The organism is Vibrio albus (assembly GCF_003144035.1).
Taxonomy (GTDB): Bacteria; Pseudomonadota; Gammaproteobacteria; order Enterobacterales; family Vibrionaceae; genus Vibrio; species Vibrio albus.
In genome coordinates this window covers 173015-230685 of the sequence record NZ_QFWT01000006.1, presented here as the reverse complement: position 1 = coordinate 230685, position 57671 = coordinate 173015, and the positions used below count along the sequence as shown (strand labels likewise).

Here is a 57671-nt window from a genome sequence, read left to right as displayed (position 1 = left end):
ATATCGCAGTCATCGGCGCTGGCGGCGCTGGTCTTCGAACTGCAATCGCTGCGGCTGAATCTAATCCCGAGCTGGAAGTAGCTCTGATTTCAAAAGTATACCCGATGCGTTCCCACACTGTGGCCGCAGAAGGTGGCTCAGCCGCTGTTATTAAGGACGAAGACAGTCTGGACAACCACTTCAACGATACTGTTGGTGGTGGTGACTGGCTTTGTGAACAAGATGTTGTCGAGCATTTCGTTGAAAACGCAACCCGCGAAATGACTCAACTTGAACAATGGGGATGCCCATGGAGCCGTAAGGATAACGGCGATGTCAACGTACGCCGCTTTGGTGGCATGAAAGTGGAACGGACGTGGTTCGCAGCAGATAAAACCGGCTTTCATATGCTTCATACCCTGTTTCAGACCTCACTAAAGTATGAACAGATAAAACGGTTTGACGAATACTTTGTGGTTGATCTGTTAGTCGTTGAAGGAGAGGTTCAGGGACTCATCGCCATACATATGTCAGAAGGTGAAATGGTCACCATTAAAGCAAAATCTGTCGTGCTGGCTACGGGTGGTGCAGGTCGTGTGTATCACACCAATACCAATGGTGGTATCGTCACCGGTGATGGTATGGCAATGGCTTATCGCCACGGTGTCCCTCTGCGGGATATGGAATTTGTGCAATATCACCCAACCGGTCTGCCCGGCACAGGCATTCTAATGACAGAAGGTTGCCGGGGTGAAGGCGGTATTATCGTCAACAAAGATGGCTACCGTTATCTTCAGGACTACGGTATGGGACCGGAAACCCCTCTCGGTGAACCTAAAAACAAATACATGGAACTGGGCCCGCGCGATAAAGTTTCTCAGGCTTTCTGGCACGAACAACAGAAAGGCAATACGATTAAGCACCCTCTTGGGGATGTCGTTCATTTGGATCTGCGTCATCTGGGTGAAGACTACATCAACGAACGCCTGCCGTTTATTTGTGAACTGGCTAAAGCGTACGTCAATGTCGATCCGGCAAAACAACCTATTCCAATCCGACCAACCGCTCACTACACCATGGGTGGTATCGAAACCGATAAGTACAACGAAACCAGCATTAAAGGTCTTTTTGCTGTTGGTGAATGTTCTTCTGTTGGTCTGCATGGTGCAAACCGTTTAGGTTCCAACTCATTGGCGGAATTGGTGGTATTTGGTCGTCAAACTGGTGAAGGTGCAGCGAAACGTGCCCTTGAATTCCAGGGCTGGAATGATCAGGCCATTGATGAACAAGTAAAAGCTGCTGAGGCTCGTGTTCAGGCGCTTCTGGATCAGGAAGGTGATGAAAACTGGGCTGATATCCGTACCGAAATGGGGCACTCAATGGAATCCGGCTGTGGTATCTACCGTGAAGAAAAAACCATGCAGGAGACCATTGATAAGCTTGCTGAACTGAAAGAGCGTTATAAAAAGATCAGCATTAAAGACAAAGGCAAAGTCTTCAATACCGACCTGCTGTATGCGATTGAAGTCGGCTATGGTCTGGAAGTCGCGGAAGCGATGGCCCACTCAGCAATGATGCGTAAAGAATCTCGCGGTGCTCACCAGCGTCTGGATGAAGGCTGTACGGAACGCGACGATGCCAATTATCTGAAGCACTCACTGGCTTTCTACAATCAGGATGCGGCACCACGCATTGACTACAGTGATGTCACCATCACCAAGTCTCAGCCGAAAGCGCGTCTCTACGGTGCTGCGGCTGAGGAAGCGGCTGCCAAGGAAGCTGCAGAAGCCAAACCAGCAGAGGAGCAACAGTAATGGCAGGTCAAAGAGTTCAGAAAGTAAACATCTTGCGCTATGACCCGGAGAAAGACGCAGAACCTTATCTGCAAAGCTTCGAGGTTCCATTTGATGAAACCATGTCAGTGCTGGAAGCACTGACGTACATCAAAGACCACTTAGACAAGAACCTCTCCTTCCGCTGGTCATGCCGGATGGCCATCTGTGGTTCCTGCGGCATGATGGTCAATAACTACCCGAAACTGGCGTGTAAGACGTTTTTGCGTGACTATCCGGACGGTGTGACCATTGAGCCACTGGCAAACTTCCCGATCGAAAAAGATCTGATTGTGGATATGACGCCGTTTATTGAACGTCTGGAAGCACTGAAACCCTATATTCTGGGTAATGACCGCAAACCGGAGGATGGCCCAAACAACCAGACGCCAGAACAGATGGCAAAATACCAGCAGTTTGCGGCCTGCATTAACTGTGGTCTGTGTTATGCGGCCTGTCCTCAGTTCGGACTGAATCCGGAATTTCTCGGCCCGGCAGCGATAACCTTAGCGCACCGCTATAATCTTGACAGCCGTGATAACGGTAAAGATGAACGTATGGAGCTGCTTAACGGTGAAAATGGCGTATGGGGCTGTACTTTCGTCGGGTTCTGCTCTGAGGTGTGTCCGAAGAGTGTCGATCCTGCAGCGGCTGTTAACCAAGGCAAACTGGAGTCTTCCAAAGATTTTGTGATTGCCATGATCAAACCAGAGGAGGACTAAGGATGAGTAACCGAAAACCTTATGTTCGCGAGATGAAAGCAACCTGGTGGCAGAAGCATAACTTTTACCGCATGTATATGCTGAGGGAAGCTACCGTACTGCCTCTGATACTGTTTACTTTATACCTTACCTTCGGCTTAGGCGCATTGGTCAAAGGACCGGAAGCATGGCAGGGATGGCTGGATTTTATGGCCAACCCGGTTATCATCGCCATTGATATCCTCGCTCTGCTGGCCAGTCTGTTCCACGCTTACACCTTCTTTGGCATGATGCCTCAGGTAATGCCGATCAGACTGAAGGGCAAACTGATAGACAAAAAAATCATTATCCTGAGTCAGTGGGCTGCGGTAGCAGCAATCTCGCTGATTGTTCTCATCATTGTATAGGAAGGAGCTTATTGTGGTTGATAAACATCCAAAACGTTCAGAAGAGCCTGTATGGTGGGGACTATTTGGCGCGGGCGGTACCTGGTTTGCAATGATCTCCCCGGTAACCATTCTGGTACTCGGTATTCTGGTCCCATTAGGTGTGATTGACTCAGAAGCGATGAGCTATGAGCGCGTATCCGAATTCGCCACCAGCATCATTGGTGGGCTATTCGTGATAGCAACACTGGCTCTGCCAATCTGGCACGCCATGCACCGTGTTCACCACGGCATGCACGACCTTAAAATCCACGCGGGAACCTTAGGCAAAGTCATCTGTTACTTTACCGCTGGCTTTATTTCCCTGCTGGGTGTGGTATTTGTCTGCATGATCTAGCCATATCGTTAAAAGATGACAGTGACAAAAAAGGCTGAAAGAATTTCTTCTTTCAGCCTTTTCTTTATATCGCGTCTTATATGGTGAATCAGTCTTTCTGACCTTACTTCACTCGGCCTACATATTCAGCAGAACGGGTATCAACCTTGATAACTTCACCGATCTGGATAAATAGCGGAACACGTACTACAGCACCGGTTGACAGTGTCGCCGGCTTACCGCCAGTACCCTGAGTATCGCCTTTCAGGCCCGGATCCGTTTCAATAACTTCCAGCTCAACAAAGTTTGGCGGCGTCACTGTGATTGGGTTACCGTTCCAAAGTGTAATCATACAAGTGTTGTTTTCTACCAGCCACTTCGCAGTATCACCAACGGCTTTTGCATCCGCAGCAATCTGTTCGAATGTTTCTGCATCCATAAAGTGATAGAATTCGCCGTCTGTGTATAGGTAATCTAGATCGATATCCATTACGTCTGCAACTTCACAAGTTTCACCAGACTTAAAGGTCTTCTCTAGTACTTTGCCTGACAGTAGTTTACGAATTTTAACGCGGTTAAACGCCTGACCTTTACCTGGCTTAACGTATTCGTTTTCCAGAATAACGCACGGCTCATTATCAAGCATTAACTTAAGGCCGCTTTTAAATTCATTAGTGCTAACTGTAGCCATTGTTTCCTCTTACTATTATTCGAGCTAAATTTTAATGTCGCATATCATAACCCGAAAACCCGTCTCTGTTGAGCAAAACTGGCTCAATGATCTGGCAAGTGCGATCTCCGATCCCGAGAAATTATTAAATCAACTCGACATTCCGCCGGAACAATGGCCGCAACCCATTGAAGAGCAACGCTTTGCGGCAAGAAAGCTGTTTGCTCAGCGTGTACCTCAACCTTTTATCGACCGGATGGAAAAAGGTAATATCCACGATCCTTTGCTGTGTCAGGTTCTGCCGGTCAATGAAGAACTTGAGTTTCATCCTGGCTATTCGGCCGATCCTCTTGAAGAGCAGGATAATGAACAGCCCGGCCTGCTGCATAAATACCGAAACCGGGCCCTGCTGATCCTGAAAGGTGGCTGTGCCATCAACTGCCGCTACTGCTTCAGACGCCACTTTCCCTATAGCGACAACAAAGGCTCCAAAACGGTCTGGCAGCATAGCCTGAACTATATTGAACAGCATACAGAGTTAAATGAGGTGATCCTGTCCGGTGGTGACCCACTGATGGCTAAGGATCATGAACTACAATGGCTGATAGAACAGCTGGAACAGATCGAGCATATTAAGCGGCTGCGTATACACACCCGGTTACCGGTTGTTATTCCGTCCAGAGTCACCCAGAAACTATGTGACCTGCTACAGACTACCCGGCTTAAGGTTGTGCTGATCACCCATATCAACCATGCGAATGAAATCGACACCTCGCTCACTGACGCCTTACAACAACTCAAGCGGGCAGGTGTGACATTGCTGAACCAGAGCGTGCTGCTAAAAGGTGTCAATGATAATGTAGAAGCGCAAATAGCACTGAATGAGACCCTGTTTGATACGGGTGTTCAGCCTTATTACCTGCATGTGCTGGATAAGGTGCAGGGAGCCGCCCACTTCTATGTCAGTGATGAAGAAGCCAAAGCCATTATGCGCGAGGTCATGACCCGGGTCTCCGGCTATATGGTGCCGAAACTAACCCGGGAAGAAGCCGGTAAGCCAAGTAAAACCCCGTTAGATCTGGGGCTTGAATAAGCCCTGCGAGCTAAGGCGTGATACACCTTAGCTCTTATTGGTACTTTCAAAGATTTTATCGGCAGAAGCAGCCACAAACCCCTGATAGAGCTGGCCGTTCAACATAGGATAGCGTAGTGCAAACTCATAAAAGCCACCAGGTATCCTGTGCTCGCCATCACTGAATAAAACCGGAACACTATCCGCCATGGTCGAAGACTGCTCCAGAAGCACATCAGGAGAGCCTTTTACTTCGCCTCCGGACTCATTAATCACAAACCCGGCCTGACGCAGATGATCATTGACCGCCTTTACTGTTTCAAAACGGCACAACTGATTCACGCTTACGGTAAAGTGATTAGCACCGAAGCCGTGCGCCGCCAACCAGGCCGCATATTCGCTTTCCTCAGACAGAGTCAGATAGTCCTGGTAACTGACCTCCCACAAAGGTCCTCCACAAAGAAAGTCATAACCGGTGAGCTTCTCTGCCGCAATTTGTTCCACCAGCCTGGTGACTATGGACTGCAATTCATCAGAGCACAACCCAACTTCCAGCTGACTGATAAAAACCTTTGGCTGCTTTGGATCCGGGTGCTCGTAGTGTTTGGCGGTCAGTTTCTTACTGTCAAACCGGTAATCTCCCCGCTCCTGATACCCCAATTGCAGAAAAGGATCTGCCAGCACTTGAATGCCAAGAGGTGCGAGAGAAAAGGTTCTTAAAGCGATATGGTCGTTAATCAGTGGCTCATCCTCTTGCAGCACATCATGAACTTTTTGCGCTGAAGGGCAGAGACGACGAGTGTAGTCATCCCATAAACGTTGCAATAACAGTGATGGGGTCATGTTCCCCTCCTCATTATTCGATCTCGATACCCGGACTCAGTGTCGCGGGGAGTTCAGGAGTACTACCTTCCATTGAAGCCACAGGATAAGCACAGTAATCCGCCGCATAGTAAGCACTTGGCCGCAGGTTACCCGAAGCACCCGGACCACCGAATGGCGCATCACTGCTGGCCCCGGTCAGTTGACGGTTCCGGTTTATGATACCGGCACGAATGTGCTGAAGAAAATATTCCCACTCACTATCATCGGTAGAAATCAGACCGGCAGATAAGCCAAACCGGGTCGAGTTCGCCATGTCCACGGCGGATTCGATTGGGCAATACTCTCCATTCGCCGGGTAACGTATCAGTTGCAACAGTGGGCCAAAATATTCCTGATCAGGCAGGTTCGCTATTTCTGTAGCGTCAATCAATCCGGGGGATACAAATGCTGCTTTACCCACTTGAGCCTCTACCAAAGCCTTACCGCCAAGAGACAGCAAATGAGACTGAGCATTCAGAATCTGCTGCACCGCAGCTTTCGAGATCAATGGGCCCATGAAAGGCTGAGGATCGGCAAAAGGATGATCCACCTTGATCATCTTGATCGCCTGAATCAGTTTCTCCACCAGTTGATCGCCCTTATCACCGACCGGTACATAAAGACGACGGGCACAGGTACAACGCTGCCCGCCACTTAAAAACGCGGACTGGATAATCGCGTATACGGCCGCCTTCATATCGCCATACAGCTCAGACACCACCAGAGGGTTATTCCCTCCCATTTCCAGAGCCAGCATTTTCTCCGGCTGGCCGGCAAACTGACGATGCAACAAATGCCCCGTATTCTCGCTTCCGGTAAACAGCAGGCCATCAATACCCGCAGACTGCGCCAGTGCTTTACCAGTCTCGGATCCTCCCTGTACCAGATTGATCACCCCGGACGGCAACCCGGCCTTCTCCCAAAGCTTCATGACAAATTCAGCAGTACAAGGGGTCTGTTCGGAAGGCTTGTAGACGACGCTGTTGCCCGCCAGCAGAGCCGGCACCATATGCCCGTTTGGTAAATGAGCCGGAAAATTGTAGGGACCGAATACCGCCATTACGCCCAGAGGCCGGTGGCGCAGCGTCATCTGAGTACCCGCAGCGTCTCTCTGCCTTTCTCCGGTTCTTTCGTGATAAGCCCGGATAGATATCTCGACCTTTCCGGCGACAGCCGCCGCCTCCGTTTTCGTTTCCCAAAGCGGTTTTCCGGTTTCTTTCGCAATGACCTCGGCCAGAGCTGCACGGTTCTCTTTCACCTGCTCAGCAAACGCCAGCACAACCGCTTCTCGTTCAGCAACACTCTTCAATTTCCAGGTAAGAAATGCATTGCGCGCCGCTTGTACCGCCTGTTCGACCTGTTCTGCCGTTGCACTCCGGCCAGTCCAGAGCAATTGATTATCGTAAGGAGTCTCAGACCTCATCGGCTCTCCAAGGCCGGTGACCCACTGACCCGCTATCCACTGGCAAGTAATCCTCTCAGTCATAATGCCATCCCTCCTGAGTCAGAGTTTACAAAGCAAGGATCCGAACCGGATCGTCATCCGCCACTTCCAGAGCATCTGCGACATCCTGAGCCAGAATAACGGTACCGTCCTCCTGATCATAGGCGGCTTTCGCAGCCGTGCCTCTGAAATGTTCAAATGAAGTGTTGATAATCAGATAATCCTGCGAACTGCTGTGTTCGCTTACCCGGACTTTGGCCCGGAACGAATCCCGTGCCGAATGGATATTTTTAACGTCACACTCCACCGTCGGCCCGGCATCAAAAATATCGATATAATTACGACAGGTGAAGCCTTCTTTCTCCAACAGTTTCAGTGCCGGAATGGTCTTCTCATGCACCTGACCAATCACCGCCTGAGCTTCAGGGCTAAGCAGGTTGACGTAGATTGGCAATTTAGGCATCAGGTCGGCGATAAAACCCTTTTTACCTATGCCGGTAAGGTAGTCTGCCATGGTGAAATCGATAGAGAAGAAATGCTGCTGCAACCATTGCCAGAAAGGGGAGTTTCCTTCTTCATCAGAGACACCGCGCATCTCAGCAAATACGGTCTCGGAAAAACGCTGCGGGTGTTCTGCTATCATCAGAAAACGGCACAGTGACATCAGTTTACCGTTCAGTCCCCCACGAAAAGACGGGCGAAGAAACAGGGTGCATACTTCACTGCATCCGGTGTAGTTATTCCCCAGAGTCAGGACCTGAACTTTATTGTGTACGCCAAGGCGTTTCGAGGAATGTACGATGGTACTGATATGATAGGTATAGAAAGGAAGATCCAGTCCGACGGAAGACTCAATAGCGGTCGTACCTGCAACTTCACCAGTTTCAGTGTCCACCCCGACCATCAGGTAGGTTTCACCTTCCGGTTCGGTCACTCCCCCTTTTGTGAAGCTATCGACGGAATGATTGATCCGGTTAGTCAGCAGCTCTTCATTCACCGGAAGCGAAGTGAACCCATGCCCCGACTCTTCAGCACACACCCGAAGAGCCGGATAATCGGTTTTTTCAATAGGTCGAACAACAAGCATCGCAACTCCTCCTTTTAAACGAAGGACTAGAGACTAGAGACAAGGGTTGTTCTTTTATCGTCTCTAGTAGCGAAGCGATCTTGTTTCCGGCCTCTTACTTGTACTATTAGACAATCGAAGCAATCGCTTTATCCAGTCTCGCCAGTCCTTCTTTAATATCGTCTTTGGCGATCACCAGAGAAGGGGTAAAGCGCACCACATTCGCGCCTGCAACCAGCACCATCAGGCCTTCTTTCCCTGCCGCAGCCAGCACATCCTTGGCTCTTCCCTGCCACTCTTCGTTCATCGCCGCCCCCAGTAATAATCCTTCACCACGGATTTCACTGAAGATACTGTATTTACTGTTGATCTCCGCCAGCCCTTCACGGAACAGGATTTCTCTTTCCAGCACACCATTCAGCGTTTCCGGCTTGCTTATTTCATCCAGAACCGCTTCCGCTACCGCGCAAGCCAGTGGGTTACCGCCGTATGTTGACCCATGAGTACCCACTTGCATGTGAGAAGCCAATTCATCGGTCGTCAGCATCGCGCCGATAGGGAAACCGCCGCCCAGCGATTTTGCCGTACTCAGGATATCCGGCGTGACGCCTAAACCTTCGTATGCATACAAGTTACCGGTTCGGCCATTACCCGTCTGCACTTCATCAAAAATTAGCAATGCGTTATGTTCATCACACAACTCGCGCACCGCCTGGGCAAAATCAGGAACAGGGGAAACAATGCCACCCTCACCCTGCAAAGGCTCCATCACTACCGCACAGGTCTTATCGGAGATATGCGCTTTTAGTGCTTCAATATCATTATAATCAAGGTGAGTAACATTACCCGGCTTAGGACCAAAACCATCAGAATAGGCACTCTGTCCACCGACAGTAACGGTGAAAAATGTCCGGCCGTGAAAGCCCTGCTTAAAGGCGATGATCTCAGATTTTTCTTCACCATAACGTTCAGCGGCCACCCGGCGAGCCAGCTTAAATGCCGCTTCATTGGCTTCGGCACCGGAATTAGCAAAGAACACCTTATCGGCAAAAGTAAGTTCCGTTAGCTTACGAGCCAAACGCAATGCAGGTTCGTTCGTCATCACATTGCTGACATGCCAGATCTTATTCGCCTGTTCAGTAATGGCATTCACCATAACGGGATGACAGTGTCCAAGGCAACTTACCGCGATGCCCCCGGCGAAGTCGATGTACTCTTTACCTTCCTGATCCCAGATTCGCGATCCTTTACCTTCAACCGGTATCATCTCCATTGGGCTGTAGCAAGGCACCATTACTTCATCAAACCAGCTCCGCTCGACCTTATTTTCCATTGTCATCTCTCCCCGTTTTGTGGGTATCTTAATTAGTATTTACCATTTATTAATGATTTCAATAGATAAAGGCCGTTTTTGCAGTGCAAACAACACCGACCTTATGACTATTTATTCACTTATGAGACATAAAAAAGCAAACAAAAGCAATAGGAGTGGATAAAAAAAACCAGTCTATGAAAAAAAATTCATAAAAAAGTGCAGAATAAAAAGGAAAAAATAAACGGATGATAGCCGGGTGGTAACAAGCAGATTCAGCTAATTTTGTTTTAACGGCCCCTTCTGTTTAAGAAGTTAGCCAACAGTTCATGCCCCTGTTCTGTTTTTATCGATTCTGGATGAAACTGCACCGCGTCAATAGGCAGGGTTTTATGCTGATACCCCATGATTTCATCCATACTGCCATCCGGTAGCTCGGTCCAGGCGGTCAGTTCAAAGCAGTCTGGTAACGAATCGGCTTTGACCACCAGAGAGTGATAACGGGTTACGGTAAGTGGGTTATTTAACGCTTTGAAGACGCTGCTACCCGTATGAGTCACTGGAGCGGTTTTTCCATGCATCACCTGTCGGGCGCGGACCACTTCACCACCGAAAACCTGAGCAATGGCCTGATGCCCCAGACAGACACCAAGAATTGGCAGCTTACCGGCAAAGTGCTTAATCGCCTCCAGAGAAATCCCGGCTTCATTCGGAGTACATGGCCCGGGAGAAATCACCAGATGAGTCGGGTTTAGTGCCTCAATGCCCTCTATATCGATTTCATCATTGCGGACAACCTGAACCTCTGCGCCTAGTTCGCAAAAATACTGGTACAGGTTATAGGTAAAGGAGTCGTAGTTATCGATGATAAGCAGCATGACACTTCCATTATGATGATGACGGGGTAAAAAAGATCTGACGGCATTTTTCCAATAGTGCTATTGAAAGGCAAGCAAAAAATAAAGCCAGCACTCTCGCTAGCTTTACCAAATCAATATTGTTGCCGTACGGCTTACTTAAGGACGGGCGACAAAACCCACCGCTTCATACACTTTCTTCAGAGTTTCGGCCGCTTGGGCTGAAGCCTTTTCTGCGCCGCTCTTCATCACAGAGTCCAGATAAGCACGGTCCGCACGAATACGCTTGTATTCAGCCTGTACAGGCTCCAGCATGGCTACCACGGCTTCAGCCACAGCCACTTTAAAGTGACCATACATTTTGCCTTCAAACTCTTTTTCGATGTCAGCAAAGCTCTGGCCCGTCGCAGCATGCATCAATCCCATCAGGTTGGCGATACCTGGCTTGTTTTCCACATCATAAATAACGCGTGGTGGATCTTCCGGGTCTGTCACTGCGCTCTTAATCTTCTTGGTTATCGACTTAGGCTCTTCCAGAATGGTAATCACGTTCTTGCGATTGTCATCTGACTTAGACATTTTTTTCGTCGCATCCTGCAGGCTCATCACACGGGCATTCACCTGTGGGATATACGGTTCGGGTACCACAAAGGTGTCACCATACAGGTTATTGAAACGCAGGGCGATATCACGTGCCAGTTCAAGGTGCTGCTTCTGGTCGCTACCAACCGGTACCTGCTCAGCCTGATAAGCCAGAATATCTGCCGCCATCAGTACAGGATAATCATATAGACCAACATTGATATCGTTCGCATAACGCTGAGCTTTATCTTTGAACTGAGTCATACGGTTCAGCTCACCCATCTGGGTGTAGCAGTTCAGTACCCAGCCCAGCTGCGCATGCTCTGGTACGTGAGACTGAACAAACAGAGTACTTTTCTCAGGAGTCACCCCAACAGCCAGACACACAGCCAGCGCATCCAGAGTCGCTTCATACAAGGCTTTCGGGTCCTGACGGACAGTGATGGCGTGAAGATCGACAATACAGTAATGGCAATCATAATCGTCCTGCATCTGATGCCACTGACGAAGAGCACCTAAGTAGTTACCGATACTTAGTTCACCTGATGGCTGTACGCCACTTAATACTATAGGTTTGCTCATGATTATAATTTCCTTACTTCTTTAGAATAGTATTTGAAAAAGAATACGTAGCTGTCTGAGAGACAACCCAAGCAGTGTACTCATTAGCGAGTATTTTTCCAGCCATAAAGCTGAAATTCTTTTCTCTTTACGCATTTAACAGAGTCAACAGTTCCGCCATTTCGTCTGCAATGTAGTCCGGCTCTGAATTCTCTATCGGCTCGCCGTGATTGTAACCATAGGTTAAGGCAAAAGAGGCACAACTGGCATTTTTGGCCGCTAACACATCATTTTTAGAGTCGCCGACCATCAGCATCTCTTCCGCGGATAAACCGTGCTTATCCAGCAGCCAGTTCAGCGCCATCGGATCCGGTTTGCGCAGGGGAAAGTCTTCACCACCAATCACATCCACAAACAGATCACTCAGTTGATGCTGTTGTAAAATTTCCGGCACAAACGTACCCGGTTTATTGGTGACAACCGCCAGCTTATAACCCGCGTCATACAGCTTGTGCAGTGTTTCAGTCACCGTAGGGTATAGGTGGCTCAAGGCATGGCCACAGTCAGCATAAAACTGGTTAAAGAGTTCACGCGCCTGCTTTTGCAAAGCCGGTTCTATCGCCGGGTCGACGGTAATACTGCGGCTGAGCGCCCGACCTAACAGAATATCGGCTCCGTTACCAACCCACTCGCGAACCTGCTCTTCAGTTACAGGTTCATACCCCAGAGCCTGAACAGACTGGTCAACCGCAAGAGCCAAATCCGGTACACTGTCCAGCAGCGTGCCATCCAGATCAAATGCGATCAGTTTGATTTTTTCTAGCGACATCATTCTTCCCTAATCAATCATCCTCTCTCCTGATGAGAGAGGAAATGGTACCGGTCTTATTTCTGCACTTTCGCCAGCTCAGCGCGCATCTCATCAATAACCGCTTTATAGTCCGGCTGACCGAAGATAGCAGACCCTGCTACAAAGACATCTGCGCCTGCTGCAGCGATTTCACGGATATTGTCTACCTTCACGCCACCGTCAACCTCAAGACGGATATCTCGGCCTGATGCTTCAATACGCTGACGAATATCACGCAGTTTATTCAGAGATGAAGGAATAAAAGACTGACCGCCAAAGCCTGGGTTAACCGACATAAGCAGGATCATATCCAGTTTGTCCATGATGTAGTCAAGGTGATGAAGTGGCGTTGCCGGGTTCAATACAACACCCGCCTGACAACCACACTCTTTGATCAACTGCAGGCTACGATCCAGATGATCCGTCGCATCAGCATGTACAGTAATGATACTGGCTCCGGCTTTAGCAAAATCAGGGATAATACGGTCAACCGGCTTAACCATCAGGTGCACATCGATAGGTGCGGTAATTCCGTAATCACGCAGGGCCTTACAGATTGGCGCACCAAATGAGAGGTTAGGTACAAAGTGGTTATCCATCACATCGAAATGAATCACATCAGCACCGGCTTGCAGCACTTTTTCCACATCTTCGCCAAGACGGGCAAAATCAGCCGATAAAATGGATGGAGCAATAAGAAAATCTTTCATACCAGACCTCAAGGATAATTACGCAAAATAAATACACGAACAAAATTCGCCCGCATTCTACCTTAATTATTCTGTCGTCAGTAGGAAAGATTTGATTGACGTCAATTTCAGTTAAATAGACTCACTATTAGGGTCAAATAGAGCCAGCAGCTCATCGACCTTATTACGGCCGGCACCATTACGGCTAATCGTTCGCTTTACTTTGACCACATTCAGGGTCGCACCATGGTAAAGACGACGGGTCAGGAGTGTATCATGGTTAGAAATCAGTACCGGTACCCCTTTCTGACTGGAGGTATTTTCTGCTATCTCAGCCAGATTTGCCTGATCATCCAGAGTAAATCCGTTTGTTGCGTAAGAGGTAAAATTCGCCGTGTTGGATAATGGTGCATACGGCGGATCACAATACACCACACTATCCTCATCTGCACGGGCAAAGGTATCAATGTAGCTTTCACAAACGAATGTCGCTTTCTGAGCTTTTTCCGCAAAGGCCAGCATCTCTTTTTCAGGGAAATATGGCTTCTTATACGAACCGAAAGGCACGTTAAAGCCCCCTTTTTTGTTATACCGACACAGCCCGTTAAAGCCAAAACGGTTCATATACAAAAAAGCAAGGGAACGGAACCAGATATCATTGGTCGCATTGAATTGGGCGCGCATGTCCAGATAAAACTCTTTGCGGTTACACTCCGGCTGAAACAAACGCCAGGCTTCGCGAATATACTTATCCGGCTCTGCTTTCAGCAAGTTATACAGATTAATCAGATCCTGGTTGATATCCGCAAGCAAATATTCTTCGTAATCAGTATTCAGAAAAACCGACCCAGCGCCAACAAAAGGCTCTATCAGCCTTTTTGCTGGAGGTAAATGACTGTTAATGTTTTCTACCAGTCCGTATTTACCACCAGCCCATTTCAAGAAGGCACGCTGTTTTTTCATCTACTGCTCTTACTGTCTATCCACTGCGCGAGTTGCGGCACCAAAATAAGGGGCGGAATGTAACATATTTTTCCGCTGACCTCAGCGTTATTTTGCTAATTCCAACTCTCTGTGTACCTGACGCATAGACTTTGCCCACGGCTCTAACATCTGCACACTTTCCGGGAGCTGCAATCGGGCATCTCTGGCAGCCTGAATGGATGGAAAATCCTGATAGGTAACAATATACCACTCAGTATCATTACGTACCGTTGGATACACCCTGACCAGCTCGTTAAGCTGATGTTGATTGATAAAGGCTTCCACCTCTTCAAGAGAGAGCAACGCAGCTAACTGGAGCGTATAGTGATTCTCAGGCACCGCCTCAAGTTCGTCTTTTGCAAACGAAAAGGTAATGACAGGAGGAGGAATAACATCCAGAGACTGATCAGCCGCTTCTACTGGTTCACTCTTTTCCTCAACGATATTGCTCTGTTCTCGGGCTTTCTGACCGGCATCAGCAACAGCATCATCGATAACACTGGTGTCGACATCTTTATCTCCTTCAATCAGAGCATCAACAACCTGGGCTGGTACCACCACTCGCTGTCCGTCATCGGCCTGACCAACACTGTCCGCGTTATCCTGAATTTCCGGAGGAAGAGAGAGAGTATCGTCAACAGCGTCATCCGCTTTATCAGAATTAGCCGTTGTAACAGGCTCATCCGTCGTTTCAACCACAGGAAGTACCGTCTGCTCTTGCGTCCCCATATCTTGTGTACTCGACGCTTTCATTGCTACAGCAGCATCTTCCGTTTCTACTTCAGGGAGTGGCTGGCTAAAGAACCAAAAATACCCCCCGGCAACTAACAGCAGTAATAGCGCAGCAACAGCAGCAATGATTGTCGGAGAGCCAATGATTGAACGAATAATGATTTTTCTTTCCATCTTGCTTTCTCCTAATGCCATTAACGCTCCCGGTAACGGTGATGTTTTCTTTACTGACTGGCGAATTTTCTTTTTCAGCCCGGCATCAGTAACATATTTCACCACCAGCATTTCACTGAACGTCTCGGCTTCTTTCTCGGTTAAGGGATCAATCTCCAGAGAAATCGGTTTTGTTTCCTGGCCATAACTCAACCGGGTTAATACGGGCTCAAGTGCATGACCGGAGGTAAAGAGGATAACATTGACAGTCCAGGAGGGGGTAGTCTGAGCCTCCAGAACCAGAGTCCAGAGTTCGGCCAGCAGGTTTTCACTCAGCCGATGGGCATCATCGATAACGATCACGACATCACACGGGCGATCCTGCATCAGGTAGGCAAAGCTTTCCACAATAGGGTCACTTTCATTAAACAGTGCGTCGGATACCACCTGTTTAAGTAAGATAGCCCGCATCTGCTCATCATTCTGGTTCTGATGACACATCAGCAAAGACTGGTTTTTATCCTGGGACCAGGCTTCAAGATAACGCTGTGCTATCCAGGACTTTCCCGAACCTTGGACACCAGAGATATTAATCAGGTTTGAACCAAACCGGGTTAACAATTGCAGCCGGTTAAGCAGCTCTACCTGCGATTCTATCTCCAGAACACGTAACTCATGCGCCAAACTCATTCGGGAACCCTATTGATCTTTTGTGTTTTTATTTGTCGATAATCAACCTACTACTTGCGGCAGGCTTCAATTGCCAGACGGATCTGTTCATGCGGTACATCAGAAACCACTTCCGCACTACCGATGCCTGTCGGCAAAACCAAACGAAGCTGACCTGATAATACTTTCTTATCGCGCATCATATGAGGCATAAAGTCATCATACGACATGCTATCCGGAGCATAAACCGGCAATTTCGCTTTCTGCAGGATAGAAATGATACGATTAACCTGCTGTTCATCGATCAGTCCCTGAAGCTGTGCTGTTTTTGCTGCCATCACTGTGCCCGCAGAAACCGCTTCACCATGCAACCAGTTACCATACCCTAGTTCTGCTTCAATAGCATGACCAAAAGTATGACCAAGGTTCAGTAATGCACGAATGCCTGCTTCTTTTTCATCTAACGCGACCACTTCTGCTTTGATGCTACAGCAACGGGCAATAGCATAAGACAACGCTTGTTGATCAAGAGCATAAAGCTCTTCCATATGCTCTTCCAGCCAGACAAAGAAGTCATGGTCATAAATGATACCGTATTTAATGACTTCAGCCATTCCGGCTGCAAACTCTCTTTCCGGCAAAGTAGAGAGGCAGTCCGTATCAATTACTACCGATTTCGGCTGGTAGAACGCACCAATCATATTTTTCCCCATAGGGTGATTGACTGCGGTCTTCCCTCCGACAGAGGAGTCAACCTGAGACAGCAGAGTGGTCGGAATCTGAATAAAATCAACACCGCGCTGATAACAAGCCGCAGCAAACCCTACAAGATCACCAATCACACCGCCGCCAAGAGCGATTAAGGTAACATCGCGGCTGTAATTCCCCTCAATCAGGTAACTCATTACCGTATTGAATACATCCAGATTTTTGTATTGCTCACCATCAGGAAGTTCCAGAAGCGAAGCCTGACAACCTAACTGCCCAATGAGATTAACAATTTTATCTGCATACAGAGGAGCGACAGTGACATTACTGATCACTACCACTTTCTTATTGGGGGACAAAGATGAAAGATGCGCTGAATCATTAAATAATCCAGCGCCGATAGAAATAGGATAGCTACGCTCACCAAGTTCGACCGTAATCCGTTCCATGGTTAACTCTCCAACAAGTTGAACTTAGTGTTCTTCTAACAGTTTTACTATCTGATTAGCCACTACTTTTGCACTCTGATCATCAGTACGTACAGTATAGTCAGCCACTTCTTCATACAGAGGATTGCGTTCTCCGGCCAGTTTTTCCAACACTTCTCGTGGTTGGTCCGTTTGCAGAAGAGGACGCTTTTTATCGCGGTTAGTACGAGCTAACTGTTTTTCGATAGTGGTTTCAAGATACACCACCACCCCTCTGGCAGACAGACGGTTACGGTTTTCTTTGCTCTTTACAGAGCCACCACCTGTTGCCAGAACAATACCCTGTTGCTCTGTCAGTTCATTAATAACAGCTTCTTCACGCTTACGGAAGCCGTCTTCACCTTCAACATCAAACACCCAGGCGATATCAGCGCCGGTGCGCTCTTCAATTACAGTATCAGAGTCAACAAACTCCATATGTAACTGTTGTGCCAGGTGTCTACCAATCGTGCTTTTGCCTGCGCCCATAGGGCCTACTAGGAAAATATTACGTTTATCAGCCATGTTCAGCATTAAAATTTACAACGTTAATTCAATGACATCGCCACAACATACGCCCAGCATAAAACCGCCGGGTAAGTTTGTGGCACCAATTCCTCACAGATAATTCGTGATAAGACCCGAAATTATCGTGATATGGTGCCACTATTGCAACTTTATTTTTACCTCTTTATTCTCACCCCTGCTGGATTATTGAATAACTACCTTTGGTGTAACGAAAATAAGCAGTTCGCTCTTACCCAATTTTTCATAAGTTCGCTTAAATAAATGCCCCAGAACCGGGAGGTCACCTAGCAGTGGCACCTTATCGATACTGTTTGTCAGGGTATTCTGGTAAATGCCACCGAGTACCACGGTTTCTCCGTTATTGACCAGAACCTGAGTACCAATCCTCTGGGTTTTAATCGCCACGGCTTCTCCACCACCAGCTTTTACCACCTGTCCGGGCCGGTCCTGAGTCACACTCAAATCCAGAACCAGACGGTTATCCGGTGTGATCTGCGGCGTTACTTTCAGACTCAACACCGCTTTTTTAAATGATACCGATGTCGCCCCACTGGAAGCCGCTTCGAGATACGGGATTTCCGTTCCCTGTTCAATATAGGCCGGCTTTTTATTGGTGGTGATCAGGCGTGGGCTGGAAATAATTTCCGCTTTTGATTCAGCCTGCAGAGCTGACAGTTCCAGATCCAGCAACGTTTCTGAGCCGAGTTTCGCTACCTGAAAAGCAATACTGGAGGCATTACCTGATGTTGCGCCCAGATTCACATTCAGGAAATTTCCAAGATCCACGGTTCCAAATTCACCGGACATGTTAGGTTGCGGTAGTATGACGGGCCCTTCACCAGGATCAATATAGTTACCTGATGTACCTAAGTTACTTTCTATTGATCCACCAGCACTCGCTGAGCCATTTTGTGAACTAAAGCCCCAGCGAACCCCCAGCTCATCCATATTACCTTCATTAATCGTAACAATACGGGCCTCTATCTGTACCTGCTTAACCGGTACGTCCAGTGACTCAATCAGCGCCCGGATAACCTCTGCATTATCAGGAAGTTCTCTCACCAATAGCGAGTTGGTCCGTTCATCCACAGAGATGCTTCCCCGCTCCGAGAGCATACCACTTTCACCTTCACCATTAATCATTTGCGCAATGTCAGCAGCGTTTGCGTACCTAATCTGGATAATATCTGAGTTCAGGTCACCCAAAGCCTCAGCCATGCGGGCTTTTTCCAAAGCTTTCTGCTCTCTGAGATCCAACTCCTCTTTAGGGGCAACCAGAATAACATTCCCATCTACCCGTTTATCCAATCCCTTCACCTGTAAAATAATGTCCAGCACCTGCTGCCAGGGTACGCCATCCAGCCTTAACGTCAGGTTACCAGCCACCGAATCAGAGACCACCAGGTTGAAGTCGTTATAATCCGCGATCAACTGCAGTACATTCCGTACCGGGATATCCTGGAAATTGATCGAAATAAGCTTCCCTTCTTTTTCCAGAATATTTTGCTCTTTCAGCTTCTCGACTTCAGTCGGTGCCGGGGTAGAAAACACCACCTCCAGCAAATTGTTCTGTAAGCGATAATCATAGATAAAATCGCCGCTCACGCGTGTATGTAAGCGAGTATTCAAACCTTCACGGAAAATTTCAATTTCCTGAACAGACGTAGAGAAGTCTTTGACATCAACGATATAAAGGTTCTCTTCACTCACTTTTGTATTAAGCAGTTCGATATCCAGACCACCGTTTACTTTACGCACATCGACAGCGGCCGCTCTGGACTCCAGCTCTATCGTCACAATAGCGTCTTTCTCTTTGCCCAAACGAAAATCGATATTTCGAAACTCATTCGTCAACAATTCCTCTTTCCGAACCGCATTCACATCGTCAGGAACCGAAGAAACGGGGATATTATCCATTCCATGTTCAGCCTCGTCAGGGGTTAGTTTTCCCTGAACTGACGCCTCTTTTTTCGCTGAGTTCGGTGTCTTTTCTTTCTGGGACTTAAGTTCAACCTGTTTCAACTCTTCCAGCAACTCCTGCCCCAGAGCGTTTAACTCTTCTGACTTTGATCCTGCTTTTTCAGGCTGTACTGCATTCTCTGCGGCGTTACTTAACGGACTGAGAAGTAAAATAGTCAGCAGGCTCCCCACCCAACACATCCACTTTCCTGGTTTCATCTCATACCTATTCATATCGTCATCTTATATTGTTATTTCAAAGCCAGCTTGACGCTGCGTTGCTGCCAACACCCCAGCCCATCAGGAAGGGTTTCTTGTATGATCAAGTGTCTGGCTGTCACCTTAACGACCTTTCCGTGGTTTAATCCGAGATACTGACCCGACTTAACCTTGTGAACCGCTCCATCAGGCGTCTGTATCAGACCTGAAACCGAACTCTTATTGCCCATGACACCTTTCAGGCGTAATTTCTCCAGAGGAAACCGCTCCAGCTTTCCAGCCTTTTTCCTGAGTTTAGGCTGCCAACAGTTCACCTTTGTCATGGGCTGAGAGTGGATAAGAGCGGCCTGTGGAAGCATAAATGGCCCCCTTTCTTTTCGCTGGGTGTACGGAGTGGCCACAAACTGACCGGCGGGAACCAGCTCATCAATCTGCCTTTTGGCTGCCAACTCGGTCTGAGCAATAAACAGGTCGATGGAATCATCATTTGCCTGACATCCGGCAAGCCCGCAGATAACGCCCCAGGCCAGCAGGCTCTTATTCAGCTTTATCATCATCGGTTTCTGCCTCCTGCTTAAACTGATAGGTATAAGCTCTCACCCGGAAATGCAGAGTACTGCTCTCCTGACTCACCCTGTGCCACTCGACATCGTGTAAACTGATTATCCGCGGAAGCCTGGCAATGGCTTCTGAAAAGTCCCCGATATCGTGATACAACCCCGTCAGTTCGATATTCAACGGCAACCGATAGAGGTATTTCTGCACCAGCTTCTCTCCCCAGTCAATACGGGTAAAAGTCAGATCATTTTCAATACCGACTTCATTCACGGCGGCCAGCATACTTGCCAACTCTTTTTGTTCAGGAAGTTGCTGAAGCAGATACTCATAACGCGTATTCAGCTCATCTAACTGAGCCTGTAACAACGGCAGTACCGCGACTTTCCTAGCTTTAATACGTATCGTATTTTGTACCGTCGACTCCTGCTGCTTCAGGTAATCGAGTTGATCGACTTTCGGCATAAGGTAAAACCAGGTTCCAGCCACCTGGATGACCACCGCCAGAGCCGCAATAACGATCACCTGTGCAAACAAAGGCCACTCAGTGATTTCATCCAGCTCCAGTTCCTGAAACTCAACCATGTTTCTCTTCCTCTGCAACGGTCACTGACTGATCAACAGCTTCACTGTCTGAAGCGATGAAATAAAAAGACATACTGAAGCTCTGAAACTTCCTGCCGAAACGTTTATCACCATGCACGATAGAGTGCATCTCGACATCCGCGATAAACTCCGAGTTTTCAAAGTTATCAAGCATTGTTGCCAGCCGGGCGGTGCTATCGCTGATTCCGGCCATTTCCAGCTCGGTGCCATTCATTTTGATCTTATCGACATACACCCCATGAGGAACCAACTGAGGCATCAGGTTCATAAATTCCGTGGTTTTGTTCCGGGAATGCTGCAACTCTTCCACTTTGGCCAGTTTGGTCAGAATAGAACTATGTTTAGATTCCACCTCTGACAGCTGCTCTATTTTCTTATCCAGTACCGCAACATGGTCATGTAGCTGTTCTATACGTGACCGCTGGCGGGACTGCTGATAATCGATGTAATAACCAGCCAGCCACTGCAAGCCTGCCGCAACCAACACACCAAAAACCATATTGGTCAGGAATCGTTTCTTATGTCTTTCTCTCTGCTCTTCGCGCCATGAAAGCAGGTTGACCTTATGTGGCATGACTCTCTCCCATCCATTCAACACCCTGCACCGCCAATCCGGTCGCACACCCAAAAATGTTCATTTGTAACTGATCACTTTGAGGCGTTGACGGTGCTCCTATCAGCTCCAACGGGTTTAGTAATTCACATTTCAGATTAATAAGACGTCCAAGCCCTATACATAACCCTTCAATCGTTGCTCCGCCTCCACAGATCCAGAGCCCCTCAAGCTTGCGCATAGGATTAACCGAGTTGTACATCTGAATCTGTTTCTGCAATCTTTCATTCAGCTCACTGAAAAATTTTTTCACATCACCAGAGGTGAGATCGCCTTCAAGCGCACCTTCCATATTGCTGGTACCGAAAACGATGTCGCGGAAAAAAGGCCGGCTGTCGGGAGGAGCGACACACAGGGATGTCTGAGTGAGCCCGATATCAACCAGCATCCAGTTCTCTGCGACCTCCCGCTGCTCACTGGCAAGACTCCAGACTTTCTGCAGACTATGAGCCTGCATATCCACCAGCACCGGTTTAAAGCCCGCTTTTTTCATCACGGAAAGACGTTCTTCCACCACGTCTTTCCTCGTTGCATACACTTGATAGGTATGTCCGGCTCCCCGCTCACTGTCTTGTTCTGTTATATCAACAAAATCCAGACTCAGCTCTTCAATAGGTATGGGGGACTGATGGGCAAACGCCTGATAGATCGCAAACTCTTTTTCTCTTTCTTCCAGCTCACTATCAATATTGAGAACCTTGCTGATGACAGCATTGTCCGGTAATGAAATAGCCACATGACTGCTGAACATCGGCAGACTTTTTTTGAGTTCTTTGAGTTTTTTTACAAGTTTCTGATGATTAATACTCTGGTTATCAGAGAAAATAGCATCTGAAAAAGGAACATCCTTATAAGCGACCACAGAACAGTGCTTTCCCGCAGATTTTACGACCACAGCTTTCAGGCTGTGATGGCCGACATCGATACCAGTGACTAAAAATCTACTCATAAAGGGTTGGCTCCAATAAAAAGTGACGCGTAAAATTAAGCGATAACGCTTAAAATCATGCAGTAAACCTATAGGGGCATCAGTTTAAGAAGCAATGACTCCTGTTCCTGTGCTAAATTAATGTCTTAATGTACTAGGGTTTGTACCAAGACAACCTCAACCAATCAGGGAATATCCGGTGAAGTTCATAAAGCATTTGCTAATCTTTTCATTGATTTGCACTATTTTGGGAGTGAGTACAATCATTGGCTTTTATTATTACGTAAAGCCAGAACTCCCTGATGTCGCCACACTAAAAGATGTGCAGTTACAGACTCCGATGCAGGTATTTAGCCGGGATGGAAAACTGATTTCCCAGTTTGGGGAAAAACGGCGTATTCCTCTTACTCTGGATGACATGCCGCCAGAGCTACTGGAAGCAATAATCGCCACAGAAGACAGTCGCTTCTATGAACATAAGGGAATAGACCCTATCGGCATTATCCGTGCTGCCGTTGTCGTTGCTATGTCGGGGTCGGCCAAACAGGGTGCAAGTACGATTACCCAGCAGTTAGCTCGTAATTTCTTCTTATCTAACGAGAAGAAACTCATGCGAAAAATCAAAGAAATGTTTATTGCCATTCATATTGAACAACTGCTGACTAAAGATGAGATCCTTGAACTTTATCTGAATAAAATCTACCTCGGCCATCGTTCTTATGGTGTCGGAGCCGCGGCTCAGGTCTATTTTGGTAAAGAAGTGAAAGACCTGACTCTGGGGCAAATTGCCACCATTGCCGGATTACCTAAAGCCCCCTCAACCATGAACCCGATTTATTCTATTGAGCGGGCCACTAACCGCCGTAATGTCGTTCTGATGCGGATGCTGGACGAGAAATACATCACTCAGGCTGAATATGAGACGGCCAGATCTGAAGAGTTGCAAGGCAATCGCTACGGGGCTGAAATCGAACTTAATGCGCCTTATGTTGCAGAAATGGCCCGGGCATGGATGCTGGAACGGTATGGTGAGGAGGCTTATACCTCCGGTATGCAGGTATACACAACCGTCGATTCTCGCCTGCAGAAAGCCGCCAATGAAGCCTCAGTAAAAAACCTTCTGGCATACGATGAACGCCATGGCTACCGTGGCTCAGAATCTGTCGTCTGGCAACCGGACCAGACTGCAATGAATATCGATGAAATGAATGAGTACCTGAGCCATCAACCGACCTATGGCGAGCTTACTCCCGCGATAGTCACGGGTGTTCAGGAAAAATCGGCTGCTCTATATATTAAAGACCATGGCCATGCCGAACTGGCATGGGACGGTATGAAATGGGCCCGCCGATTTATTACGGATAAGAAGCAGGGGCCAGCCCCGGACAACGCCAAAGAGCTACTGACAGCCGGTGAGCAAATCTGGGTACGTCCGCTGACCAAAACCATGACGGAAACAGTCGGTACTGCCGAAACAACCGAACCGGAAATCACCTATACCTGGACGTTATCACAGGTCCCGAATGCCAATACCGCCTTCGTGGCAATGAACCCGGAAAACGGGGCCATACTCTCATTGGTTGGCGGTTTTAACTTTGTACACAACAAGTTTAACCGCGCCACTCAGTCACTGCGTCAGGTAGGCTCCAGCATCAAACCTTTCATTTATGCCTCGGCACTGGATAAAAAGCTGACTCTGGCCAGCCTTATCAACGATGCGCCAATCAATAAGTGGGATAAAAGCCAGGGGACAGCATGGCGGCCGAAAAATTCGCCACCGACCTACGTTGGACCAGCCCGTTTGCGTATCGGACTTGCACAGTCAAAAAATGTCATGGCGGTGCGCGTACTCAGAGAAGTCGGCCTGGACAATACTATCGATTATCTGACCCGCTTCGGTTTTGATAAAGCTAAGCTGCCTCATTCAGAAACCATCGCACTGGGGGCCGGAAGTCTGACGCCGGTACAAATGGCAAGAGGTTACTCTGTATTTGCGAATAACGGCTACTTCGTGGAGCCTTTCTATATCAGCCGGATAGAAAGTCCTTATGGGGAAGTAGAGTATGAAGCGAACCCTGTCGTTGTCTGCCATATTGACTGTCCGGAACAAGACTCTTCGATTCCTTCAACGGAAGAAGTCAACAGTGCGGTTGATCAGCAGGCTGAGGTGGATTCCGGACTTCAGCCGGATAGCTTTGATTTTCAGGAAGAAGATCTGACTACGACTGCAGATTCGGAAACTCAACCCCGCTATGCACCACAGGTCATCACCGCACAAAACGCATTTCTGGTACGAGAGCTGATGTACAGCAATGTCTGGGGTGGCGGTGACTGGCGTAACGGCACCGGCTGGAATGGTACTGGCTGGCGGGCACAAAAACTGAAGCGCCGTGATATCGGTGGAAAAACCGGCACGACCAATGATGCCAAAGACGCCTGGTATAACGGCTTTGGTCCGGGAGTGGTTGCGGTGTCCTGGGTTGGCTTTGACAGTCATACCCGAGAGCTGGGCAGAACCAGCCGCAATGCGAACCTAAAAGAAGATGAACAGGTATATGGTGGTGAGGCCGGAGCCAAAACCGCTCAGCCAGCCTGGATTGATTTTATGCGAGTCGCCCTTGATGGCGTACCGAACCAGCGTAAGGCATTGCCTGAAAATATTATCCGTGTCCGAATCGACCGGGAAACCGGGTTGCTGACACATGAATCAGACAGTTCGACCATGTTTGAATATTTCATCAAGGATACCGAACCGACAGAATATGTAGAAGATACGGTACCTGTTGACTTGTTCTCTACGGACGGAGAGCCCGGAGAAGCCGAGCCACTATTCTGATCACTCTAACCATACCCGCCCTTATATGCCGAAAACATATTAAGGGCGGCACTGTCCCGCTTATAAGTATGCTTTAATCGCGTCAGCCAGCGTCTGAAAGCGCTTTTTCAGCGGAGAACCCGGGCGGTAAGCTAACACAATCTTTCGGCTGGGTTTCGGATGTTCTGCCGGAAGATAACACACCCCGTCTTTTATTTTCTGCTTCGGCACGGACAGTTCCGGCATCAGCGTAATCCCATTACCAGCCGCCACCATATTACGTAATGTCTCCAGGCTGGTGGCTTTAAAGCGTTCATCGTCCTTTGCCCCGGCCGCAAAACAGAATCCCAGCGCCTGATCCCGAAGACAATGCCCGTCGCCAAGAGACAGTACCGTCTGACCTTTCAGCGCATTCATCTCCAGCTTATCTCTCGACGCCCATTCATGATCACAAGGGACAGCGACCAACAATGGCTCGTCATACAGATCCAGCTCAATAAACGGTTCTGTTTCTGCTACAGCAGCAAGGATAAGACAGTCCAGCTGGCCTGCTTCCAACTGACGAACTAACTGGCTGGTCTGAGCCTCGTGCAGGAATAACTCAAGGTCAGGAAACTGCTCTTTCAGATGAAACATAATTTTCGGCAGCAGGTACGGCCCCACGGTTGGAATAAAACCGATGTGCAGCGGCCCACTCATTTCCTTACCCTGCAAGCTGGCCATATCCGTGAACGTTTTCACCTCACTGAGAATCTTCTTCGCCTGTTCCACCAACTGTAACCCTGCTTCGGTGAACAACACCCTGCGGCTGCTTCTTTCCAGCAGAGCGGTCCCCAATTCATCTTCCAGTTTTCGGATCTGGCCGCTGAGTGTCGGCTGACTGACAAAGCACGCCTCTGCCGCTTTGCGAAAATGCTTATGTTCCGCCAGCGCGACCAGATATTCAAAGTCCCGGATATTCATTATTCCCACCTTTCAATATATAGGTAAAAACTATTGTTATCATAGTATCAAACGATTAGAACTATTAAAGCATTTCTCTGATAATGAGTACAACGAAACAGGGAAGGAAAAGAAAACGGCTTTTCTCCCTACATAAAATAGACTCTGCTACACTGAGATTTGGCAGACAATAACTTAAAGGAAAACAATGATGTTTACAGAAAAAGAAGGCCAGGCAGTACCACAAGTTACCTTTCCAACCCGTCAGGGCGATCAGTGGGTAAACGTTACAACAGATGAGCTTTTCAAAGATAAAACGGTCATCGTATTCAGCTTGCCGGGGGCATTCACTCCGACGTGTTCCTCTAGCCACTTGCCTCGTTATAACGAGCTATATCCGGTGTTCAAGGAACATGGCGTGGATGACATTCTATGTGTTTCGGTCAACGATACCTTTGTCATGAATGCATGGAAAGACGATCAGGAAGCCGACAACATTACGTTTATCCCGGACGGTAATGGTGAGTTTACCGATGGCATGGGCCTTCTGGTCGATAAAAATGACCTGGGCTTCGGTAAGCGCTCATGGCGTTACAGCATGCTGGTGAAAAATGGTATCGTCGAAAAAATGTTCATCGAGCCAAACAAACCAGGCGACCCGTTTGAGGTTTCCGATGCGGACACCATGCTGAAATATATTGCTCCGGATTACACAGCTCAAGAATCTATCACTGTGTTTACCAAACCGGGCTGTCCGTTCTGTGCCAAAGCCAAGCAGAACCTGATTGACCATAACCTGCAGTATGAAGAAGTGGTTCTGGGCAAAGACGCGACCTCTGTCAGCCTGCGGGCGATCACCGGTAAAACCAGCGTTCCACAGGTATTTATCGGCGGTAAGCATATCGGCGGCAGTGAAGATCTGGAAGCGTATCTGAAATAACCTACCAGCCTGCTGCTCCGCGCGAGCAGCAGGATACAACCCGTAACGGGCATCGGAACCAGCATTTGCAGGTCAAGTCTCTCCACTTCTCCCGATAGTGAGGAAGCACTTCACGGTATACACCCACTGCAATTCCAGACGACTTATTTTCATCCCCACGAATAAAGACAAAAAGAGAGCGAAGATCATGCAAACATTACATGTTGATGTCGCCGTCATTGGCGGCGGAACAGCCGGGCTAGGGGCTTACCGGGCAGCAAAAGCGCATACAAACAGCGTAGTGATGATTGAAGGCGGCCCATACGGTACCACCTGCGCACGAGTAGGATGTATGCCTTCTAAGCTGCTGATTGCAGCGGCTGAAAGCGTCCACCAGATAGAAAAAGCGCCGGCGTTTGGTGTTCATCCTCAGGGAGACGTTGTGATTAACGGCCGGGAAGTAATGTCCAGAGTAAAGCGTGAGCGTGACCGCTTCGTTGGCTTTGTTCTGGAAGGGGTTGAAGAGATTCCTGCCGAAGATAAGGTTACCGGTTATGCCCGTTTTCTGAATGATCATACACTGCAGGTTGATGACCACACGATCATTCACGCAGAACGCATTGTTATTGCTACCGGCTCACGACCCGCTTACCCCGCTGTATGGAATGAACTGGGTGACAGACTGATTGTCAATGATGATGTATTTGAGTGGGATAACCTTCCACAAGCCGTCGCCGTATTTGGGCCAGGGGTGATTGGACTTGAACTGGGGCAAGCCCTGCACCGCTTAGGCGTGGAAGTAAAACTATTCGGCCTGGGAGGACAAGTTGGTCCATTAACGGACCCGGAAGTCATGGCCTGTGCGGATAAAACATTCCGGGAAGAATTTTATCTGGATGCGGACGTAAAAGTAGAAAGCATGCAGCGTATCGACGGCAATAAAGTTGAAATTAAGTTCATCAACCATAACGACGAACTGGAAACCTTTACTGTCGATTATGTATTGGCGGCCACCGGACGCCGGCCGAATACCGATAAGCTGGCATTAGATGCGACCCGCGTTGACGTCGATAAGCGGGGGGTTCCAACCGCCGACCACTTCACCCTGCAAACATCAGTAGAGAGTATTTTTATCGCCGGCGATGCCAGCAATCAAATACCATTACTGCATGAAGCCGCCGATCAGGGGCGTATCGCAGGTGATAATGCCGGCCGTTTTCCGGATATACGGGCAGGACTGCGCCGCTCATCCATCTCGGCTGTTTTTTCTGACCCGCAAATTGCCATGGTGGGCGAAAGTTACCAGCAACTGGTTCAGCGCCTGGGCAACTGCGGTTGCTTCGCCACAGGTGAAGTTTCCTTTGAAGGTCAGGGACGCTCCAGAGTAATGCTGCGTAATAAAGGAATGCTGCATGTTTACGGGGAACAGGGTACAGGCCGCTTTCTTGGTGCAGAAATGATAGGCCCTAGTGCCGAGCACCTTGCCCACCTTCTGGCCTGGGCACACCAGAATAAGATGACCATCTCTGAAATGCTGGATATGCCTTTTTATCACCCGGTGATTGAAGAGGGTGTACGCACGGCTCTGCGTGATCTGAATGCCAGACTGCATCTTGGTCCGGAAATGATCAAACATTGTCTGGATTGTGGTCCGGGTTGTTAAAAACACGCCTCTCTGGTTTTTATTCAAGGTATAGACCGGCACCTTTCCGGTATATACCTTGCGCTTCATAAGCATCCGTTAAATTTCCTCCTTATTAGTACTGTTTTCACCGCCCGAAAACCGTTATTCTGGACTATCTGCACTGTTGTATAAGAGAAGTAATGCAAGATAAACATGGACTCCTGACCGCCCCTATTTCTGTCGTCCTGCGGCAGATGACTGTACCAACCGTCTTTGGCATGGTGGCGGTATTGATGTTCAATCTTGTGGATACCTTCTTTATCTCTCTCTTAGGCACCCAGGCTCTGGCTGCCATCAGTTTTACTTTTCCCGTCACCTTTGGAGTTAACTGCATCACCATGGGGATCGGCGTCGGCCTTTCTACCTGCATAGGTCGCCTGCTGGGAGAAGGTAAAGAACGTCATGCCGCGCGAGTCACCTCTCACGGCCTGTTACTCGCACTGGCACTGGTTATGGTGGCTTCTGCATTTGGCCTACTCATTCTGGAGCCGTTTTTCACTTTGCTTGGCGCTCAGGCCGAGCAGATGCCGTTAATCAAGCAATATATGCAGATCTGGTTTCTGGCGGTGCCTCTTCTGGTTATTCCTATGGCCGGTAACAGTGCCATACGAGCAACAGGCGATACCAGAACACCCGCAAAAATCATGATGCTTTCTGGTGTACTCAACGGTATATTCGATCCGCTGCTGATGTTTGGTTACGGTCCGTTCCCTGAGCTGGGAATCCGCGGGGCAGCCATTGCAAGCGGGCTGAGCTGGATCTGCGCTCTGGGCGGTTCGCTGTACCTGCTATATTGCCGGGAAAAACTGCTGGCCATGCCTGATCTCAGAACGCTCTTTCATGACTGGGTACAGATAATGAAAATAGGCACCCCGGCGGGGCTCTCCACAGCGATGAACCCTATCTCTGCTGCCATCCTGATGCGTATTCTCTCAATGCACGGAACCGCTGCAGTTGCCGCCTATGGTGCAGCGCAGAGAGTGGAGTCTCTGCTGTTACTGGTAATGATCTCGTTAACCTCAGCCCTGACCCCTTTTATGGCACAGAACTTAGGGGCAAAGAACCCGGTTCGCAGCTTTAAGGGCATGTTTCTCAGCATGCGCTTTGCCATTGTGTTCCAGTTACTGGTGTTTATTATGATGGTTCCGCTAAGTATTCCGCTGGCGGCCCTCTTTAGTAAAGAGACGGCAGTAAGAGAACTGATCTGGCTTTATCTGGTGATTGTGCCGTGCTGTTATGGATTTCAGGGGGTAGTGATGATGTTGGTCAGCGCACTGAATGCCATGCACCAGCCGCTGGCCGCCTTTTACTGGAGCTTTATGCGGTTGTTTATTTTTACTCTGCCGTTTGCCGCAATCGGAAGCGCTTTCTATTCCGTACAGGGGTTATTTGCCGGAATAGTGGCAGGCAACATAACCGGAGGCGTGCTTGCCTACCTATATGGACTAAAAATACGCAAACAAGCTATTTCTTACCATTAAAGTTCTGATCCATCTCTTCAGACGGTTTTTCTGAGCTAGGATGTCCGACAATCTTCGCCGGTACACCTGCAACCGTCGTATGAGGCGGTACTGCCTGAAGCACAACGGAACCCGAGCCAATTTTAGCTCCGACGCCCACTTCGATATTCCCCAGAATTTTCGCACCAGCGCCGATCATTACGCCTTCACGGATCTTCGGATGCCGGTCACCACTTTCTTTACCTGTACCACCCAGTGTCACGCTCTGAAGGATAGACACATCATTTTCCACCACAGCGGTTTCACCAATCACAATACCGGTTGCGTGGTCGAGCATAATTCCTCTGCCGATACGGGCAGCAGGATGCGCATCCACCTGGCAAGCAACAGAAATCTGATTCTGCAGATAGGTCGCCAGTGCAATTCTCCCTTGCTTCCACAGCCAGTTTGCCACCCGGTACCCCTGCAGTGCATGGAACCCTTTCAGATAAAGCAGCGGGATAGAATACATGCCTACCGCCGGGTCACGGCTGACCGTGGCACAGATATCACAAGCGGCCGATTCGGTAATATCAGGGTCCGCTCTCAGCGCTTCTTCTACGACTTCCCGTACCGCCATTGCTGGCATGGAGGGGGTTTTCAGCTTATTCGCCAAAATATAACTTAATGCCGCAGCCAGGCTGTCGTGCTTAATAATGGTAGCGTGGTAGAAGCTGGCCAGCATGGGTTCCTGCTCTGACAGGTCTCTTGCTTCCCGAACGATCTTCTTCCAGATATCCACTTGTTTACACTGCTCACATTTTTTCATGCCACCACTATCCTTCTGCTTTTTTATCCCGTGCCAGCAGGTCCTGTGCTGCAAGGCGAGCATCTTTGTTCTGATACAACACCTGGTAAATCTGTTCAACAATCGGCATTTCTACTTCCATTCGCTGCGCAAGTAGCCACACCTCTTTAGTATTACGGTAGCCTTCCACCACCTGTCCAATTTCTACCTGGGCGGTATCGACATCTTTCCCCTGCCCCAGCGCCAGCCCGAAGCGTCGGTTACGGGACTGGTTGTCAGTACAGGTTAGCACCAAATCGCCCAGACCGGCCATCCCCATAAAGGTTTCCGGCTGAGCACCAAGAGCGGCCCCCAGGCGGGACATTTCTGCCAGCCCCCGAGTGATCAAAGCGGTTCGGGCGTTCGCACCGAAACCGATGCCGTCTGACATTCCAGCCCCAATGGCGATAACATTTTTGACGGCACCACCAAGCTGCATACCGATAAAATCACTGTTCGCATATACCCGGAAGCTTTTACTGCAGTGAATTTTCTCCTGCAGATCATGGACAAACTCATTATCCGGAGAAGCGACAGCAATCGCGGTCGGCATACCTACCGCCAGCTCTTTGGCAAAAGTTGGTCCTGACAGTACGGCCAGTGAACGCTCATGGCCCAGAACCTCTTCAGCAACATCTTTCAGCAATCGTCCTGTCTCAGGCTCAAGGCCTTTCGTCGCCCAGCAAATCCGACTGTCTTTCCTCAGGTGTGGCTTCAGACTCCCCAGCACTATGCCAAAGACATGGCTGGGTACCACAACCAACAAGTCGCGACAGGATTGCACTGCTTTATTCAGATCCGACTCAACAATCAGCGATGGCGGGAAATCAACCCCCGGTAAAAACTCTTTATTGGAGCGATCCTGTTCCAGACGCTGCATGTGGTCGGCTTCGTGTCCCCACAATACAATATTGGCACCATTGCGGGACAATGCTATTGCCAGCGATGTTCCATAAGAACCCGCACCAATGACCGTCATGTCGATCTCTTTACCGTAAATCTCATTACCCAATGAAGATGTCATACTCTCTGCCAAATCAATGTTGTTCTGATTATTGTCCCAGTTCCCTATCACTCACAGCAACCGCCAGCGATACGAAACATGCCCCAGGGCGTGCCCTAAGTATAAATAAAAAAATGCACATCACATCAACTTAGTATTGATGTTCTGTGCATTTTTCAGCAAGGGCTTATCTGCGATTAAGCTTCAGCCTGCTGCGCACCCTCTTCCTGAGCTTGATTCTGCAGGTAATTCATGAACAGTGCATCAAAGTTAACCGGTGCCAGGTTCAGTTGAGGGAAAGTACCCTTAACCACAAGACTAGAAATCGTCTCACGAGCATATGGGAACAGGATGTTTGGACAGAATGCACCCAGGCAATGAGCCAGCTGGCCTGCTTCCATCTGATCCGCCGTAAAGATACCCGCCTGTTGTACTTCACACAGGAACGCCGTCTCTTCTTCATTTTTAACCGTCACGGTCAGACGAAGAACCACTTCGTACACGCCTTCACCCAGCTCACGGCTCTGAGTGTCCAGATCCAGTTTTACATCCGGGTTCCACTCTTTCTGGAAAATCTGTGGCGAATTCGGTGTTTCAAAAGAGACATCTTTCAGGAAGATACGTTGAATAGCGAAATTCTGTTGGTTTTCTTGAGGTGCTGCTTCAGCCATGTTTTTATTCCTTCAATTCCTATGAGAGAAGAGGACGTCTTCTCCGGTTAATCTGTTTACTTTTTACCACGGACCAGTGGCATTTTTGCTTCACTCCAGCCAGAAAGACCGTTTTTCAGTACGTATACTTTTTCAAACCCGCCTTTCGCCAGCAAGTTGGCGCTGTCTTTCACTGTCTGACCGTTATTGCATACCAGTATCATTGGGTTTGCTTTATGTTTTTCAAGGCTTGGTACCGAGCCGGATCTAATTTCTGCTGCCAAAACGTGAACTGAACCAGCAATGTGTCCTTGTCTGAACTCGTCTCTTGAACGAATATCAACCACCGTACCTTCTTCACGGTTAATGAAGTGTGTCGCTTCTGCCGGTGAAATTTCCTTATAGCCCGCGGTCTTAGCTTTAACAAAGTTCATAATGACGGCAACCACCAGACCTACCCATGCCAAAGATAGGATCATATGGTTCTGGAAAAATTCAATATACTCTTGCATGTCCTGCGCTCTTACCCTGTTTCGGGCTCAATAGCCCTGAGTGAAAAATAAAAAAATGAGTATAACGGGGATAATCATGCTAAGCGAGAGGTTAACTCACTTCTTCCGCAGAAATGGGATATAATCTGCGCTGTTTTTGACCTTTATGAATAAAAAGCATTTTATTTAATGGGAATAATTCGCAACAATAGGACTATCGACAGGCGACAAGCTCTACTACATTGTAAGTGAGTAACAACAGATCCCGACGCTTATTTGATCTTCTCCTACAGTTTTTGCTTAAAAATGTAGTAAAGTTACGCTAATTTTGTTTTTGACAGTTACTTAAGAATCTAACGAGGTTATTACTATGTCAGCTAAGAAGCCTATGGCTCTGGTGATTCTTGACGGTTGGGGATACCGTGAAGACAACGCAAACAACGCAGTTGCAAACGCAAATACTCCGGTACTGGATGGTCTGATCGCTAACCAGCCAAACACTCTAATCTCTGCATCTGGCATGGATGTTGGCCTTCCTGACGGTCAAATGGGTAACTCTGAAGTAGGTCACACCAACATCGGCGCTGGCCGTGTGGTTTATCAGGACCTGACTCGTATCGCGAAAGCGATCGCTGACGGTGAATTCCAGCAGAACGAAACGCTTGTTGCTGCAATGGATAAAGCTATCAAAGCAGGTAAAGCGGTTCACCTGATGGGCCTGATGTCTCCGGGTGGCGTACACAGCCATGAAGACCACATTTACGCTGCAGTGAAAATGGCCGCTGAACGTGGCGCAGAAAAAATCTACCTGCACTGCTTCCTGGACGGACGTGATACTCCACCACGTAGCGCAGAAGCTTCTCTGAAGCGTTTCGATGAGCTGTTCGCTGAGCTGGGCAAAGGCCGTGTGGCTTCTCTGGTTGGTCGTTACTACGCTATGGACCGTGACAACAACTGGGAGCGTGTAGAAAAAGCTTATGACCTTCTGACTGAAGCAAAAGGTGAATTCACTTTCCCATCTGCTGTTGAAGCTCTGCAAGCCGCGTACGATCGTGACGAAAACGACGAATTCGTTAAAGCATCTGAAATCAAAGCTGAAGGTCAGGAATCTGCGGCTATCGAAGACGGTGATGCGGTTGTATTCATGAACTTCCGTGCGGATCGTGCCCGTCAGATCACTCGTGCATTCGTACCTGCATTCGATGGTTTTGAACGTGCTAAATTCCCGGCTATTGAGTTCGTTATGCTGACTCAGTATGCGGCAGACATTCCTCTGTCGACTGCCTTCCCACCAGCATCTCTGGAAAATACCTACGGTGAGTGGTTGTCAAAAGCGGGTAAAACTCAGCTGCGTATCTCTGAAACAGAGAAATATGCACACGTTACCTTCTTCTTCAACGGCGGTGTGGAAACTGAATTTGATGGCGAAGAGCGCAGCCTGGTTGCTTCTCCAAAAGTCGCGACTTACGATCTACAGCCTGAAATGAGCGCTCCTGAGCTGACTGAAAAGCTGGTTGCGGCAATCAAGTCTGGTAAGTACGACGCTATCATCTGTAACTACCCTAACCTGGATATGGTTGGTCACACCGGTGTATACGATGCAGCAGTTCAGGCTTGTGAAGCGGTTGATGAGTGCATCGGCAAAGTCGTTGAAGCGATCAAAGAAGTAGACGGTCAACTACTGATGACGGCCGACCACGGTAACGCAGAAATGATGGTTAACCCTGAAACCGGCGGTACTCACACAGCGCACACCAGTCTGCCAGTTCCTCTGGTTTATGTTGGCAGCAAAGATGTTGAGTTCAAAGAAGGCGGTAAACTGTCTGACCTTGCGCCAACGATGCTGTCTCTGACTGGTATGGAAATCCCGGCTGAAATGTCAGGTCAGATTCTGGTTAAATAAACGCGGTTTATCCCAGAAAACAGAACGAACGCCGTTGCTCATGCAGCGGCGTTTTTATTTTTATTCCGAGAACTTGTATACTGCATGAACTGGCAAATATGGGTATAGCAGATGGGTTTCCTGACACAAATCAGCTCCGGACTAAAAAGAAAGAAGGGCCTTATCTCTTTTGGAGGGCTGCTCTGTCTGCTGTTGTTAAACCCGGCACATGCCAGCCAGGCTGAATTAAAAGGGGTAAAAAGCGAAATTTCCCGGCAACAAAGCCAACTTTCCAGCCAGAAGAAAGAACTGGATAAGCTGCAAAACACCCTAAAGCAGCAAGAGCTGTCGATAGCCACACTGACAAAAGAAATCCAAAAGACGGAAACCAAGCTCTCCCGTGCTAATCAGAACCTGAAACAATTTCAGGCCCAACAGGCCACACTACAGCAACAGCATCAACAACAGAGCAAGAATTTACAGGCACTGATCAAAACCTACTACATGATCAAACGCCAGAATGCAGCGAAATCCATTCTGAACCCCGGCGATATGGAACAAGACCGCATCAGCCAATATTTTCAACATTTAGCACAAGCCAGAGCGGAAACGATTGAACAGTTGACCGCAACAGAAAAACAGCTGGAGCAGAAAAACAAACAACTGCTTCAGGAGCGACAGAAAGTCAGTGCCCTGCTCGCAAACCAGAAACAGAAGAAAAGTCAGCTTACCCGATCTCAGAAGCAGCGAGCCCGTACCGTACAAAATATCAAACACAGTATCACCAGCGACAAGCAGTATCTGGCCGAGTTACAGAGAAATGAAGTGCGGCTGAAATCTGAAATTGCGAAAGCAGCCAAGCGGAACAGCGTACCCATGGACGGGCTTGCCCGGCAGAAAGGCCGCCTGCCCTGGCCAGTGAAAGGGAGTGTATTACACAGCTATGGCAGCAGGCAGAGCGGACAGGTCGTCTGGAAAGGTATGGTGATCAGCGCTGATTACGAACAGCCGGTCAAGGCGGTTTATTCCGGAAAAGTGGTTTTTGCTGATTATTTGCGTGGATACGGTATGGTGATTTTGTTGGATCACGGAAAAGGTGATATGACGTTATACGGCTATAACCAGACCCTTTTGAAAACCGAAGGCAACAAAGTTAAAGCCGGAGAAACCATCGCACTGGCGGGCGACACTGGGGGCCAGCCCCAGGCATCGCTTTATTTTGAAGTGCGGCGAAACAGCAAGACGCAGAATCCTAAAAGCTGGTTACAACATTAAACCACGTCACCGCTGTTGTATGCTTTGATCCCCTCTTCCAGGGTCATCACCTGCTGCCGGCCTAACTCTGTCGTATATGGCTTCAGCACAGAAAGCATCTGTAACATTCCCTGATGAATCACCGTTTCTGTCACTTCCGTTTCAGGCGTCATCGCCGACTGATACCCCAGCCATGCCGACACCACCAGATGCATGGAAGTAATCACCGGTTTAATGTCTTCTTCCGGGATCTCTATCAGATTCAGTTCAATAAAACTGCGGAAGATTCCCTGAAGGTTTTTCTGTAACTTTTCCTGAACGTCGAGATAACGCTCATGCAGAATGGGATCACGTTGCAGGATTTCCGGCAAGTTGGCATAGAAGAAGCGGTATTTCCACATCAGATTAAAGACAGAGTCCAGATACCGTTTCAGTATCACCAGACTGTCTTCACCCGTTTCTACCGGAGGAAAACGCTCCAGAAGCTCAGCCAGGTATCCATCAAAAATTTCCCGTACAATCTCTTGCTTGTTCCGGAAATGGTAATACAAATTTCCCGGACTGATATCAATATGAGCGGCAATATGATTAGTCGTAATATTACGCTCACCTTTTTCGTTAAATAGCTCCAGAGCAGCAAAAATAATCTTATCGCGTGTTTTCATTGTTATGTCTCATTAGTATATACACTCAAGTATACGTCTAATCAGTTGATCCTTAAAGACGATATCCAAAGCATTACTCACTGCTCGAATTCCCCTAAGCTCCTTGCTATACTCAGGCCAATTTATTGAATCTGAGAAAAACATCATGATTATTGTAACCGGCGGCGCTGGCATGATTGGCAGCAACATAGTCAAAGCACTGAATGAAGCAGGCTATAACGATATTCTGGTCGTAGACCATTTAAAAAACGGCAAGAAATTCAAAAATCTGGTTGATCTGGATATCACTGACTATATGGATCGTGATGATTTTCTGACTCAGATAATGGCTGGTGATGACTTCGGACCTATTGAAGCCGTTTTCCATGAAGGTGCCTGCTCTGCTACAACAGAATGGGACGGAAAGTACATGATGCTTAATAACTACGAGTATTCGAAAGAATTGCTGCATTATTGCCTGGATCGTGAGATCCCGTTCCTGTACGCCTCATCAGCGGCCACTTATGGCGATACTGACACCTTTGTAGAAGAAAGAGAATACGAAGGTGCACTGAATGTTTACGGTTACTCCAAACAGCAGTTTGATAATTACGTCCGCCGCCTGTGGGCCGATGCTGAAGAGCATGGAGATACTCTGTCGCCAATTACCGGTTTCCGTTATTTCAATGTCTACGGCCCTCGTGAAGATCACAAAGGCAGCATGGCCTCTGTCGCTTTCCATCTGAATAACCAGATGAATGCCGGAGAGAATCCAAAGCTATTCGCTGGCAGCGAGCACTTCAGACGAGACTTCGTATATGTAGGTGACGTTTGTAAAGTAAACCTGTGGTTTATGGAAAATGGTGTGTCTGGTATTTTTAACTGCGGTACTGGTAATGCAGAATCGTTTGATGAAATTGCTAAAGCGGTCATCAAACACCATGGTAAAGGTGAGATCGAAACCATTCCTTTTCCGGACCATCTGAAAGGTGCTTACCAGGAGTTTACTCAAGCGGATCTGACTAAGCTACGTGCAGCAGGCTGTGACGTTGAGTTCAAAACTGTCGCGGAAGGCGTGGCTGAGTATATGGCGATTATCAACAACTAACCATGCAAGAACGTAACGACTTTGACCCAAAAGCCTACAACCCCACCTTTCAGTGGGGTTTTCTCGCTCCTAGGTACTGGGGAACCTGGCTCCTGATATTAATAGCTCTCCCCATAGTCTACTTACCAGCAGCAGGAAAACGGCGGATAGCGAGTAAGATTGCCCGTAAACTTTCTCAAAAACGGAAAGGAACCGTTCACAATGCATGGGTGAATATTAATAAATGCTTTCCAGAGATGTCTCACCAAGCCAAAGAGGACTTGCTGTACAAGAACCTTCTAACCGCAGGGTCATTTTTGCTTGGATTCGCAGCTCTAACCGTTAGAAGTAAAAAATGGCTGACTCAAAATACAATCATTAAAGGACAAGAAAACCTTCAAGCAGCGCTGGATAGAAAGTCTAACGTGATTTTAATGGTTCCGCATACTTGGACAATTGATATTCCTGCAGTTGTATTGGCTTCTCAAGGCTTACCTATTGTTGGATTCGCAAAACCGCAGAAAAATGCCCTATCAGACTGGTTAATGCATAGACAAAGAGTGCAATATGGTGGAAAAATATTTGAACGAGAAGCAGGTATAAATAACTTTATCCGAGCAATCCGCCAAGGGTATTTAGGCTATTATCTTGCAGACCAGGATCACGGTCGAGAGCAGCGAAGTGTCTTCGTGGACTTTTTTGCTACCACTAAAGCCACTCTACCCGGTATTGGAAAGCTAACAAAAGTATGTAAGGCAGAAATAGTACCTCTAGTTTCTCGCTATAACCTGGATACTGGTCAATATGAAATTGAATTTTTTCCGGCTTGGAAGAACTTTCCTTCTGAAACTGAAACAGAAGATGCCAGAAGAATGAATCAGCACATTGAAAATGTAATCCAACCGAATCCAGAACAGTATATGTGGATTTTCCAATTACTAAGAACTCAATCAGATAAGGCTGCACAAAACCCTTATCGTGATCCTAAGTATATGAATTAGGCCATTATGTATAAGATTTTAATCATAGGCCCATCATGGGTGGGTGATATGGTGATGTCACAATCTCTTTATATCACTCTAAAACAGCAGCACCCAGATGCACTTATTGATGTTATCGCTCCTGGATGGTGTAAGCCGATCCTTGAAAGAATGCCAGAAGTCAATCAAGCTATTGAAATGCCAATTGGTCATGGAGAATTCAATTTCTTCGGCCGCAGAGCGATAGGTAAAGAGCTAAAAAAAGCTCACTATAATCAGGCCTATATCCTACCTAACTCAGCTAAGTCCGCGCTAATCCCCTGGTTTGCAGGCATTCCGCTCAGAACCGGCTGGAAAGGTGAAATGCGCTATGGGCTGCTAAATGATCTGCGCCCAAATAAAAAGGCCTTTCAGTATATGGTTGAGCGTTACGTGGCACTGGCTCACCCTAAACCAGAGATGATTAATTCATCTTCCCTGGGTGGATTAGAGACACTTCCAGTACCTAAACTGACCATCGATTTAGCTGCTCAGTCAGCAACACTGAAAAAGTTTAACCTTAATACTGACAGCACGATTATCGGCCTATGCCCCGGAGCCGAGTTCGGCCCGGCAAAAAAATGGCCGGAAGAACACTACGCAGAAGTCGCTCATGCCATGGCTCAACAAAATCACCAGGTATGGCTGTTTGGTTCGCAAAAAGATCTGGATACCTGTAACAATATCAAATCTAAAGTGCCTGATGAATTACAGAATAAGGTCCACGTATTAGCAGGACGAACCAGCTTGATTGAAGCGGTTGATCTGCTTGGAGCCTGTGAAACCGTCGTGAGTAACGATTCAGGGCTAATGCATGTCGCTGCGGCTGTGGGTTGTCACGTAGTCGCTGTTTATGGTTCCACCTCACCAAAATACACACCGCCACTGGCAGAAAAAGTAGAGATAGTGCATACAGATATTGAATGCCGCCCTTGTTTTGAACGCGAGTGCCCACTTGGACATTTGAAGTGTTTGAGAGAACTAAATCCAGAGGTAATAGTAAACAGCATTCGAAAGTTAGACGCGATAAAGGTAGATAAATGTTAATTCGTTTACTCTACTCCATCGTACTTTCACTCGCTGCACCATTTCTCTTATTTGGCTTATACAAAAGTAAGCCTAATAAACCTAAATTCGGCAAGCGCTGGAAAGAACACTTTGGCTTTACCCCGCCACTGAACACTCCCACTGACCCTATCTGGATTCACGCTGTCTCTGTAGGGGAAAGCCTTGCCGCGATTCCTCTAATCAAAGCCTTAAAAAAAGAAAACCCTGAACAATCCATTGTGGTGACCACAACCACCAGCACAGGAGCTGATCAGATAGCCAAACTGGGTGGCCTGGTTGAACATAGATATATGCCCATCGACTTCAGCTTTGCAGTTAAAAGATTTCTCAAAGCTATTCGCCCTGCAAAAATGTTAATTATCGAAACAGAGTTGTGGCCTAATACCTTACACTCGGTCCATCAAGCAGGCATTCCAATAACTGTCGTTAACGCTCGCCTATCCGAAAAATCACGCCGTAATTATGCTAAAATACAGCCACTGTTTAATCTAATGCACCCCAACCTGACTAAGGTACTGTGTCAGTCAGACAAAGATGCTAATAGGTTTGAACAACTTGGGGTTGATAAGAAAAAGCTGGTAATAACAGGCTCCATCAAATTTGATATTCAAATATCAGATGAGATAAAACAAAAAGGTAAAGAGCTCAGAAAACGGCTTGGTCCGGAGCGTCCTGTGTGGATAGCAGCCAGTACTCATAAAGGCGAAGATGAGCAGATACTCGAAGCCCACAAAGAGATTTTATCTCAACACCCTGATGCTTTGCTGGTCCTAGTACCACGCCATCCAGAACGATTTGATTCCGTTTACGAGCTATGCCTTTCACAAAGATTTAAGACTGTCAGAAGACAATCAGGCTCAATAGTATCAGCGGATACACAAGTGTATCTGGGTGATACTATGGGAGAAATGCTGATTCTTCTTGGTGCTGCAGATGCATGCTTTATGGGTGGTAGCTTAGTCGGTGACAAAGTAGGTGGGCATAATGTACTCGAGCCTGCGGCACTTGGGGTACCAGTGACCACAGGACCTAGTTATTATAATTTTAAAGAGATCACAGAAAAGCTATTAAAAGAAAAGTTAATTAACATTTTTAACAATTCAAACAGCCTAGCTAAACACATACACTATTTGCTTTCTGAAAAAGAAAATGTAAGACAATTGAAAGTTCAGCTTAAACGTTTTGTTCAAACCCGACAAGGTGCGATTAAGAATATAAAAGAGGCATTAATGTGATCTACAATCTCACTAAGTTTGAAATATTCCTACTGAACAAGTTCGGAAAACTACTAGCCAAAAGGCGAGTAAAAACAATAAGCAATCCAGTTTATATCATCATATTGGCAGTGTTAAAAAAATCTTGTAAAGACAAACATGGAAAGTTTAAAGAAGGCTATAGATATATTTCAGAAAAACATTTTGGATTTACTGTTGGCAAGTATTCAACCGGATATGAACAGTTCTGGCAACAACCAAAACTAATTGAGTCAATTGGCGCATTCTGTAATATATCAGCCATAAATGTTGTCATTGCCGGTGGTAACCACCCCTTATCAACAGTTTCGACCCATGCCTTTTTCTTCCATGACAAATATGGTTTTGTTGATAAAAATTATTCTACAAAAGAATATGCCCAAAACAACAAAATCAAGATTGGTAATGATGTCTGGATCGGTTCAAACGTCAGTATCCTTCCTGGTGTAAGCATTGGTGATGGCGCTGTAGTTGCTGCTGGTGCTGTGGTTAATAAAAATGTTCCACCATATGCTATTGTTGGTGGAGTACCAGCAAAGCTTATCAGATACCGATTCAGCGAAGATATCAGGAATGCATTACTACACACACAATGGTGGAACTGGAGTGACTGTAAAATCAAACATTTTTGTCCATGTATGTGGAGCCCTGAACAGCTACTCAAAAAGCTCAACGAGGAGTTTAGTAAATGAACCTCTTTTTGGTAACATCGCCATTTCAATACATATGTGCAATAGAAGCTATGCACCAGTATCGAACAAAAAATAATATTTTATTGCTGGTGAATCAAGCATCAGAACCAGGTATAACTCAACAAAAAAACATAATAAATGAATCAGATTGGGACCATATCATTCATATAGGGAGAACAAAAAGAAGCAAGTACATTCCAAAGGCTATTCATGATATAAATAAGATAACAAAAAACAAAACCATACAACACTTATTTCATGCAGAGTACAATGCATGGAGAACAAAATTATTACTTCGAAACCTTCCCATTATTAAAGAAGTATATTTTGATGATGGAACCCTTACCATCAACGAATATGAAGAGTATATTCGCCCTAAGACTATTTATAATCGACAGAGGCTTCTACAGGACTTAGAGATCAAGCTTCGTGGTTGTAGTCCGATAGGCAAGCTTCCTCAATCAGACAATTTAGAGATATTCACAATATTTGATATACCAAATCCTGAACATCCCGTTATTAAAAACAACTTAACTGTTTTAAAAAATGAATACAATGTTAAATCCTTATATAACCCAAAAGCCCCAATAGGGTTTATTGGACAAGGTGCTATTGGGCATAAGAGAAGAAAAACCATCACTCAATACATTAATGAAATCAACCATTTTAAACAGAAATTTGATAGCCCTATTATATATTTCCCTCATAGGACAGAGTCAGAAGAGGTAAGAAAACAAGTAGAGCGTATATCTAATTTGAGCTATCACTACAGCCAAATGCCACTAGAAATTGAGCTTATAAATCAATCTATAGAACTATCTGGTCTAGTTGGAGTACTATCTACGGTTCAATACACTGCATTATTGCTGTACCCGAATATGCCTATTTATAATTTATTATTTGCATCTGACTTAAACAATGATGGAGTAATAGTTAGAGAAAAGAGAATATCTGAGCTATTTTCAAAAAGTGGGATAATCAATATAGAAATTAATTAAAAAGGCGATAACTATCACCTTTTTAATTGCCTGAAGAGTATTATTATTTGAAATATTCAAATCGCATTGGGGTTCCAAATTTCAAGTCTTCCGTTGCGACACTTCCTATAACATCATCCAAATACTTCGGTGGAATACCGTTCCCTGGGCGAATTGACCGAACATGCTCACTGGTAAACGTATCCCCTTTTTGGATATCTTTTACTACATACAGCGAGCGACGGTGGCATTTAGTCTTAAGCTCAGCTTCGGTACTGATGAAGTTTGGCTTACCTATCGCCTCAAAAGCCATTTCACAATTATCAACCAATGACTTCAGTTCTTCTTTTTCTAATGAAAATGCAGAGTCTGGCCCCCCATCTGCGCGAGCTAATGTAAAGTGTTTTTCAATCACACAAGCACCAAGTGCAACTGCAGCTACCGACACCCCTATATCCAGTGTGTGATCCGATAAACCGACATCACAATCAAACGCCTCACGCATGACAGCCATGGTTGAGATATTTGCCTGCGATGCTGGTGTCGGGTAGCCACTTGTACAATGCAACAGAATAATGTCTTCTGCACCCGCGCCTTTTGCCGCAAGTACCGCCTCTTCAATCTCGGCAAGATTTGCGTTTCCTGTTGACATAATCATTGGTTTACCCGTCGCAGCCACTTTGCGAATTAACGGTAAATCAATCAGTTCAAACGATGCAATTTTGTAGGCCGGTGCATTTAAACTTTCTAAAAAGTCTACCGCTGTGGGATCAAAAGGAGAACTAAAGATAGTGATACCCAGTTTTGCGGCCTCATCAAATAACGTTTTGTGCCACTCCCAAGGGGTATGCGCCTGCTCATATAAATCATAGAGTTTTGAACCGTCCCATAAACCGCCATGAATGATGAACTCTTCACTGTCATGATTAATTGTTATGGTATCTGCAGTATAAGTTTGCAGTTTTACTGCATCTGCTCCAGCATCTTTCGCTGCTTCGATTAATTCAATCGCACGATTAATGTCACCATTATGATTACCAGACATTTCAGCAATGATGTAAGGCTTATGACCCTTACCAATTTTTCTATTAGCTATTTGCATGACAATATAATCTCTATTTTTCTGCCAGATACGCTTGAATTTTTGCAAGTGAATCCAGCTTCGCCATTTTCTCTGCAGAAATATTTACTTCAAACTGCTTTTCTATTTCCATGATCAGTAGTAAATGCTTAAACGAATCCCACTCTGGATTAGTCTGCATACTCACTTGACCTATCTGGGTTTCCGAAACTCCCACAACGGCATTATAAATGGTAAGGAGCTCAGCATTGTCTGATGATTGAATATTAGCAACGTCTGTTGAGCTAGCCTGTGGCTCAAACTTTAAAGTATTAGGGTAGGCTTCTAATAGCTCAAATAACCCATGTATTGGATGCACTAAAAATGCCACCCGACGCCCATCAAAAGCACCGTCAGATCTTGGCTCGACAACTAATTTTGCACTAAACTGCTGCTGAGCTATATCAATCGCCCTATCCAAATCTTGCACGGCGTAGCACAGGTGATAAGCGCCACCTCCAGCATTAAGATGACTTAATATAGGTGAATCACTATTGAGTGGTGATAGAATTTCTACCACACCCATGCCATTGAGCTCAACAAATGCGTAATTCACATTTTGAGCCGGATTCTGTCCCGGACCTCTAAGTAGCTTCGCATTAGGAATCGATAGAAAATCCTGAAGTGTTGCGATGATATCTCGTGTGGTCACAGCATAATGATCCACATTCAGGACACCTAAAGAAGAAAACATTGGACTCATAATATATACCTTAAACGCTCCAGTTGAGTACCATTTCACTCGATTCCTGAGGAAGCGGTGTTATTTCTAAATCAAAACGCCAATTCTCACCTTCCAGTGCAAACTGATTGTTTTCATACAGTTTGGCGACAGGTTGATTTTTAGCACTTGGGATATAACGACCAACGACACTTTTAATGTTGGCCTGTTTTGCTACATACAGTAATTTTTTAATGAGAGCGTGTTCAATATCTCGTCCCATGACACGGCATGACATCACAAAGTTATCGATAATCCATTCATCACCTTGTTTTAACACAATCAATGCAGCCACACCTTCATGCTCTTTCGCGTATTTATCTTTGGATTTCACATGCAACACCCAAACATCGTCACTCAAACCCCAGTTTTTAAGTTGTTCTTTACTGTATCGCTTAGTCGTTGTATTAAACTGATTGGTTTTATTAAACAACTGGTGAGTACGTTCAAAATTACTGTCACTAAGCGCTTCGACCTTAATATCCATTTCAAGGCTGGTCAGAAATGCACTACGATCTGTAAAACTAGCCTCCGCTTTTTTGATATCAACACGCTTTTTATAAAGCTCTGCCCGTCGCTTATCAGACTCATTGATTTGCGGCAACCAAAGCTCCGGTAGCTGGCAGATAAACTGATACCAGTCTGCGGGGTCTTCCGGTAACTCTGGCACGAAAATGCCAGGTACACTGCGGCGAACTTCCGCCCGCTCTACCGGGTTGTCATCAATAAAGCATAGAGACTGAACACCAAGATTTAGCTCCGCTGCAAGCTCCTGGATGTTAGAAGACTTAGGATCCCAATTAATCCGCCAACTGACAAAATCCTTCTTACGAAGTCGCATTTCTGGATGCATCTCAATCGCTTCCATCGCAACTTCTTCTGTATTCTTGCTGCAAATAGCCAGTAAAATACCACGCTCTTTTAGTGCTAAGAACAGTGACTGTAGCTCTTTATATATATTCCCTGGGTAATCCCCCCCCAGAGTAATACCATCCATTCCATCGTCTCCGATGATACCTTTCCACAGAGTGTTATCTAAATCCAGAATCAAAGCTCTTGCAGATAAAGAATGTGAGGCAAAAACAGAACCTATGATAGCTGTAGAATAAGCTTCTAAGCATTGGATCGAAAAAGGTGCTCGTGCCATATACCAGTATTTATTAGAAAAAGACCCTCCAACCCGATTAAGTAACTGAGCATAAGGAAGCACATTAACGACATTAGTCTTTTTCAACTCATAAAGCGCTTTATTCCACTCCTGAATTAACATGCTTATGCTTGAGCCTGTTAATTGCTCTTCAATCGTATATGGGAAGTTTTTTTGCAGAGCAAAGTCCGCCACAAAAACACGGTTACCACGTGAAGCTATTTGTTGAATAAAAGAGAGGTATTCACCCACCCTCCCTTCTGCCTGAAGCAAAGATTCCTCTGTTGGTGAAATATAGATATCCGGGAAAAAATCTTCAATACGCTCTAAGAAAAAATAACACGCTTCTGTACTGTTAAGTTCATGATTTTCAGGATCGCGCAAATCAAACTGATATCGACCAAATTCGCAGGTTTTTATTTGATATGGAAACTGCGGGTACACAACACTTTGCTTTTTTAAAATATCAGACAGAAAATCAGTGTTATGGGAGGCAAACAGATACAATGCAGGACGACGATCTACCTTGTTTTCTGGGTATATGTACTTCATATATACCACGTCTTTCGCTGTAGCGGATGCGTCATGAGGAACCTGGCACTCAACAAAACCACATTTCTGGTGCAAGGTCCATGCAAGCTGGTTAGTACGTAAAGATTCACAATACAATTCATATACCTTCAGCGTGCTACCTGCATACTGAATCACTTTTTGTTCAAGCTCAAGCCAGACAGCGGTTTTATCTGATTGATCCAGGTTGGCACTATCAAGGTAGAACCCCCACCAAGCTGTTGCTTTTTCCTGATCCCACGCATAAATGGTAACAACCCCTACCGGAACCTCATTGCGTTCGAAGATTAAGATCTGTCGTTCGGCCATTTGCATGGTTTTATCCCACCATGCCGAATGTTCTTCACGCCCAATAACGTGGTCAGTCAGCATAACCGCTCGAACTTCTTCATGATTACGCCAGTCCAACACCATCCATTTATCGCTTTCCTGAGCAACACGGATATTATACTTCGTCATATTCTGCTATCTCTTCTAATTGCTCGACTACTCTTCGGCATCCTAAGCCATCGACTAAAGCTGCACATGTTTTCGACTGCTCAGTCAATAACTCCTTATTGTTGAGTAAACCTTGATAAGCATCACGGTAATCTTCTGCAACCAATTCGCCACTCAACCCTAAGTAAAAGTGTCCATTGATTTGATTAAGATCTTGCGCTACTTGAGTTTGATTATCTGCTACAGAACATACTATTCCAGGCAATGCCATTACACAGCGCTCCCAAGTCGTAGCCCCTACAGCACCGACATAAAGATAAGAGTGAGCAAAAAAATCCATAATGTTGCTTACTTGCACATGCAACGTCACTCGCTCTGAATTTTTCTGGCAAAGAGACTCTAATTGCTCTCGGTGCGGATTATTAATACCAATAATGACATCAAAATGGTCAGCACTGTCTACCATCAATAACCCAGAAAGGGCCTTACTAGTTTCGTTGACAATATCAATACCACCAAAAAACAACACTACATGTTTGTCAGCTAATCGCTGGGTATAATCAAGTAAACTTTGTCGTACTGTGAAAAATTCTTCTCTAAGCAGGGCAAAATCCGGACCACACAATCGCTTTGCGGAGGCAGGAAGCAACCCGTCATAACGCTGCTCCCCTTTCAGATAATAGTTTTGATCAAGCAGTGCTTCAACATCATGCTCTCTATCAGCAAGATCATCGACCTGAAAGATACGTTTAGAATACGGTTTCAGTGCTTGTTGCCATGTTTTCTCAATGGCGTAATTATCAACGATAAGCCAGTCCAACTTATCAGCACCATATTTTATCAACTCAGCATTCACAGCAGCTTGAGTTTGCTCGATCTCATTCTCATAGGAGACTTCTAACCAGGAGGCATGCGGACAATGATTAGCCAGCGACATCTTTTCGCCAGAATCACACCGTGAAAAGAGGGGTGGCTGTTCAAGTTCCACCACTGGAAAATACCTTGCAACCAAATCAATTAAATGGCCGGCTAATCGTCTAACCACGAAAAAGACTTTGTGCCCATTTTCTGACAACTGGTGAGCTAAGGTTAACATGCGGTATGTATGACCCGTTCCCATTTTTAAGGACGCGTCAACTCGAATACCAATTAACACTCTGTTGTTCCTCGCAGAGCTTTTGATAACAACAAAGCAAACTCCCAGTCTTGGGGCGTATCTAAATCCACCACCCGCTTTCTGGATACAGGGTAAGCAATTGCTTTATCGGAAAACATCGGTATACCCTTTTTATAGGCTTCCGGCTTACCCCAATAGAATTGTCCAATATCGTGATAAGCTGGTTCTAAATCTTGAGAACGAGTATTAAAATGCTCTGGTTGAAACATTTCTACTCGCCCAGCTTGATCAAGCTTCACGCCACGCTGGATTGGAAATGGAAACTCACATACAGGAAAGCTGTAATATGCTGATTCGTCTTGTTGAAGTAGCCGATAGGTTTCCTGAATATCTTTTACTTTAATAAATGGCGCAGTTGCATAAATACAGCACAAATAGTCGATAACCACATTTTGGGCTTCATACCACTTGATGGCATGCAAAAGCACATCTGCGGTAGTCGAATAATCATCTGACACATCTGCAGGGCGGAAAAACGGAACTTCAGCTCCATATTCACGCGCTACATCAGCGATTTCCGGATCATCGGTTGAGACAATCACTTTATCAAAACAGCCAGACCTCTGAGCCGCTTCAATGGAATAAGCAATGATCGGTTTTCCATCAAATTCTTTGATATTTTTACGGGGGATACGTTTGCTCCCTCCTCGTGCCGGGATAATAGCGACTTTCATTACTTACCTCGCTAAGATATCAGATAAAACCTTTACGACCGAATCCTGCTGCTCCAAACTCATACCATGAAACATTGGTAGTGAGATAGCTTCTTGATAGTAACGCTCTGACTCAGGAAAATCGCCTTGTTTAAAGCCCATACGCTGATAATAAGGTTGGGTATGCACAGGGATATAATGCAAGTTAACTCCAATCCCATTTTCTCGGAGAGATTCGAACACTTCCCGATGAGAAAGCGCAATATTATCCAATTGCAGACGAATAACATATAAATGCAGACCAGAATATGTATTTTCCAGCTGGTAAGGAACCGTTACCGGCAAGTCTTTTAATAACTCGTTATATCGCTTTGCCAGCTTATGTCTTGCCGAGACAAACCGCTCCAGTCTTTGCATCTGAGTGACACCCAATGCAGCCTGAAGCTCTGTCATCCGGTAATTATAACCAAGCTCAACTTGCTGATAATACCAACCACCGTGGGACTCTCCTTCCATCAAAGCAGGATCCCGGGTAACACCATGGCTACGGAAGAGAGCCATTCTTTCTGCTAACTCTGGCTGATTGGTCAACGCAGCCCCACCTTCAGCAGTAGTCACTATTTTCACCGGATGGAAGCTAAATACCGTAATATCAGAATACTCACAATTCCCTATAGGTTGACCATGATATTGACCACCAATGGCATGCGAAGCATCTTCGATTACTTTAAATCCATATTCTTTCGCAAGCTTGCCTATCGCCTTCATATCACACGGCTGTCCACATAAATGAACCGGCACGACCACTTTAGGCAAGGTCCCTTTGGCTTTGGCTTCTACTAATTTTTGCTCCAGTTTCACCGGACACATGTTGTAGGTGTTAGGGTCAATATCAACAAAATCAACTTTTGCTCTACAATACAAACCACAGTTTGCTGAAGCTACAAACGTGATTGGTGACGTCCATAACCAATCCCCTTCGCCTAATCCAAGCGCCAGACAAGCGATATGCAAAGCTGATGTTGCACTATTTACCGCTAAAGCATGCGTAGCTCCGGTTTGATTCATCAGAGCTTTTTCAAACTCAGGCACCTTAGGCCCCTGAGTCAAAAAATCGGATTGAAGGACTTCTACAACCCCATCAATATCTTGCTGGGTAATCTCTTGTCTGCCGTATGGGATCACTTTGTTACTCACACTGTAAAGTTAGGGTCAACGTGCTCTTTAATTAGTTCACGGAGGCTTTCTACGGTTTCCCACTCAGTGTTAGTACCGGAGTTATATTTAAAACCAAATGGTACCTTCTCTGCTTTGTGGTGCTCTAAATACTCTTCTTCGGTATAAGTAAATGATACAGAAGGAAGAATGGCGTAATACTTACCAAGATCAATCGTATTCAGTGAGTCAGTATCAGTTATCATCTCTTCATGTAGCTTTTCACCCGGGCGGATACCCACAACTTTAGTTTCACATTCAGGAGCAATGGCTTCAGCAATATCCAAAATTCTATACGATGGAATCTTCGGTACAAAAATCTCACCTCCGAGATGATGCTCAAGGGCATACATCACCATATTGACGCCATCTTGCAACGAAATATTAAAACGTGTCATTTCTTCATGAGTGATTGGAAGTAAACCCTCTTCTTTTTTCTTCATAAAGAAAGGAATAACTGAGCCTCGAGAACCCATCACATTACCATAGCGCACCACACTAAAACGAATGTCTTTTGAGCCTTTGATGTTGTTTGCTGCTGCAAATAATTTATCAGAAGCCAGCTTAGTGGCACCGTACAAGTTGATTGGAGCACAAGCTTTGTCAGTAGAAAGTGCAACGACATTTTTCACACAACAAGACAATGCTGCATTGATTACATTTTCAGCTCCGTCCACATTTGTACGAATACACTCTGTTGGGTTGTACTCGGCGGTATCGACCTGCTTAATAGCTGCCGCATGTATAATTACATCAACACCTTCACAAGCCTGAATCATACGGTTACGATCACGAACATCACCAATGAAAAAGCGTAGTTGGGGATAGTCTTTATGAGGGTATTTTTGCTTTAGTTCGAACTGTTTTAGTTCATCTCGAGAAAAAATGATAATTTTCTTTACATTAGGATATCTTTCAAGAATAGTCTTGATGAACTGTTTACCAAAAGAACCTGTGCCACCTGTAATCAGAACCGTTTTATTGTTCAACATGCTTTCACCATCGGTTAGAATCTTTCCACTACTTGTAAGTAATAGAGTACAATATTGTTGGGTAATCTGGGAAGTATACCTATAGAGGCTCCACTTTTGTATTAGTTTAGCTGTAGATCAGACCTAGCTATCTATACAGTCAATAATCTGATTTGAAAGAAATGTGTAACAAAACAAAAATAGCACTTTGATGACCACACCATGAATTTATTTTTAGTCACATCTCCATTCCAGCTAATCTGTGCAATCGAGGCCAAGAAACACTACGGTGCGAAAGAAAATATTCTCATTCTTCGTGAAGAAAAAATGTCTTCAGCAAAAGCGCAAATGCGCTTATTGCTAAATAAAGAAGAGTGGGAATATATCATTTATCTAGGAAGACGTAGTAAAGTCTGGGAGGCACGTAAGCTCCAATATCGACTAAAAAAAATCAATCCACCATTGAAATTTGAATCTATCTTTTATGCTGACTACTCTGCTTGGCGGACAGCTGTGCTGCTTAATAATATAACCACAGAAAGAGAAGTCATGATCGATGATGGTGTAGGCACGATTAGAGAATACCGAGAAAAAATCCAACCAGAATTACATGTATCCCGTAATAAAAGTAGTCGGGATAAACTTCTAAAACTAGTCGGGCTTAAGCCACCAAGACTGATTTACCCAAGAAGCGGCTTTTCATTTTTCACTTTCTTTGAATTGTCAGATAGTCGATTCCCTATTGAAGAAAACCAATTATCAGTATTGAAACAAAGGCTCAATACTATGCAGTGCTTTTCTGATAACGCTCCTGCCGGTTTTATTGGCCAAGGTATGGTTGCGGAAAAAGGCATCAACCTTGATTCTTACTGTCACCTCATAGGTAAACTTCTAGAAAAGCACCCTCAAGGTGTTATGTACTTCCCGCACCGGACAGAAGCAGACTTTGTTCGACAAAGATTGCAAACAATGACTGGTTTAATCTACCACCACTCAAAACTGCCTTTAGAACTAGAACTGGCTGTAGAAAAAATTCAGTTATCTGCTATCTATGGGATAGCCTCAACAGCGGAGATTACTCTAGAAAAAATTTACCCCGAAATTCCTGTATTTGATATTGAAATACCGGCGAAGTACTACCTGATTGAAGAATTCGGACAAAATTTTATCAATGTCGCTAAAGAACTTAGCCTGAAGAAATCAGAGATAACATTGGAGAGCTAATGCTCTCCAATACAAATTTTCACCTTATCGATTAAACCGGCTAATCTGTTTTAAAGCTTCATTTAGCTGAGCATAATTCAGTTCAGTATCCAGTTTACGGTTAGTTTTATCCATATAAGCGTAATCGCCGCTGTTCATGACTTCCAAAATAGTGTTGTCGGATACCACAGCGTAACTGCCATAACTAGCTGAAATAACCCAGTCACGTTTCGCAGGTTCTCCTAACAAGTCTTCACCGCTTGAATAATCCTTAACATCATTCCTTACACCCAGATAGTTTTTCATGATTGTCGGTACGACATCCTCATGGCTGGAAATCTGGTCTCGTGGCCAAGTGACGGCTGCTGAGCTCACACCTGGGCCAAACATCATAAACGGTACCTGGATCTGCGCGTTGGTGAAGTTACCATTATGTCCCCAGAAGTTTAACTTATTATCATTAAGCTCCTGTGCATGATCACCCGTAATAATGACGAGTGTGTTATCCAGATCACCATTCTGCTCCAGCTTTTTAAATACCTTGTTCACCAAACTATCAACATAATGCACGCTGGTTTTATAGCGATTAAAGAAGGTTGTTGGATCGGTTTCGTTATTCAGCTCCAGATAGTTAACGGTATCCAGCATTGGCTCAAATCTGTGGGCGTAATCGTCAGGGAAATCATACCCATGCGGCGCATCATAAAACAGGAAGGAAAATGTCGGTTTGGATTTATCACGGCCGTTATCGTACCAGTCCAGCCAATCCTTCGTCAGATCGGCATCCAGTTCTGATGGGCGACCGCCTTCTGAACCATTACGCAGATCTGGAATGCTGGCAAAAACGGTCTGGTTAAACTCCGGTGAACGAAGCTGAGCTGCCGTAAATATTCCCAGGTCATAATCCATATCCTGCAGGCGCTCGATCATTACCGGAGCCTTACGGTTAGCCAGAAACGCATGCCAGTAGGTGCCCGGCACACCATAAAAAAGGCCAAAAATACCGGTTCGGGTCGAGTTACCCGTTGATAAATGGTTGTTGAGAATCACGCTGTCTTTCTGATGCACCATATTCCAGATAGTTGGTGACATATCAGGGCCATATGTATCAAAACGCCATGAGTCTATCGCTATCAACATAATATTGACCGGCTTCTTAACCGAAACCGTATCCAGAGGTGTTAACGGGTAATTCAGGTCACTATTCTGGTTCACTTGCATGGCTTTCTGACGCTGAACCGCGTCTTCATCGACCCAGCCGTATTTACGCATCAGCTTATTGGAAGTAGCTGGCTCAAACAGCGGAAGATAACGTTTCATCATCGTGACCGGCTGATAGGCATTGGCCGCGGCCCAGATATGAATACCATGGGTTGCCAGTAGAGCAGCAAAGGTGAGCAGAGCAAACTTTTTCCCCAGTTTACGCTTCATAATGGCCGGTATTTTTTCCAGACGGCGAACCGTCACCCACTGAGCGACAAACAACAAAACCGTACCGCCAATCACCATCAGCCAGGTTATCAGCGGGAAGCTGACGATCTGCCCCGCCAGAATCATATCCACCACCACAAAATTGATGTGGAAGCGGTACTGGGCAAATACTATGGTATCGATAAACAGGACAATGATGCCGACAGAAGCCAATAACGCCTGAATGCCACGGCGGGGAATAGCCGGTAAAAGAAGAAAAGGAATCGAAATAAGGCCAATCAGTGCGGCAAACAGGGTCATCTGTCCCCAGATACCCACAACCATGAAAATCAGCGCTTTGGGCTCACTTGGAAACTCTGGTAAAAACTGGAAATAACGGGCGGATATCAGCATCGCCAATATCGCATTGATTAAAATTAACCAGCCGTGGGCGTGTAACTTCTGTTTAAATGTCGGGGAATACAAGGTTTACTCCTGATAACCAGCAAGAAGAGCGTTAAAATCCGGCTCTTCCCAAAATATATCGTGTTTGTTTTTTTCCTTTCGGAAGGAGCGAAGCAGGCGATCTAAGTTCGCCCTTTTCCAGCCATCTCCAGACGGCTGACAGCATTTATCAAAATCAATAATCCATACTTTTTCATCACCGTCACATAACAGATTATGGATATTGAGATCCGTGTGATTCACTCCGGCATTATGCATTTTCCGGATTTCCCGGCCTATACTCTGATACCTATCAGCAGATAAGGGCTCAATCTTTAAGATGGACACCAGATCCCGGGCATCCGGAATTTTTTCACTCAGCAGATCAGCCTGATAACTGAATAAACCTCGTGTCGCTTTTGCCGCAATCGGCCTAGGCACATGTACACCAGCGTCAGCCAGATACTTTAGCAACTGAAACTCCTGATAACTGCGGGTCTGCTCCCAGCCAGAAAACAGGTAATGGTCTTTAACTAACTTGCCGAATAAGCCACCACGCCGGTAATGACGTAACGCCCCCTGCAGCTTTTCCAGTTGGACAAACCAGGTCGTGCCTCTTCCCTGTGCAGACCCAACCACCTTGCCAGCACTCTGCCAGAAGCGGAGTTCAAAACAGTCTTCCGGGGATTCAGACAAGAGCTCATCATCAAACCAGATGCATTCGTTCCCTTTGAGAACCTGTTTACAGTGCAAGGTGTTCATCTCAGAACCAGTATCTGTTGCCGAGGATCAGAAACCAGGTTATACCGGCAAAAATCAGGGAAATCATAACCGCGGCCGATCCCATATCCTTCGCCCGGCCACTCAACTCGTGGTGCTCAACTCCAACGCGATCGACAACAGCCTCGATGGCTGAATTCAACAATTCGGTGACTACGACCAAAACACCAACGCCCAGCATGAGTATTTTCTCGATCATCGTAATATCCACCAGAATAACAACCGGTAAAGATATGATGAACAGTGTCAGCTCCTGACGAATGGCGGCTTCATTTTTCCAGCCAGCCCTTAGTCCCTGAACCGAGTATCCACCCGCCTTGATAATTCTTTTTATGCCGGTATTACCCGGTTTACCTGGATTTTCTGATGTCATGGTCTCAACTACATTTAAAAGCAGGAAATAAAACAGGGGTTATTTTACATTTATTCCCCTTAACTGCATAATTCCTGCTAACAAAATAAATGATGAATCAAACCGATGTCGCTTTTTTCTGCACCTCCTTTGTTTTCCACCCAGCCCAAAGCGGTCTGCTTTTTACGGTTGTCGGCTATCGGGGATATCTGCCACGCCGTTGCGGCGATACAGGCACTGCAAAAACACTGGCCTGAGACTAAAATCACCTGGATTATCGGCAAGGTAGAGGCTCAACTACTGGATGGATTAGAAAATGTTGAGCTCATCGTGTTTGATAAAAAAGCAGGCTTTAAAGGCATGCAGGCGGTATGGAGCCAGTTGAAAGGCCGGCAGTTCGATGCCTTAATCCATATGCAGATTGCACTGCGCTCCAGCCTGCTGACCCTAGGGATAAAAGCGAGATACAAGGTAGGGTTTAATTTTAAACGGGCCAAAGAAGCACAATGGCTGTTTACCAACCGAAGAATTCCGGATACTCAGTCTCAGCATGTACTGGATAGCTTCTTCTCTTTTATCGAGTACCTGGGAATACCGCGCACATCACCTGAGTGGCAGCTTCCTTTGAGCGAAGAAGATCATCAGTTTGCTGAACAGACTATCCCTCAGCAGGCAATCGCTATCTGCCCGGCAGCCAGCAAAGATGAACGCAACTGGCTGCCAGACCGATACGCGACATTTGCCGACTGGGTGACAGAGCAAGGCTTTACCGTCGTATTCTGCGGCTCTCCAACGGAAAGAGAGAGAAAACTGGCAGATACCATTCAGAGTCAGATGCGGCACAATGCGATTGATCTGGTTGGAAAAACCACACTTAAACAACTGACAGCGGTATTAGGTCGGGCTGACATCGTTCTCGCGCCGGATTCCGGCCCGGCACATATAGCCACCACTCAGGGAACGCCGGTTATCGGCCTGTATGGTCACAGTAATCCCAAGCGAACCGGGCCTTATAACAGCCAGCAATACGTAGTCAGTGTCTACGAACAATTCGCTCAGGAACAACACGGAAAACCTGCGGAACAACTGCCATGGAGCTGCCGGGTAAAAGGCGCTCATGTCATGGACAGTATTACGCTTGACGCTGTTAAGCTATCTTTTAAACACATCCTCCAGGATAGGAAACCAGATGCCTGATACCATCACGACTAAAAAACCAACGCTGGCCGTTGTACTGATTGTCAAAAATGAAGCTGATAACCTGAATGCCTGTTTAAAAACCGTGGAAGGATGGGTAGATGAAATCGTGATTCTGGACTCAGGAAGTACCGATGAGACTGAGCAGGTTGCCCGACAATATACCGACAAATTTTATACGAATAATGAATGGCCCGGATTTGGTCCACAACGTCGCTTAGCCCAACAGTATGTCACGTCTGATTTTGTTCTCTGGCTGGATGCGGATGAAAGAGTTACGCCTGAACTAAAAGAAAGTATCAGGCAAGCTGTTATGGCGAACAAACCAAAGACTGTCTACCAAATGTGTCGCCTAAGCTGGGTATTTGGCCGTTATATTCGTCATTGCGGCTGGTACCCGGACAGGGTAACCCGCCTTTACCCAACAGCGCTGACTCAATATGACGATGCACTCGTGCATGAGAAAGTAGAACTGACCAGTGATATGAACGTAGAAGCTCTTTCCGGTGATGCGATCCATTATACCTATAAAGACCTTCACCATTACCTGGTCAAATCAGCAGGATACGCTAAGGCCTGGGCAGAGCAGCGGGAAAAGCGAGGCAAAAAAAGCAGTATTTCTTCTGGCGTAATCCATGCGCTCGCCTGCTTTGTAAAAATGTACATCCTGAAACGGGGCTTTTTAGACGGTAAACAAGGCTTCTTACTGTCTCTGTTATCGGCGCACTCTACGTTAGTGAAATACGCCGACCTCTGGATCAGGACAAGTACTGAGCAGCCCAAGGATTAAGCTGTAGAAGGACCTCTCTTACATCCACTTTACTCATATCACTTTCTTCTTCTTTTGTCCCTCCTTTTGGAGGAGCAAAAGCAATATGTCGACCTTCCGAGTTAAGAGGCAACCACCGCAGAGGTGTTGATGAGCGTTTACTTGGGAAAAAACCAACCGTAGGAACATCCAGCGCAGCAGCAATATGCAGTGGCCCGGTTGAACCCGCCATAAACAGATTTGCACAGGCAATAGAACGGGTAAAGTCTATAAGGCCATCATTTTTATCGTAAATAACACCATTTCGATTCCGAAGCTTTACCTTCGTCAATAGCTCTCTGGCCTTTGCTTCTTCACCCGGCCCTGCAGTGATAACCAGCTCAAAATCAGCCTCGATGGCCGTTATCAGATCCGCATACTGCTCAAGAGACAGGTTGTTTGCCGATCCTCCCGTCCCGGCATGCACAAATAGCCAG

General features: G+C 46.5%; 55 protein-coding genes (2 of these 55 running past the window's edge). 20 read left to right on the top strand and 35 right to left on the bottom strand.

The features are described 5' to 3' along the window. The 4 genes in view from frdA to frdD are tightly spaced (at most 2 nt apart) and all read left to right on the top strand, a layout consistent with a single transcriptional unit that may run on beyond the window. On the top strand, positions 1–1793 hold the 3' portion of the coding sequence (frdA, locus tag DI392_RS12610; RefSeq protein WP_109320253.1) for a fumarate reductase (quinol) flavoprotein subunit. It extends 19 nt beyond the left edge of the window; 1793 of the gene's 1812 nt are visible here — the last part of the coding sequence; its start codon lies beyond the left edge, outside the window; it ends in the stop codon at positions 1791–1793. Further along, the gene (locus DI392_RS12605; RefSeq protein ID WP_109320252.1) at positions 1793–2533 is read left to right on the top strand and encodes a succinate dehydrogenase/fumarate reductase iron-sulfur subunit; all 741 of its coding nucleotides are present in this window, start codon (positions 1793–1795) and stop codon (positions 2531–2533) included. The genes frdA and DI392_RS12605 overlap by 1 nt, the downstream gene beginning before the upstream one ends. A 2-nt stretch (positions 2534–2535) precedes the next feature. Next, the gene (gene frdC / locus DI392_RS12600) at positions 2536–2919 is read left to right on the top strand and encodes a fumarate reductase subunit FrdC (RefSeq protein ID WP_109320251.1); all 384 of its coding nucleotides are present in this window, start codon (positions 2536–2538) and stop codon (positions 2917–2919) included. Next, positions 2912–3295 carry a fumarate reductase subunit FrdD gene (gene frdD, locus DI392_RS12595; RefSeq protein WP_181388421.1) on the top strand — a complete coding sequence of 128 codons (384 nt, stop codon included), beginning with the start codon at positions 2912–2914 and terminating at the stop codon, positions 3293–3295. The genes frdC and frdD overlap by 8 nt, the downstream gene beginning before the upstream one ends. Positions 3296–3398: 103 nt before the next feature. Here frdD and efp read toward each other — a convergent pair whose 3' ends face one another. Beyond that, positions 3399–3965 (bottom strand): elongation factor P, encoded by a 567-nt coding sequence (gene efp, locus DI392_RS12590; protein ID WP_109320250.1) that lies wholly within the window; start codon positions 3963–3965, stop codon positions 3399–3401. A gap of 34 nt (positions 3966–3999) precedes the next feature. Here efp and epmB point away from each other — a divergent pair, with 34 nt between their 5' ends. Continuing rightward, complete coding sequence (epmB, locus tag DI392_RS12585; protein WP_109320249.1) at positions 4000–5037, top strand: EF-P beta-lysylation protein EpmB; 1038 nt, start codon at positions 4000–4002, stop codon at positions 5035–5037. Between the two features lie 27 nt (positions 5038–5064). On the opposite strand, the gene DI392_RS12580 is transcribed toward epmB, so the two are convergent. From DI392_RS12580 to pilM, 17 genes are all read right to left on the bottom strand, one after another. Further along, complete coding sequence (locus DI392_RS12580; protein ID WP_109320248.1) at positions 5065–5859, bottom strand: DUF1338 domain-containing protein; 795 nt, start codon at positions 5857–5859, stop codon at positions 5065–5067. Between the two features lie 13 nt (positions 5860–5872). Next, positions 5873–7366 (bottom strand): succinylglutamate-semialdehyde dehydrogenase, encoded by a 1494-nt coding sequence (astD, locus tag DI392_RS12575; protein WP_109320247.1) that lies wholly within the window; start codon positions 7364–7366, stop codon positions 5873–5875. Between the two features lie 25 nt (positions 7367–7391). Next, a complete protein-coding gene (astA, locus tag DI392_RS12570; protein WP_109320246.1) occupies positions 7392–8411 on the bottom strand; it encodes an arginine N-succinyltransferase in 1020 nt (339 codons plus the stop codon). Between the two features lie 106 nt (positions 8412–8517). Continuing rightward, positions 8518–9729 (bottom strand): aspartate aminotransferase family protein, encoded by a 1212-nt coding sequence (locus DI392_RS12565; RefSeq protein ID WP_109320245.1) that lies wholly within the window; start codon positions 9727–9729, stop codon positions 8518–8520. A gap of 263 nt (positions 9730–9992) precedes the next feature. After that, positions 9993–10580, bottom strand: coding sequence for an aminodeoxychorismate/anthranilate synthase component II (locus DI392_RS12560; RefSeq protein ID WP_109320244.1), 588 nt, complete (start codon positions 10578–10580; stop codon positions 9993–9995). 138 nt (positions 10581–10718) lie between these two features. Then, the gene (gene trpS / locus DI392_RS12555; protein WP_109320243.1) at positions 10719–11723 is read right to left on the bottom strand and encodes a tryptophan--tRNA ligase; all 1005 of its coding nucleotides are present in this window, start codon (positions 11721–11723) and stop codon (positions 10719–10721) included. Between the two features lie 127 nt (positions 11724–11850). Continuing rightward, positions 11851–12531, bottom strand: a complete 681-nt coding sequence (locus tag DI392_RS12550; RefSeq protein ID WP_109320299.1) for a phosphoglycolate phosphatase — start codon at positions 12529–12531, stop codon at positions 11851–11853. 56 nt (positions 12532–12587) lie between these two features. Next, positions 12588–13262, bottom strand: coding sequence for a ribulose-phosphate 3-epimerase (rpe, locus tag DI392_RS12545; protein ID WP_109320242.1), 675 nt, complete (start codon positions 13260–13262; stop codon positions 12588–12590). 111 nt (positions 13263–13373) lie between these two features. After that, positions 13374–14204: a Dam family site-specific DNA-(adenine-N6)-methyltransferase gene (locus tag DI392_RS12540; protein WP_109320241.1), complete on the bottom strand. Its 831-nt coding sequence runs from the start codon at positions 14202–14204 to the stop codon at positions 13374–13376. Between the two features lie 87 nt (positions 14205–14291). Then, positions 14292–15800, bottom strand: a complete 1509-nt coding sequence (locus DI392_RS12535) for an AAA family ATPase (RefSeq protein WP_109320240.1) — start codon at positions 15798–15800, stop codon at positions 14292–14294. Positions 15801–15850: 50 nt separating this feature from the next. After that, on the bottom strand, positions 15851–16936 hold the full coding sequence (gene aroB, locus DI392_RS12530; RefSeq protein ID WP_109320239.1) for a 3-dehydroquinate synthase: 1086 nt from the start codon (positions 16934–16936) through the stop codon (positions 15851–15853). Between the two features lie 24 nt (positions 16937–16960). Further along, positions 16961–17479, bottom strand: a complete 519-nt coding sequence (gene aroK, locus DI392_RS12525; protein ID WP_109320298.1) for a shikimate kinase AroK — start codon at positions 17477–17479, stop codon at positions 16961–16963. A 186-nt stretch (positions 17480–17665) separates the two neighbouring features. Next, the gene (locus DI392_RS12520; protein ID WP_109320297.1) at positions 17666–19399 is read right to left on the bottom strand and encodes a type IV pilus secretin PilQ; all 1734 of its coding nucleotides are present in this window, start codon (positions 19397–19399) and stop codon (positions 17666–17668) included. Between the two features lie 293 nt (positions 19400–19692). After that, complete coding sequence (locus DI392_RS12515; protein WP_109320296.1) at positions 19693–20214, bottom strand: pilus assembly protein PilP; 522 nt, start codon at positions 20212–20214, stop codon at positions 19693–19695. After that, entirely contained in the window at positions 20198–20800 is a 603-nt protein-coding gene (locus DI392_RS12510) for a type IV pilus inner membrane component PilO (RefSeq protein WP_109320238.1), read from the bottom strand. Before DI392_RS12510 ends, DI392_RS12515 begins: the two co-directional genes overlap by 17 nt. Next, on the bottom strand, positions 20793–21395 hold the full coding sequence (locus DI392_RS12505) for a PilN domain-containing protein (protein ID WP_109320237.1): 603 nt from the start codon (positions 21393–21395) through the stop codon (positions 20793–20795). The genes DI392_RS12510 and DI392_RS12505 overlap by 8 nt, the downstream gene beginning before the upstream one ends. After that, on the bottom strand, positions 21385–22383 hold the full coding sequence (pilM, locus tag DI392_RS12500) for a type IV pilus assembly protein PilM (RefSeq protein WP_109320236.1): 999 nt from the start codon (positions 22381–22383) through the stop codon (positions 21385–21387). The genes DI392_RS12505 and pilM overlap by 11 nt, the downstream gene beginning before the upstream one ends. A gap of 178 nt (positions 22384–22561) precedes the next feature. On the opposite strand from pilM, the gene DI392_RS12495 reads away from it, so the two are divergent. Next, positions 22562–25198 carry a penicillin-binding protein 1A gene (locus DI392_RS12495; protein ID WP_109320235.1) on the top strand — a complete coding sequence of 879 codons (2637 nt, stop codon included), beginning with the start codon at positions 22562–22564 and terminating at the stop codon, positions 25196–25198. A gap of 60 nt (positions 25199–25258) precedes the next feature. Here DI392_RS12495 and oxyR read toward each other — a convergent pair whose 3' ends face one another. Continuing rightward, positions 25259–26140 carry a DNA-binding transcriptional regulator OxyR gene (oxyR, locus tag DI392_RS12490; RefSeq protein WP_109320234.1) on the bottom strand — a complete coding sequence of 294 codons (882 nt, stop codon included), beginning with the start codon at positions 26138–26140 and terminating at the stop codon, positions 25259–25261. Between the two features lie 190 nt (positions 26141–26330). On the opposite strand from oxyR, the gene DI392_RS12485 reads away from it, so the two are divergent. From DI392_RS12485 to DI392_RS12475, 3 genes are all read left to right on the top strand, one after another. Then, positions 26331–27059, top strand: a complete 729-nt coding sequence (locus DI392_RS12485) for a glutathione peroxidase (RefSeq protein ID WP_109320233.1) — start codon at positions 26331–26333, stop codon at positions 27057–27059. Between the two features lie 187 nt (positions 27060–27246). Next, complete coding sequence (locus tag DI392_RS12480; protein WP_109320232.1) at positions 27247–28701, top strand: dihydrolipoyl dehydrogenase; 1455 nt, start codon at positions 27247–27249, stop codon at positions 28699–28701. A 161-nt stretch (positions 28702–28862) separates the two neighbouring features. After that, positions 28863–30203: an MATE family efflux transporter gene (locus DI392_RS12475; protein WP_109320231.1), complete on the top strand. Its 1341-nt coding sequence runs from the start codon at positions 28863–28865 to the stop codon at positions 30201–30203. On the opposite strand, the gene cysE is transcribed toward DI392_RS12475, so the two are convergent. The 4 genes from cysE to DI392_RS12455 all read right to left on the bottom strand — a co-directional run bounded on the left by cysE (position 30187) and on the right by DI392_RS12455 (position 33173). Then, positions 30187–30990, bottom strand: coding sequence for a serine O-acetyltransferase (gene cysE / locus DI392_RS12470; protein WP_109320230.1), 804 nt, complete (start codon positions 30988–30990; stop codon positions 30187–30189). The two genes, DI392_RS12475 and cysE, sit on opposite strands and share 17 nt — an antisense overlap. A 7-nt stretch (positions 30991–30997) precedes the next feature. Continuing rightward, a complete protein-coding gene (gene gpsA, locus DI392_RS12465; protein ID WP_109320229.1) occupies positions 30998–32032 on the bottom strand; it encodes an NAD(P)H-dependent glycerol-3-phosphate dehydrogenase in 1035 nt (344 codons plus the stop codon). A gap of 176 nt (positions 32033–32208) precedes the next feature. Continuing rightward, positions 32209–32682, bottom strand: a complete 474-nt coding sequence (gene secB, locus DI392_RS12460) for a protein-export chaperone SecB (protein WP_109320228.1) — start codon at positions 32680–32682, stop codon at positions 32209–32211. A gap of 56 nt (positions 32683–32738) precedes the next feature. Continuing rightward, positions 32739–33173, bottom strand: a complete 435-nt coding sequence (locus DI392_RS12455; RefSeq protein WP_109320227.1) for a rhodanese-like domain-containing protein — start codon at positions 33171–33173, stop codon at positions 32739–32741. 349 nt (positions 33174–33522) lie between these two features. Here DI392_RS12455 and gpmM point away from each other — a divergent pair, with 349 nt between their 5' ends. Next, a complete protein-coding gene (gene gpmM / locus DI392_RS12450) occupies positions 33523–35055 on the top strand; it encodes a 2,3-bisphosphoglycerate-independent phosphoglycerate mutase (RefSeq protein WP_109320226.1) in 1533 nt (510 codons plus the stop codon). Positions 35056–35166: 111 nt separating this feature from the next. Then, positions 35167–36309, top strand: a complete 1143-nt coding sequence (locus tag DI392_RS12445) for a murein hydrolase activator EnvC family protein (protein ID WP_109320225.1) — start codon at positions 35167–35169, stop codon at positions 36307–36309. On the opposite strand, the gene DI392_RS12440 is transcribed toward DI392_RS12445, so the two are convergent. Next, positions 36306–36953 carry a TetR/AcrR family transcriptional regulator gene (locus DI392_RS12440; protein ID WP_109320224.1) on the bottom strand — a complete coding sequence of 216 codons (648 nt, stop codon included), beginning with the start codon at positions 36951–36953 and terminating at the stop codon, positions 36306–36308. The two genes, DI392_RS12445 and DI392_RS12440, sit on opposite strands and share 4 nt — an antisense overlap. Positions 36954–37098: 145 nt before the next feature. Between DI392_RS12440 and rfaD the strand changes: the two genes are divergently transcribed. From rfaD to DI392_RS12410, 6 genes are read left to right on the top strand one after another with little or no spacing between them, the layout of a single operon-like run. Next, positions 37099–38040, top strand: a complete 942-nt coding sequence (gene rfaD / locus DI392_RS12435) for an ADP-glyceromanno-heptose 6-epimerase (protein WP_109320223.1) — start codon at positions 37099–37101, stop codon at positions 38038–38040. 2 nt (positions 38041–38042) lie between these two features. After that, positions 38043–39020 carry a lauroyl-Kdo(2)-lipid IV(A) myristoyltransferase gene (gene lpxM, locus DI392_RS12430; protein ID WP_109320222.1) on the top strand — a complete coding sequence of 326 codons (978 nt, stop codon included), beginning with the start codon at positions 38043–38045 and terminating at the stop codon, positions 39018–39020. A 6-nt stretch (positions 39021–39026) separates the two neighbouring features. Continuing rightward, positions 39027–40085, top strand: a complete 1059-nt coding sequence (gene waaF / locus DI392_RS12425) for a lipopolysaccharide heptosyltransferase II (RefSeq protein ID WP_109320221.1) — start codon at positions 39027–39029, stop codon at positions 40083–40085. Then, the gene (gene waaA / locus DI392_RS12420) at positions 40079–41341 is read left to right on the top strand and encodes a lipid IV(A) 3-deoxy-D-manno-octulosonic acid transferase (protein WP_109320220.1); all 1263 of its coding nucleotides are present in this window, start codon (positions 40079–40081) and stop codon (positions 41339–41341) included. The genes waaF and waaA overlap by 7 nt, the downstream gene beginning before the upstream one ends. Then, the gene (locus DI392_RS19765) at positions 41338–42051 is read left to right on the top strand and encodes a CatB-related O-acetyltransferase (protein WP_245884044.1); all 714 of its coding nucleotides are present in this window, start codon (positions 41338–41340) and stop codon (positions 42049–42051) included. Before waaA ends, DI392_RS19765 begins: the two co-directional genes overlap by 4 nt. Continuing rightward, complete coding sequence (locus DI392_RS12410; RefSeq protein WP_109320219.1) at positions 42048–43049, top strand: polysialyltransferase family glycosyltransferase; 1002 nt, start codon at positions 42048–42050, stop codon at positions 43047–43049. The genes DI392_RS19765 and DI392_RS12410 overlap by 4 nt, the downstream gene beginning before the upstream one ends. Positions 43050–43092: 43 nt before the next feature. On the opposite strand, the gene pseI is transcribed toward DI392_RS12410, so the two are convergent. The 7 genes from pseI to pseB are packed head-to-tail and all read right to left on the bottom strand — an operon-like array spanning position 43093 to position 51061. Then, on the bottom strand, positions 43093–44130 hold the full coding sequence (gene pseI / locus DI392_RS12405; RefSeq protein ID WP_109320218.1) for a pseudaminic acid synthase: 1038 nt from the start codon (positions 44128–44130) through the stop codon (positions 43093–43095). Positions 44131–44143: 13 nt separating this feature from the next. Beyond that, the gene (locus tag DI392_RS12400) at positions 44144–44851 is read right to left on the bottom strand and encodes a VOC family protein (protein ID WP_245884042.1); all 708 of its coding nucleotides are present in this window, start codon (positions 44849–44851) and stop codon (positions 44144–44146) included. Between the two features lie 10 nt (positions 44852–44861). After that, the gene (pseH, locus tag DI392_RS12395) at positions 44862–47045 is read right to left on the bottom strand and encodes a UDP-4-amino-4,6-dideoxy-N-acetyl-beta-L-altrosamine N-acetyltransferase (RefSeq protein ID WP_109320217.1); all 2184 of its coding nucleotides are present in this window, start codon (positions 47043–47045) and stop codon (positions 44862–44864) included. After that, complete coding sequence (gene pseG / locus DI392_RS12390; RefSeq protein ID WP_109320216.1) at positions 47032–48180, bottom strand: UDP-2,4-diacetamido-2,4,6-trideoxy-beta-L-altropyranose hydrolase; 1149 nt, start codon at positions 48178–48180, stop codon at positions 47032–47034. The genes pseH and pseG overlap by 14 nt, the downstream gene beginning before the upstream one ends. Then, a complete protein-coding gene (gene pseF, locus DI392_RS12385; protein WP_109320215.1) occupies positions 48174–48875 on the bottom strand; it encodes a pseudaminic acid cytidylyltransferase in 702 nt (233 codons plus the stop codon). The genes pseG and pseF overlap by 7 nt, the downstream gene beginning before the upstream one ends. Positions 48876–48878: 3 nt before the next feature. Next, a complete protein-coding gene (gene pseC / locus DI392_RS12380) occupies positions 48879–50051 on the bottom strand; it encodes a UDP-4-amino-4,6-dideoxy-N-acetyl-beta-L-altrosamine transaminase (protein WP_109320214.1) in 1173 nt (390 codons plus the stop codon). After that, positions 50048–51061, bottom strand: coding sequence for a UDP-N-acetylglucosamine 4,6-dehydratase (inverting) (pseB, locus tag DI392_RS12375; protein WP_109320213.1), 1014 nt, complete (start codon positions 51059–51061; stop codon positions 50048–50050). The genes pseC and pseB overlap by 4 nt, the downstream gene beginning before the upstream one ends. Before the next feature lie 201 nt (positions 51062–51262). Between pseB and DI392_RS12370 the strand changes: the two genes are divergently transcribed. After that, entirely contained in the window at positions 51263–52264 is a 1002-nt protein-coding gene (locus tag DI392_RS12370) for a polysialyltransferase family glycosyltransferase (RefSeq protein ID WP_109320212.1), read from the top strand. Positions 52265–52288: 24 nt separating this feature from the next. Here the strand turns inward: DI392_RS12370 and DI392_RS12365 are convergent, their stop codons facing one another. From DI392_RS12365 to DI392_RS12355, 3 genes are read right to left on the bottom strand one after another with little or no spacing between them, the layout of a single operon-like run. Further along, positions 52289–54139, bottom strand: a complete 1851-nt coding sequence (locus DI392_RS12365; RefSeq protein ID WP_109320211.1) for a DUF3413 domain-containing protein — start codon at positions 54137–54139, stop codon at positions 52289–52291. Between the two features lie 3 nt (positions 54140–54142). Further along, positions 54143–54859, bottom strand: a complete 717-nt coding sequence (locus tag DI392_RS12360; protein WP_109320210.1) for a 3-deoxy-D-manno-octulosonic acid kinase — start codon at positions 54857–54859, stop codon at positions 54143–54145. 1 nt (position 54860) lies between these two features. After that, a complete protein-coding gene (locus DI392_RS12355) occupies positions 54861–55250 on the bottom strand; it encodes a diacylglycerol kinase (RefSeq protein WP_109320209.1) in 390 nt (129 codons plus the stop codon). Positions 55251–55355: 105 nt separating this feature from the next. On the opposite strand from DI392_RS12355, the gene DI392_RS12350 reads away from it, so the two are divergent. Further along, positions 55356–56426 carry a glycosyltransferase family 9 protein gene (locus DI392_RS12350; protein ID WP_109320208.1) on the top strand — a complete coding sequence of 357 codons (1071 nt, stop codon included), beginning with the start codon at positions 55356–55358 and terminating at the stop codon, positions 56424–56426. Further along, entirely contained in the window at positions 56419–57216 is a 798-nt protein-coding gene (locus tag DI392_RS12345) for a glycosyltransferase family 2 protein (protein WP_109320207.1), read from the top strand. The genes DI392_RS12350 and DI392_RS12345 overlap by 8 nt, the downstream gene beginning before the upstream one ends. On the opposite strand, the gene DI392_RS12340 is transcribed toward DI392_RS12345, so the two are convergent. After that, positions 57185–57671: the final stretch of a glycosyltransferase family 9 protein gene (locus DI392_RS12340; RefSeq protein ID WP_109320293.1), read on the bottom strand. Its footprint extends 548 nt past the window's final position; 487 of the gene's 1035 nt are visible here — the last part of the coding sequence; its start codon lies beyond the right edge, outside the window — the gene reads right to left on this strand; it ends in the stop codon at positions 57185–57187. The genes DI392_RS12345 and DI392_RS12340 overlap by 32 nt on opposite strands.

Coding starts and splice junctions, on each gene's coding strand:
- DI392_RS12605 (WP_109320252.1), top strand. CDS start 1,793: ATGGCAGGTCAAAGAGTTCAGAAAGTAAACATCTTGCGCTATGACCCG.
- frdC (WP_109320251.1), top strand. CDS start 2,536: ATGAGTAACCGAAAACCTTATGTTCGCGAGATGAAAGCAACCTGGTGG.
- efp (WP_109320250.1), bottom strand. CDS start 3,965: ATGGCTACAGTTAGCACTAATGAATTTAAAAGCGGCCTTAAGTTAATG.
- epmB (WP_109320249.1), top strand. CDS start 4,000: ATGTCGCATATCATAACCCGAAAACCCGTCTCTGTTGAGCAAAACTGG.
- DI392_RS12580 (WP_109320248.1), bottom strand. CDS start 5,859: ATGACCCCATCACTGTTATTGCAACGTTTATGGGATGACTACACTCGT.
- astD (WP_109320247.1), bottom strand. CDS start 7,366: ATGACTGAGAGGATTACTTGCCAGTGGATAGCGGGTCAGTGGGTCACC.
- astA (WP_109320246.1), bottom strand. CDS start 8,411: ATGCTTGTTGTTCGACCTATTGAAAAAACCGATTATCCGGCTCTTCGG.
- DI392_RS12565 (WP_109320245.1), bottom strand. CDS start 9,729: ATGACAATGGAAAATAAGGTCGAGCGGAGCTGGTTTGATGAAGTAATG.
- DI392_RS12560 (WP_109320244.1), bottom strand. CDS start 10,580: ATGCTGCTTATCATCGATAACTACGACTCCTTTACCTATAACCTGTAC.
- trpS (WP_109320243.1), bottom strand. CDS start 11,723: ATGAGCAAACCTATAGTATTAAGTGGCGTACAGCCATCAGGTGAACTA.
- DI392_RS12550 (WP_109320299.1), bottom strand. CDS start 12,531: ATGTCGCTAGAAAAAATCAAACTGATCGCATTTGATCTGGATGGCACG.
- rpe (WP_109320242.1), bottom strand. CDS start 13,262: ATGAAAGATTTTCTTATTGCTCCATCCATTTTATCGGCTGATTTTGCC.
- DI392_RS12540 (WP_109320241.1), bottom strand. CDS start 14,204: ATGAAAAAACAGCGTGCCTTCTTGAAATGGGCTGGTGGTAAATACGGA.
- DI392_RS12535 (WP_109320240.1), bottom strand. CDS start 15,800: ATGAGTTTGGCGCATGAGTTACGTGTTCTGGAGATAGAATCGCAGGTA.
- aroB (WP_109320239.1), bottom strand. CDS start 16,936: ATGGAACGGATTACGGTCGAACTTGGTGAGCGTAGCTATCCTATTTCT.
- aroK (WP_109320298.1), bottom strand. CDS start 17,479: ATGGCTGATAAACGTAATATTTTCCTAGTAGGCCCTATGGGCGCAGGC.
- DI392_RS12520 (WP_109320297.1), bottom strand. CDS start 19,399: ATGGATAATATCCCCGTTTCTTCGGTTCCTGACGATGTGAATGCGGTT.
- DI392_RS12515 (WP_109320296.1), bottom strand. CDS start 20,214: ATGATAAAGCTGAATAAGAGCCTGCTGGCCTGGGGCGTTATCTGCGGG.
- DI392_RS12510 (WP_109320238.1), bottom strand. CDS start 20,800: ATGGTTGAGTTTCAGGAACTGGAGCTGGATGAAATCACTGAGTGGCCT.
- DI392_RS12505 (WP_109320237.1), bottom strand. CDS start 21,395: ATGCCACATAAGGTCAACCTGCTTTCATGGCGCGAAGAGCAGAGAGAA.
- pilM (WP_109320236.1), bottom strand. CDS start 22,383: ATGAGTAGATTTTTAGTCACTGGTATCGATGTCGGCCATCACAGCCTG.
- oxyR (WP_109320234.1), bottom strand. CDS start 26,140: ATGAATATCCGGGACTTTGAATATCTGGTCGCGCTGGCGGAACATAAG.
- DI392_RS12485 (WP_109320233.1), top strand. CDS start 26,331: ATGTTTACAGAAAAAGAAGGCCAGGCAGTACCACAAGTTACCTTTCCA.
- DI392_RS12480 (WP_109320232.1), top strand. CDS start 27,247: ATGCAAACATTACATGTTGATGTCGCCGTCATTGGCGGCGGAACAGCC.
- DI392_RS12475 (WP_109320231.1), top strand. CDS start 28,863: ATGCAAGATAAACATGGACTCCTGACCGCCCCTATTTCTGTCGTCCTG.
- cysE (WP_109320230.1), bottom strand. CDS start 30,990: ATGAAAAAATGTGAGCAGTGTAAACAAGTGGATATCTGGAAGAAGATC.
- gpsA (WP_109320229.1), bottom strand. CDS start 32,032: ATGACATCTTCATTGGGTAATGAGATTTACGGTAAAGAGATCGACATG.
- secB (WP_109320228.1), bottom strand. CDS start 32,682: ATGGCTGAAGCAGCACCTCAAGAAAACCAACAGAATTTCGCTATTCAA.
- DI392_RS12455 (WP_109320227.1), bottom strand. CDS start 33,173: ATGCAAGAGTATATTGAATTTTTCCAGAACCATATGATCCTATCTTTG.
- gpmM (WP_109320226.1), top strand. CDS start 33,523: ATGTCAGCTAAGAAGCCTATGGCTCTGGTGATTCTTGACGGTTGGGGA.
- DI392_RS12445 (WP_109320225.1), top strand. CDS start 35,167: ATGGGTTTCCTGACACAAATCAGCTCCGGACTAAAAAGAAAGAAGGGC.
- DI392_RS12440 (WP_109320224.1), bottom strand. CDS start 36,953: ATGAAAACACGCGATAAGATTATTTTTGCTGCTCTGGAGCTATTTAAC.
- rfaD (WP_109320223.1), top strand. CDS start 37,099: ATGATTATTGTAACCGGCGGCGCTGGCATGATTGGCAGCAACATAGTC.
- lpxM (WP_109320222.1), top strand. CDS start 38,043: ATGCAAGAACGTAACGACTTTGACCCAAAAGCCTACAACCCCACCTTT.
- waaF (WP_109320221.1), top strand. CDS start 39,027: ATGTATAAGATTTTAATCATAGGCCCATCATGGGTGGGTGATATGGTG.
- waaA (WP_109320220.1), top strand. CDS start 40,079: ATGTTAATTCGTTTACTCTACTCCATCGTACTTTCACTCGCTGCACCA.
- DI392_RS12410 (WP_109320219.1), top strand. CDS start 42,048: ATGAACCTCTTTTTGGTAACATCGCCATTTCAATACATATGTGCAATA.
- pseI (WP_109320218.1), bottom strand. CDS start 44,130: ATGCAAATAGCTAATAGAAAAATTGGTAAGGGTCATAAGCCTTACATC.
- DI392_RS12400 (WP_245884042.1), bottom strand. CDS start 44,851: ATGAGTCCAATGTTTTCTTCTTTAGGTGTCCTGAATGTGGATCATTAT.
- pseH (WP_109320217.1), bottom strand. CDS start 47,045: ATGACGAAGTATAATATCCGTGTTGCTCAGGAAAGCGATAAATGGATG.
- pseF (WP_109320215.1), bottom strand. CDS start 48,875: ATGAAAGTCGCTATTATCCCGGCACGAGGAGGGAGCAAACGTATCCCC.
- pseB (WP_109320213.1), bottom strand. CDS start 51,061: ATGTTGAACAATAAAACGGTTCTGATTACAGGTGGCACAGGTTCTTTT.
- DI392_RS12370 (WP_109320212.1), top strand. CDS start 51,263: ATGAATTTATTTTTAGTCACATCTCCATTCCAGCTAATCTGTGCAATC.
- DI392_RS12360 (WP_109320210.1), bottom strand. CDS start 54,859: ATGAACACCTTGCACTGTAAACAGGTTCTCAAAGGGAACGAATGCATC.
- DI392_RS12355 (WP_109320209.1), bottom strand. CDS start 55,250: ATGACATCAGAAAATCCAGGTAAACCGGGTAATACCGGCATAAAAAGA.
- DI392_RS12350 (WP_109320208.1), top strand. CDS start 55,356: ATGTCGCTTTTTTCTGCACCTCCTTTGTTTTCCACCCAGCCCAAAGCG.
- DI392_RS12345 (WP_109320207.1), top strand. CDS start 56,419: ATGCCTGATACCATCACGACTAAAAAACCAACGCTGGCCGTTGTACTG.